Origin of the sequence: Ralstonia mannitolilytica (assembly GCF_000954135.1) — a bacterium.
GTDB classification, from domain to species: Bacteria; Pseudomonadota; Gammaproteobacteria; order Burkholderiales; family Burkholderiaceae; genus Ralstonia; species Ralstonia mannitolilytica.
Genome location: NZ_CP010799.1, coordinates 1978540 through 2034855, shown reverse-complemented (window position 1 = coordinate 2034855; position 56316 = coordinate 1978540). Strand labels below are relative to the sequence as shown.

General features: G+C 65.1%; 51 protein-coding genes and 6 tRNA genes (1 of these 57 only partly in view). 13 read left to right on the top strand and 44 right to left on the bottom strand.

The window, feature by feature from the left end; translation table 11 throughout:
- Positions 1–132 carry the start of a lipoprotein-releasing ABC transporter ATP-binding protein LolD gene (gene lolD, locus TK49_RS09705; protein ID WP_045786493.1) on the bottom strand. The gene continues 597 nt to the left of window position 1, outside the view, so the window shows 132 of its 729 coding nt (coding positions 1–132); it begins with the start codon at positions 130–132; the stop codon falls past the left edge of the window.
- Positions 125–1375, bottom strand: coding sequence for a lipoprotein-releasing ABC transporter permease subunit (locus TK49_RS09700; RefSeq protein ID WP_045786492.1), 1251 nt, complete (start codon positions 1373–1375; stop codon positions 125–127). Before TK49_RS09700 ends, lolD begins: the two co-directional genes overlap by 8 nt.
- 83 nt (positions 1376–1458) lie before the next feature.
- Here TK49_RS09700 and TK49_RS09695 point away from each other — a divergent pair, with 83 nt between their 5' ends.
- The 5 genes from TK49_RS09695 (at position 1459) to TK49_RS09675 (ending at position 5071) form a co-directional block, all read left to right on the top strand.
- A complete protein-coding gene (locus tag TK49_RS09695; protein ID WP_045786491.1) occupies positions 1459–2526 on the top strand; it encodes a hypothetical protein in 1068 nt (355 codons plus the stop codon).
- Between the two features lie 12 nt (positions 2527–2538).
- Positions 2539–4233 carry a single-stranded-DNA-specific exonuclease RecJ gene (gene recJ, locus TK49_RS09690; RefSeq protein ID WP_045786490.1) on the top strand — a complete coding sequence of 565 codons (1695 nt, stop codon included), beginning with the start codon at positions 2539–2541 and terminating at the stop codon, positions 4231–4233.
- A 170-nt stretch (positions 4234–4403) separates the two neighbouring features.
- Positions 4404–4730 carry a ferredoxin FdxA gene (gene fdxA / locus TK49_RS09685; RefSeq protein WP_045786489.1) on the top strand — a complete coding sequence of 109 codons (327 nt, stop codon included), beginning with the start codon at positions 4404–4406 and terminating at the stop codon, positions 4728–4730.
- 87 nt (positions 4731–4817) lie between these two features.
- Positions 4818–4893: transfer RNA gene (locus TK49_RS09680), tRNA-Asn, on the top strand.
- A gap of 87 nt (positions 4894–4980) precedes the next feature.
- Positions 4981–5071: transfer RNA gene (locus TK49_RS09675), tRNA-Leu, on the top strand.
- A 182-nt stretch (positions 5072–5253) separates the two neighbouring features.
- On the opposite strand, the gene TK49_RS09670 is transcribed toward TK49_RS09675, so the two are convergent.
- Complete coding sequence (locus tag TK49_RS09670; RefSeq protein WP_045786488.1) at positions 5254–6357, bottom strand: YeiH family protein; 1104 nt, start codon at positions 6355–6357, stop codon at positions 5254–5256.
- Positions 6358–6449: 92 nt separating this feature from the next.
- Here TK49_RS09670 and TK49_RS09665 point away from each other — a divergent pair, with 92 nt between their 5' ends.
- Both TK49_RS09665 and TK49_RS09660 read left to right on the top strand, forming a co-directional pair.
- On the top strand, positions 6450–7382 hold the full coding sequence (locus tag TK49_RS09665; protein WP_045786487.1) for a LysR family transcriptional regulator: 933 nt from the start codon (positions 6450–6452) through the stop codon (positions 7380–7382).
- A gap of 39 nt (positions 7383–7421) precedes the next feature.
- Positions 7422–7497 (top strand) — tRNA-Lys (locus TK49_RS09660).
- 131 nt (positions 7498–7628) lie between these two features.
- Here the strand turns inward: TK49_RS09660 and TK49_RS09655 are convergent.
- The 5 genes from TK49_RS09655 to gudD all read right to left on the bottom strand — a co-directional run bounded on the left by TK49_RS09655 (position 7629) and on the right by gudD (position 15003).
- Entirely contained in the window at positions 7629–8561 is a 933-nt protein-coding gene (locus tag TK49_RS09655) for an aldose 1-epimerase (protein WP_045786486.1), read from the bottom strand.
- Positions 8561–9763 carry a porin gene (locus TK49_RS09650; RefSeq protein WP_045786485.1) on the bottom strand — a complete coding sequence of 401 codons (1203 nt, stop codon included), beginning with the start codon at positions 9761–9763 and terminating at the stop codon, positions 8561–8563. The genes TK49_RS09655 and TK49_RS09650 overlap by 1 nt, the downstream gene beginning before the upstream one ends.
- 92 nt (positions 9764–9855) lie before the next feature.
- Complete coding sequence (locus tag TK49_RS09645; RefSeq protein ID WP_045787832.1) at positions 9856–12270, bottom strand: glycoside hydrolase family 31 protein; 2415 nt, start codon at positions 12268–12270, stop codon at positions 9856–9858.
- 5 nt (positions 12271–12275) lie between these two features.
- Complete coding sequence (locus TK49_RS09640; RefSeq protein WP_045786484.1) at positions 12276–13580, bottom strand: MFS transporter; 1305 nt, start codon at positions 13578–13580, stop codon at positions 12276–12278.
- Between the two features lie 70 nt (positions 13581–13650).
- A complete protein-coding gene (gene gudD, locus TK49_RS09635) occupies positions 13651–15003 on the bottom strand; it encodes a glucarate dehydratase (RefSeq protein WP_045787831.1) in 1353 nt (450 codons plus the stop codon).
- Positions 15004–15112: 109 nt separating this feature from the next.
- Here gudD and TK49_RS09630 point away from each other — a divergent pair, with 109 nt between their 5' ends.
- Positions 15113–15868, top strand: coding sequence for a FadR/GntR family transcriptional regulator (locus tag TK49_RS09630; protein WP_045786483.1), 756 nt, complete (start codon positions 15113–15115; stop codon positions 15866–15868).
- A 290-nt stretch (positions 15869–16158) separates the two neighbouring features.
- On the opposite strand, the gene TK49_RS09625 is transcribed toward TK49_RS09630, so the two are convergent.
- The 10 genes from TK49_RS09625 to uvrC form a co-directional block, all read right to left on the bottom strand.
- Positions 16159–16410, bottom strand: coding sequence for a GlsB/YeaQ/YmgE family stress response membrane protein (locus tag TK49_RS09625; RefSeq protein WP_045786482.1), 252 nt, complete (start codon positions 16408–16410; stop codon positions 16159–16161).
- Positions 16411–16453: 43 nt separating this feature from the next.
- Positions 16454–17161, bottom strand: coding sequence for a response regulator transcription factor (locus TK49_RS09620; protein ID WP_045786481.1), 708 nt, complete (start codon positions 17159–17161; stop codon positions 16454–16456).
- Between the two features lie 411 nt (positions 17162–17572).
- The gene (locus TK49_RS09615; RefSeq protein ID WP_045786480.1) at positions 17573–19906 is read right to left on the bottom strand and encodes a CHASE2 domain-containing protein; all 2334 of its coding nucleotides are present in this window, start codon (positions 19904–19906) and stop codon (positions 17573–17575) included.
- A complete protein-coding gene (locus TK49_RS09610; RefSeq protein ID WP_045786479.1) occupies positions 19899–21578 on the bottom strand; it encodes a FecR family protein in 1680 nt (559 codons plus the stop codon). Before TK49_RS09610 ends, TK49_RS09615 begins: the two co-directional genes overlap by 8 nt.
- Complete coding sequence (locus TK49_RS09605; protein ID WP_045786478.1) at positions 21562–22275, bottom strand: response regulator transcription factor; 714 nt, start codon at positions 22273–22275, stop codon at positions 21562–21564. The genes TK49_RS09610 and TK49_RS09605 overlap by 17 nt, the downstream gene beginning before the upstream one ends.
- 511 nt (positions 22276–22786) lie before the next feature.
- Positions 22787–22860, bottom strand: a tRNA-Cys gene (locus TK49_RS09600).
- 93 nt (positions 22861–22953) lie between these two features.
- Positions 22954–23029, bottom strand: a tRNA-Gly gene (locus tag TK49_RS09595).
- 53 nt (positions 23030–23082) lie between these two features.
- Positions 23083–23158, bottom strand: a tRNA-Gly gene (locus tag TK49_RS09590).
- Positions 23159–23294: 136 nt separating this feature from the next.
- Entirely contained in the window at positions 23295–23870 is a 576-nt protein-coding gene (gene pgsA / locus TK49_RS09585) for a CDP-diacylglycerol--glycerol-3-phosphate 3-phosphatidyltransferase (RefSeq protein ID WP_045786477.1), read from the bottom strand.
- A gap of 68 nt (positions 23871–23938) precedes the next feature.
- Positions 23939–25912 carry an excinuclease ABC subunit UvrC gene (gene uvrC, locus TK49_RS09580; protein ID WP_045786476.1) on the bottom strand — a complete coding sequence of 658 codons (1974 nt, stop codon included), beginning with the start codon at positions 25910–25912 and terminating at the stop codon, positions 23939–23941.
- Between the two features lie 89 nt (positions 25913–26001).
- Here uvrC and earP point away from each other — a divergent pair, with 89 nt between their 5' ends.
- On the top strand, positions 26002–27192 hold the full coding sequence (earP, locus tag TK49_RS09575) for an elongation factor P maturation arginine rhamnosyltransferase EarP (protein WP_045786475.1): 1191 nt from the start codon (positions 26002–26004) through the stop codon (positions 27190–27192).
- A gap of 124 nt (positions 27193–27316) precedes the next feature.
- Positions 27317–27886 (top strand): elongation factor P, encoded by a 570-nt coding sequence (efp, locus tag TK49_RS09570; protein WP_045787830.1) that lies wholly within the window; start codon positions 27317–27319, stop codon positions 27884–27886.
- A gap of 69 nt (positions 27887–27955) precedes the next feature.
- Here the strand turns inward: efp and nagZ are convergent, their stop codons facing one another.
- From nagZ to TK49_RS09460, 22 genes are all read right to left on the bottom strand, one after another.
- On the bottom strand, positions 27956–29005 hold the full coding sequence (gene nagZ, locus TK49_RS09565) for a beta-N-acetylhexosaminidase (protein ID WP_045786474.1): 1050 nt from the start codon (positions 29003–29005) through the stop codon (positions 27956–27958).
- Complete coding sequence (gene acpS / locus TK49_RS09560) at positions 29002–29442, bottom strand: holo-ACP synthase (RefSeq protein ID WP_045786473.1); 441 nt, start codon at positions 29440–29442, stop codon at positions 29002–29004. Before acpS ends, nagZ begins: the two co-directional genes overlap by 4 nt.
- The gene (gene pdxJ / locus TK49_RS09555) at positions 29439–30230 is read right to left on the bottom strand and encodes a pyridoxine 5'-phosphate synthase (RefSeq protein ID WP_045786472.1); all 792 of its coding nucleotides are present in this window, start codon (positions 30228–30230) and stop codon (positions 29439–29441) included. Before pdxJ ends, acpS begins: the two co-directional genes overlap by 4 nt.
- A complete protein-coding gene (gene recO / locus TK49_RS09550) occupies positions 30227–31048 on the bottom strand; it encodes a DNA repair protein RecO (protein WP_045786471.1) in 822 nt (273 codons plus the stop codon). Before recO ends, pdxJ begins: the two co-directional genes overlap by 4 nt.
- A gap of 36 nt (positions 31049–31084) precedes the next feature.
- On the bottom strand, positions 31085–32023 hold the full coding sequence (era, locus tag TK49_RS09545) for a GTPase Era (protein WP_045786470.1): 939 nt from the start codon (positions 32021–32023) through the stop codon (positions 31085–31087).
- Positions 32024–32031: 8 nt separating this feature from the next.
- On the bottom strand, positions 32032–32802 hold the full coding sequence (rnc, locus tag TK49_RS09540) for a ribonuclease III (protein WP_045786469.1): 771 nt from the start codon (positions 32800–32802) through the stop codon (positions 32032–32034).
- A gap of 1 nt (position 32803) precedes the next feature.
- Positions 32804–33172: a DUF4845 domain-containing protein gene (locus TK49_RS09535; RefSeq protein ID WP_045786468.1), complete on the bottom strand. Its 369-nt coding sequence runs from the start codon at positions 33170–33172 to the stop codon at positions 32804–32806.
- 65 nt (positions 33173–33237) lie between these two features.
- A complete protein-coding gene (gene lepB / locus TK49_RS09530; protein WP_045786467.1) occupies positions 33238–34131 on the bottom strand; it encodes a signal peptidase I in 894 nt (297 codons plus the stop codon).
- Positions 34132–34187: 56 nt separating this feature from the next.
- A complete protein-coding gene (gene lepA / locus TK49_RS09525) occupies positions 34188–35984 on the bottom strand; it encodes a translation elongation factor 4 (protein ID WP_045786466.1) in 1797 nt (598 codons plus the stop codon).
- 173 nt (positions 35985–36157) lie between these two features.
- Positions 36158–36463, bottom strand: coding sequence for a glutaredoxin family protein (locus tag TK49_RS09520; RefSeq protein WP_045786465.1), 306 nt, complete (start codon positions 36461–36463; stop codon positions 36158–36160).
- Positions 36460–37968, bottom strand: a complete 1509-nt coding sequence (locus TK49_RS09515) for a DegQ family serine endoprotease (RefSeq protein WP_045786464.1) — start codon at positions 37966–37968, stop codon at positions 36460–36462. The genes TK49_RS09520 and TK49_RS09515 overlap by 4 nt, the downstream gene beginning before the upstream one ends.
- A 79-nt stretch (positions 37969–38047) precedes the next feature.
- The gene (locus TK49_RS09510; protein ID WP_045787829.1) at positions 38048–39154 is read right to left on the bottom strand and encodes a MucB/RseB C-terminal domain-containing protein; all 1107 of its coding nucleotides are present in this window, start codon (positions 39152–39154) and stop codon (positions 38048–38050) included.
- Between the two features lie 11 nt (positions 39155–39165).
- The gene (locus TK49_RS09505) at positions 39166–39798 is read right to left on the bottom strand and encodes a sigma-E factor negative regulatory protein (RefSeq protein WP_045786463.1); all 633 of its coding nucleotides are present in this window, start codon (positions 39796–39798) and stop codon (positions 39166–39168) included.
- 106 nt (positions 39799–39904) lie between these two features.
- Complete coding sequence (gene rpoE, locus TK49_RS09500; protein WP_021195369.1) at positions 39905–40504, bottom strand: RNA polymerase sigma factor RpoE; 600 nt, start codon at positions 40502–40504, stop codon at positions 39905–39907.
- Positions 40505–41110: 606 nt separating this feature from the next.
- Complete coding sequence (fabF, locus tag TK49_RS09495) at positions 41111–42343, bottom strand: beta-ketoacyl-ACP synthase II (RefSeq protein ID WP_045786462.1); 1233 nt, start codon at positions 42341–42343, stop codon at positions 41111–41113.
- A 113-nt stretch (positions 42344–42456) separates the two neighbouring features.
- Positions 42457–42696, bottom strand: coding sequence for an acyl carrier protein (acpP, locus tag TK49_RS09490; protein WP_008644813.1), 240 nt, complete (start codon positions 42694–42696; stop codon positions 42457–42459).
- Between the two features lie 187 nt (positions 42697–42883).
- Complete coding sequence (gene fabG, locus TK49_RS09485; protein ID WP_045786461.1) at positions 42884–43633, bottom strand: 3-oxoacyl-ACP reductase FabG; 750 nt, start codon at positions 43631–43633, stop codon at positions 42884–42886.
- 14 nt (positions 43634–43647) lie between these two features.
- A complete protein-coding gene (gene fabD, locus TK49_RS09480; RefSeq protein ID WP_045786460.1) occupies positions 43648–44577 on the bottom strand; it encodes an ACP S-malonyltransferase in 930 nt (309 codons plus the stop codon).
- 39 nt (positions 44578–44616) lie between these two features.
- On the bottom strand, positions 44617–45597 hold the full coding sequence (locus tag TK49_RS09475; RefSeq protein WP_045786459.1) for a beta-ketoacyl-ACP synthase III: 981 nt from the start codon (positions 45595–45597) through the stop codon (positions 44617–44619).
- 37 nt (positions 45598–45634) lie between these two features.
- Positions 45635–46696, bottom strand: coding sequence for a phosphate acyltransferase PlsX (plsX, locus tag TK49_RS09470; protein ID WP_045786458.1), 1062 nt, complete (start codon positions 46694–46696; stop codon positions 45635–45637).
- A gap of 188 nt (positions 46697–46884) precedes the next feature.
- Positions 46885–47064, bottom strand: a complete 180-nt coding sequence (gene rpmF / locus TK49_RS09465) for a 50S ribosomal protein L32 (protein WP_003268823.1) — start codon at positions 47062–47064, stop codon at positions 46885–46887.
- 112 nt (positions 47065–47176) lie between these two features.
- On the bottom strand, positions 47177–47713 hold the full coding sequence (locus TK49_RS09460) for a YceD family protein (protein ID WP_045786457.1): 537 nt from the start codon (positions 47711–47713) through the stop codon (positions 47177–47179).
- Between the two features lie 181 nt (positions 47714–47894).
- On the opposite strand from TK49_RS09460, the gene TK49_RS09455 reads away from it, so the two are divergent.
- Together TK49_RS09455 and TK49_RS09450 are read left to right on the top strand one after the other, a co-directional pair.
- Positions 47895–48491, top strand: a complete 597-nt coding sequence (locus TK49_RS09455; RefSeq protein WP_045786456.1) for a Maf-like protein — start codon at positions 47895–47897, stop codon at positions 48489–48491.
- 3 nt (positions 48492–48494) lie between these two features.
- The gene (locus TK49_RS09450; RefSeq protein WP_045786455.1) at positions 48495–49226 is read left to right on the top strand and encodes an SAM-dependent methyltransferase; all 732 of its coding nucleotides are present in this window, start codon (positions 48495–48497) and stop codon (positions 49224–49226) included.
- Here TK49_RS09450 and TK49_RS09445 read toward each other — a convergent pair whose 3' ends face one another.
- From TK49_RS09445 to TK49_RS09430, 4 genes are read right to left on the bottom strand one after another with little or no spacing between them, the layout of a single operon-like run.
- Positions 49227–50339 (bottom strand): S49 family peptidase, encoded by a 1113-nt coding sequence (locus TK49_RS09445; protein WP_045786454.1) that lies wholly within the window; start codon positions 50337–50339, stop codon positions 49227–49229. It lies immediately after the preceding gene.
- A gap of 38 nt (positions 50340–50377) precedes the next feature.
- Positions 50378–50779, bottom strand: a complete 402-nt coding sequence (locus TK49_RS09440) for a Rieske (2Fe-2S) protein (RefSeq protein WP_045786453.1) — start codon at positions 50777–50779, stop codon at positions 50378–50380.
- The gene (locus tag TK49_RS09435) at positions 50772–51431 is read right to left on the bottom strand and encodes an HAD-IA family hydrolase (protein WP_045786452.1); all 660 of its coding nucleotides are present in this window, start codon (positions 51429–51431) and stop codon (positions 50772–50774) included. Before TK49_RS09435 ends, TK49_RS09440 begins: the two co-directional genes overlap by 8 nt.
- Positions 51412–52440 (bottom strand): RluA family pseudouridine synthase, encoded by a 1029-nt coding sequence (locus TK49_RS09430; RefSeq protein ID WP_045786451.1) that lies wholly within the window; start codon positions 52438–52440, stop codon positions 51412–51414. The genes TK49_RS09435 and TK49_RS09430 overlap by 20 nt, the downstream gene beginning before the upstream one ends.
- 745 nt (positions 52441–53185) lie before the next feature.
- Here TK49_RS09430 and TK49_RS09425 point away from each other — a divergent pair.
- Positions 53186–56173 (top strand): Rne/Rng family ribonuclease, encoded by a 2988-nt coding sequence (locus TK49_RS09425; RefSeq protein ID WP_045786450.1) that lies wholly within the window; start codon positions 53186–53188, stop codon positions 56171–56173.
- Positions 56174–56316: the final 143 nt, after the last annotated feature.

Below are 56316 nucleotides of genomic sequence, written 5' to 3'. Positions count from 1 at the left end.
GTCCACGCCCTTGAGGACGTCGACGTTCAACCCGCCCTGGCGGAACGATTTGGCCAGCCCCTCGGCCTGCAGCACCACGCCCTGCGGCGCGGCGGCCGGCGCTTCCATGGAAGTCATGACGGCCTCACTCATAACGCAGCGCCTCCGCCGGATTCACGCGCGAGGCATGCCAGCTCGGATACAGCGTCGCCACCGACGCCAGGATGAAGGAAATGATGCCGATGGTCGCAATGTCGTTCACGCGCGGGTCCGAAGGCAGTTCACTGATGAAGTAGATGTCGCGCGGAAGGAATTGCACCTGGAACAGCCGCTCGATGAACGGCACGATCACGTCGATGTTGTAGGCGATGAGCGTGCCGAAGCCCACGCCCAGCAGCGTGCCGATGAACCCGATCGCCACGCCCTGCACGATGAAGATTTTCATGATCGAGCCCGGCTGCGCGCCCATGGTCCGCAGGATGGCGATGTCGGCCTGCTTGTCCGTCACCCTCATCACGAGCGTGGAAACCAGGTTGAACGCCGCCACGGCAATGATGAGCGTCAGGATGATGAACATCATCTTCTTCTCGGTCTTCACGGCGGCAAACCAGTTCTTGTTCTGGCGCGACCAGTCGCGGATGTAGAGCTCGCCCGACAGTGTGCGCGACAGCGCCTCGGCCACCTGCGGCGCCCGGTCCATGTCGACCAGCTTCAGGCGCACGCCGGTCGGGCCGTCGAGACGGAACAGGCGCTCGGCGTCTTCCATATTGACCAGCGCCAGCGAGCTGTCGAATTCATAGTGGCCCGATTCAAAGACGCCCACCACGGTGAACTGCTTCAGGCGCGGCAGCACGCCAGCCGGCGTGATCGTGCCCTGCGGCGCCACCAGCGTCACCTTGTCGCCCTGCTGGACGCCCAGGCCGCGCGCCAGCTGGCTGCCCAGGGCGATACCGAATTCGCCGGGTTTCAGATCGTCGATGCTGCCCGATTTGAAATCCTTGGCGATGTCGGACACCTTCGGTTCGTCGGCCGGCGACACGCCGCGCAGCAGCACGCCGCGCACGGCTTCGTCGCGCGTGATCATGGCCTGCGCGCCCACATACGGCGCCGCGCCGGTGACTTCCTTGTTCTGCATGGCCTCATTGGCGGTGCGCTGCCAGTCAGGCAGGCTGCCGGGCGCCATCACCTCGATGTGCGACAGCACCGAGAGCATGCGGTCGCGCACTTCCTTCTGGAAGCCGTTCATGACCGACAGCACGATGATCAGCGCCGCCACGCCCAAGGCAATGCCCAGCATCGAGATGAGCGAGATGAAGGAAATGAAGCTGTTGCGGCTGGCGCGCTTGCTTGCACGCGTGTAGCGCCAGCCGATCTGCCATTCATATGGAAATTTCAAAGGGGGTTCCCCGTGGGTGTGCGATTCGATGTGATCCTGCCGGCTCGCTGGCCAACGAGCCGGAAGTTTACAATCTCGGAGCCATGATTCCTGAACTCACCCTGATTGTCCCGTTTTGCGCTCCGGCCGCCGAGGTGGCAGACGACGCGTACCGTCAATTGACCTTGCCGGGCCTGGAAAGGTTGCTCGCGCGTGCGCGCGAGGCCGAACGCGAGCGCCACGACGACGCCTACCTGCCCACGCTGCCGCACGAGCGCTGGTTGGCCGCACATGCGGGGCTGCCCGTTGCGCCGCTTCCCTCGGCGCCGTACATGCGGCTGGCCGACGGCGGCACCGCCGACACCCGCACCTGGGCCTGCCTGCAGCCGGTGCACATCCATGCCGCGCGGGACCACCTGGTGATGCTCGACCCCGCCCAGCTCCAGCTCGAAGCCGCCGACGCCGACGCCCTGCGCGCGGCCATCGCGCCCCTCGTCGCCGAAATGGGCGTCACGCTCGACGCGACGCACGCGGCCCGCTGGTACGTCGCCGACGCGCCGTTCGGCGACCTGGTCGCCGCCGCCCCGCAGCGCGCCACCGGCCACAACATCGACATCTGGATGCACAAGGGCGAGCAGGAACGCGCCTGGCGCAAGTTCCAGAACGAGATCCAGATGACGTGGCATGACCATCCCGTCAATCAGGCGCGCGAGGCGCGGGGGCTGCTGCCCGTGAACTCGGTGTGGCTGTTCGGCCAGGGCGCGCTGGTCGATACGCGCCCGATTGCCGAACGCATGATCGGCAACGACGCCTTCTTCGCCGGCCTGTGCCACGCCGCAAACGCCACGGAACTGTGCGCCGCGACACTCGCCGCCGTGCCCTTCGACGACACCAGCGCCGCCGCCTTACTCGATGCAGCCACGCGCCCCTACCTGTCAGCGGACTGGTACGACTGGATCGAGACCCTGCGCGCGTTCGACCGCGACTGGTTCACCCCCGCCGCCGATGCGTTGGCCGATGGCCGCATCGATGCGGTTTCGCTCGTGCTGACCGGCGATTCGCACTATGCCCGCTACCGCGCCACCCGCAAGGACCTGACCGGCTGGCTGCGCCGTTTCAGCCGCGCCCGCACGCTGCGCGATGCGCTGTCCCTTCTCTCGATGGCTGCCTGAGCCTGATCCCGCATGACCCGCATCGCTGTCCGTTCGCACTCCGCCGAAGCCGCCACCACGCTGGCCGGCCACGGCATCCACCCCGTTCTCGCGCGCATCCTGGCCGCCCGTGGCGTCGCCCGGCCCGATGAACTGTCGACCGAGCTGTCCGACCTGCTGCCGCCGTCGCAACTCAAGGGGATCGACGACGCGGCCCGCTATCTGGCCGACGCCATCGCCGCCAGCAAGCGCCTGCTCATCATTGCCGACTACGACTGCGACGGCGCCACAGCCTGCGCCGTCGGCGTGCGCGGCTTGCGCATGCTCGGCGCGCAGGTGAGCTACATCGTGCCGAACCGCTTCGAATACGGCTACGGCTTGTCGCCGGAGATCGTGGCGCTGGCGGCGCGCGAAAAGCCCGACGTGCTCGTTACCGTCGACAACGGCATCGCCGACGTGGCCGGCGTGGCTGCGGCCAATGCGCTCGGGATCGACGTCGTCATCACCGATCACCACATGCCGGGCGCACAGTTGCCCGACGCGCGCGTGATCGTCAATCCGAACCAGCCGGGCTGCGGCTTTCCCAGCAAGAATCTGGCGGGCGTCGGCGTGATGTTCTACGTGCTGCTGGCATTGCGGGCGGAGCTGCGCAACCGGGGCGTCTTCACGCTGCAGGACCAGCCTCGCCTCGATGCGCTGCTCGACCTGGTGGCGCTCGGCACCGTGGCCGACGTGGTCAAGCTCGACGCCAACAACCGCCGGCTCGTGGCGCAAGGGCTCAAGCGCATGCGCGCGGGGCGGATGTGTCCCGGCATCGCCGCGCTCTTCCGCGTGGCCGGCCGCGAGGCCCGCCGTGCGTCCACGTTCGATCTGGGCTTCGGCCTCGGCCCGCGCCTGAACGCCGCCGGGCGCCTGGCCGACATGACGCTCGGCATCGAATGCCTGCTCACCGACGACTACGACCGCGCCCTGGCCATCGCCGCGGAACTCGACGGCATGAACCGCGAGCGCCGCGAGATCGAAGCCGGCATGCAGCAGGAGGCGCTGGCCATCCTCGACACCATGCACGCCATCGACGGCGGCGGCCGCCACACCATCGCGGTCTACAACGAGACGTGGCACCAGGGCGTGATCGGCATCGTCGCCTCGCGCATCAAGGACAAGTTCCACCGCCCCGTCTTCACCTTCGCGCCCGGCGACGACGGCGTCATCAAGGGCTCCGGCCGTTCGATTCCCGGCTTTCACCTGCGCGACGCGCTGGACGCCGTCCACAAGCGCTGCCCTGGGCTGATCGTGAAGTTTGGCGGCCACGCGATGGCGGCGGGGCTGACGCTGCGCGAAGACGGCTTCGATGCATTCGTCGCCGCCTTCGAGGCCGTCGGCCGGGAGTGGCTGACCGAGGCGCTGCTCTCGCGCGTGCTGGAAACCGATGGGGAGGCCGACCCGGATTGCTTCACGCCGCAATTCGTTGAGTTGCTCGAAACCCACGTCTGGGGCCAGGGCTTTCCAGCGCCGAGCTTCTGCGGCGAGTTCGACGTGCTGTCGCAGGCCGTGCTGAAAGACAAGCACCTCAAGCTCAAGCTCGGCCGCGGCAAACAGCAATTCGACGCCATCTGGTTCAACCACGCCGAGCCGCTGGGCGCGTCCGCCTATGTGGCCTACCGCCTCGACAACAACACCTTCAACGGCATCACCCGCGTGCAGATGGTGATCGAGCACGCGCAATAGGCTCCGCGCCGAACCTTGCGCCAGCGCATAAACACATGCCAAAACTGTCTGACGGCGCGCCAACGACGCAGCCGTCGGCCACGGCGGCTGCGTTACAATGCGTGTTTGCCGGCTGGGCAGCAGCCACGCCCGCGCACTCCACGAATTCCTAGCCTCTTCTTCCAAGCGAAATGACTCACGTCGTTACCGAAAGCTGTGTCCGCTGCAAGTACACCGACTGCGTGGACGTCTGCCCCGTCGACTGCTTCCGCGAAGGCCCGAACTTCCTGACCATCGATCCGGACGAGTGCATCGACTGCGCCGTCTGCGTGGCCGAGTGCCCGGTCAACGCCATCTACGCCGAAGAAGATGTGCCCGCCGATCAGCAGAAGTGGATCGCCATCAATGCCGAGCTCGCGCAGGCCGGCTGGCCGTCCATCACCAAGACCAAGGCCCCGCTGCCCGACGCCGACGAATGGAAGGACGTGAAGGACAAGGAGCAGTACCTCGAACGCTGATCGCTCGCCTTCATCGTCACCGCAAAAAAGGTGTTGACGGCGAGAACAGAAACTAGTTAGAATTCATTTCTTCGCTGATGCAGCGATTCCCCGATAGCTCAGTCGGTAGAGCGCCGGACTGTTAATCCGTAGGTCCCTGGTTCGAGCCCAGGTCGGGGAGCCAAAATACAAACGCCTCGCTTCGTGCGGGGCGTTTTCATTTGTGGCGGCGGCGTCGTGTATCGTCTTGCACCGGCGGATCACCGCCCAAGCCCGAGTGGTGAAATTGGTAGACACCGCGGACTTAAAATCCGCTGCGCCCTAATCGGCGCGTGCCGGTTCGATCCCGGCCTCGGGCACCATCCTCACTGCTGTCTCCCTCTTTGCTTGCCGACGCGTCATGCGTGCGATCGGTGCGTCTTCGTATTCATCGTGACGCACCACCGGTGCATGTGCCGGTCCGGTCGCGGCCCAGCGGCGCGATCAAACAACAACAGCGCGCAGGCCTCGCTTGCACCCGCGCGCATCCATCCAGTACGTCCAATCAGCCCACCAGCCAGCGCACGCCGATGTTGATGAGCGCGCCGGCGGCGACGAGCCCGACCCACAACACGGCTGCACACAGCAACGGACGCACCCCTGATTTCAGCAACATCGGCACGTGGGTCTGCGTGCCGATGGCGAACATCGCACAAGCCAGCATGGCGGTATCGATCGCGTCGATGGGCGCATGCCATACCGCCGGAATCGCGCCTGCAGAATTGGCCAGCGTCACGATCAGCAATCCCACCGCGAACCACGGCATCGCCCTCCAGGCGTGCCCTGCGGCCTTGCGCACCGCCTGCTGGCGCGAGACGGCCACGTGCGCCCGCCCGTCCGCGGCCGTCGTGCACGCCAGGATCACCAGCAGCGGCGCCAGCGCCAGCACGCGCACCATCTTGCTGACGACGGCCGCGTTGGTGGCGTCCTCACCCAAGGGGCGCGCGGCCGCAATCACCTGCGCCACTTCATGGATGGTCGAACCGATGTACACGCCAAAGTGCTCAGGCGCCACCGCCACGCCAGCATGCGCAGCCAGCGCATACAGCCACGGGTACAGAAAGATGCCGGCGGTGCCGAACAGCACCACGCTTGCGATCGCCACCGCCGTTTCGCGCGGGGAGGCCTTCACGGCGGGCGCCACTGCCAGCACGGCGGCGGCGCCGCAGACCGCACTGCCGGACGCCACCAGCAAGGCCTGCGCACGCGCCAGACCAAACCAGCGCGTGCCGATCCACGTGCCGGCCAGCATGGTCGCTGCCAGCACCACGAGCGGAATCACGACGCCCGACGTCCCCAGCTGGTGAATCTGCGCCAGCGTCAACCGGGCACCATAGAGAATCACGCCGGTGCGCAGCAGCGTGTGCCGCGCAAACTGGATCGCACCTGGGGTGAGCCAGCGCTGGTGCCCCGGCACATGCCCCACGGCCATGCCCAGCAGGATGGCCAGCGTGAGCGCACTCAGGCCGAGATGTCCGGCCCAGGGCATTGCACCCAGAGCCACCGCCACGCCGGCACAGCTCAACAAGACGGCCACGCTGGCCAACGTGCGCCCGTCAAACCCCGCTGTCGCGCTGGGGGCCGCCAATTGCTTCTGTGCAGTCGTCATCACGCTCGCCTTGCTTATTCGTTGTGCGCATAACGATATGCACATCGTGATAACCTGTAAAACAGGTAATTTTTGTCATTACAACCACTTTTATGGATATGAAAGCGCCGCGCGTAACCCTTCGGCAGTGGGCCGTCTTCGCGGCCATCGCCAAGAGCGAAACGACGACCGCTGCTGGCGAAGCTCTCGGCCTCTCGCAATCAGCCGTGAGCGCGGCGCTGGCCGAGCTGGAGTCGGCGCTCGGGCATCCGCTGTTCGACCGGCATGCACGGCGGCTGCACTTGAACGCCTTGGGCCGGCAACTGCTGCCGCAGGCCCAGGCGCTGCTCGATCACGCCGATGCGCTCGAGCACGCCACGGCGCAGCCCAATGTGCGGCTCCGGCTTGCAGCCAGCAGCACCATTGGCAACTACGTGCTGCCTGCCCTGCTCGCCGATTTCCGGCACCAGATCGCGCCAGGCAGTCAGCTCGACGTGCTGATCGGCAACACGCAGGACGTGGTAGACGCCGTGCAGCGCTTCGAAGTCGACATCGGGCTCATCGAGGGCACGTGCCGCGGCGAGGCGCTGGAGATCGAAACGTGGATCGACGACGAAATGGTCATCGTGGCCGCGCCAGGGCATCCGCTCGCGCGCGGAGCCGGCCCCGTCTCGCATGCGGCACTGCGCGAGGCGGGCTGGCTGATGCGCGAGCCGGGCTCCGGCACCCGCGAGCTTGTCGACAGCCGCATCGCATCGGTGGTGGGGCCGCTGCATGTCGCCCTGGAGCTGGGCCACTCGGAGGCGATCCAGCGCACGGTGACGGCGGGCTACGGCATCAGTTGCCTGTCGCGCCACGTGGTTGCCGACGCGCTGCGCGACGGACGGCTCGTCGAGGTGGATAGCGGCCTGCCGCGCATCGCCCGGCCGCTGCTCATCGTGCGTCACCGCGACAAGCACCCGACGCATGGCCTGACGCAGTTCATCAGCGCCCTGCGCCGCCACGCCACCGCGCCGGATTCGAAAAAAAATCGCGCGGGGGACTAGCGCGATCCGAAAAAGGTTGTTATAGTCTCGTTTCTTCGCGGGGCGTTAGCTCAGTTGGTAGAGCAGCGGACTCTTAATCCGTAGGTCGAGTGTTCGAGTCACTCACGCCCCACCAGAACTCGCGTAAAAAGCCCAGTCCTCACCGACTGGGCTTTTTGCTTTTGTACTCGAAGACATTGCCGCCCCTTCCCTGCTCTGGGCCATGGCGCGGAATGCCACGCGGTGCACCACAGAGGTGGCGCGCCACTAGTCGGCAAGGTCGATGCGCAGCCGCATGCGCAGGCTCAACGTCTGACCGGGCTCCAACGCGCGCAGCCCTGTGCCCTGCCACCCCTGCGCCGCCAGGTTTACCGCATCGGCAACGTGCGAAACCGGCTCCAGACAGAAATAGGACTGGCCGCCCGGCGCATGCAGGATGCAATGGTCCAATGCTCCTTCTGCGTCCAGCGTGAGCGTGCCCTCTGCGCGTGCCAGCACGGCCTGCTGCTGCCAGTCGCTGTAGTAGACGCTGAGGGCTTCGGGCAGGGCGCGCAGCTGTCGAAAATCTTCGCGGGGCGCGACACGCTCGCGGCGCAGGGCGACTTCGCCGGCGTCGGTCGGCCACATGGTTCGCGCATCAAACTGCACTCGCGTATCGGCGGTCCGGGTGAAGTACGGATGAAAGCCGCCGCCGGCCGGCATGCTGCTGTCGCCGTCGTTACAGAGCGTCATGACGGCGTCGAGCCCTTGCTCACTGAGTACGAACGTCTGGGTAGCGGTCAAGGGCCACGGCCAGTTGCCGGGCTCGGGCGCGTATCGCAGGCCCAGCACGATGGACGAAGCGGTGTGCTGCTCCACGTCCCATGCGCGCGCATGCGCCAGCCCGTGCATGGCATGGGGCTGGCCCGGGTGCGGGGCGAGATGGACGGTCCGCCCATTCCATGGGAAGCGCGCATCCCGGATGCGGTTGGAAAACGGCAGCAGCGGATAGCAGCCCGCCTTGGGCCAGGCCAGCCCGTCGAACCCGTCACGCAGGCACTCTGCTGACATCGGGGCCAGCCAGTCGATGCGCTGCCCGCCAGCGCCCACCGAAGCCAGCGAAGCGATGCGGCCCCCGGCGGCCGGCGCGACGGCCATCGTCAGTGCGCCGGCCTGCAATGTGTGCACCGGCCCCGGTGCCAGCCACGACGTACCCGCCATCAGAACGAATGCCGGATGCCGACCATGCCCACGAACTGGCTACGCCCGTTCGACGGCGTGCCGTTCTGCGAATCGCCCACCGACGCCACGGCGTCAACCATGCTCGTGCCGGCGCCGCTCGCGCGCAACGTCTGTCCGCTGGCCCGCTGGTACGCCTCGATCGCGTAGAAGGCCGTACGCTTGGACAACGAATAAAGCTGTTCCATCGAGAACTGGTTGTACTTGGCCGGCGACGTGATGCCGTTGCGCGCCTTCTCGGCGGTATAGCTGTAGCCGAACGCGAGTGTCAGCGCGGGCGTGGCTGCATACGTGGCAATGGCGCCCACGGTGTTGAACGTGGCCGATTGCGTGAACAGCGACGTGGCGCCCGGCTTGTACTGCACGTTCGAGTAGTTCAGCCCGACCATCACCTTGCCGAAGGTGTAGCGCGCCGCGGTGGCGATGAGCTGGGCGGTATCCGCCGATGCATAGCCCGCGTTGACCGGCGAGTTGTTGGCGAACGTGCCGACGTTGCTGAAGTTGCCGGCGGTCGTGCCGTTCGACACGTTCTTCAGGCGCGTATAGCCGGCGCCCCACGAGAACGCCTGGTAGTCGTAGCGCAACGCCGCACTGACGCTGCTGCCGTGGGAAATGCTGCCCGCCTGCTCGCCAAAGCCATACTGCACGCCAGCCTGCAGGCCCCCGAACACCGGTGACGTATACGTGATGGAATTGTTGAAGCGCAGCGTGGTGTCCAGCGCATCGACGTCACCCGGGTGGGCGCCGGTGGCGCCGGTCAGGACATTGGTCGGTCCGAGCGATGCCACGTACTGGAAGTACGGCGTGTACTGACGACCCAGCGTGACCTGCCCGTAGTTCTTGTTGTTCAGGCCCACGTAGGCCTGCCGGTTGAAGAGGAAGCCGGCCTGGCTCTGCTGGCCCGTGTCGGCATTGAAGCCGCTCTCCAGCCGGAACAGTGCCAGGTTGCCGCCGCCCAGATCTTCGGTGCCATACAAGCCGAACTTGCTCGCCAGGAGCGCGCCCGAGTTGATGTAGGTATTGGAGTGCCCGCCCTGGTTGCTCGAATACGCGAACGCGTTGTCCACCACGCCATACAGCGTGACCGATGTCTGCGCAGACGCATGCATTGAAGCGCCCGCGCACAGCAGCGCCGCCGATACATAGAGCGGGGTGAGGGAATGCTGGGCTCGTGTGGTTTCCATCGTTGTGATCTCGGTTGTCTCCTGCACCAAGGAAAAACCGCGCGCCGCCGGGCTCTCCGGATCCCGATGCCGGCACGCGATCGGATGCGGCACTAGGCCTGCAACTGCAACGTCAGGCGGCGCCAGCCACCCTCGACAGCGGTCTCCAGCACGCGGGCTTGCGGCGTTTGCACGGTTCGCGCATCGCCTGCGGGCAGGAGAATTTCAACGGTATCGGCCCGCGTCGGCATGCGGCCTTCGCGGGAAACATGCAGCGTGACGGTGTGGGCGTCTGAGACGGCCCGCACATGCCAGCGGCCATGCTGCCCTTCCCGCCACGCTTCGGTTTCGCCGTCGTCTTCGATGCAGCCGCCGACAGCCTCGCCCGCACCCCGCACGGGCACGAGGAGAAAGCCGCGCTGGTCGGCGCGCCGGTCGAAATGCTGCTCGGCCACGTTCAGCGCGATGACGCCGCCTTCGCGGATCAGCATCACCGGCTGATCCCACGGTGCGGGCAGGGTGACGCTCCGGCCGCCGTCGAACGCTTCGCCGCTCCAGTACGACACCCAGCGTGCGCCGGCCGGGAGATACACGGTGCGCTCGCTCTGGCCTGGGTCCACGACGGGCGCGGCCAGCAGCGATGCGCCGATCATCATGTCGTCGCACTCGTCGTAGCAGCGGCGATCTTCCGGGAACTCGGCAAAGGTCGGCTTGAGCACCGGCTCGTAAGCCTGCGTCGATTGCCACAGCAGCTCGTACAGATACGGAATCAACCGGTAGCGCAGCTTGATGAGCGAGGCAATTTGCGAGGTGACCTGCGGATACATCCACGGTTCGTTGACCGTCTTGTCGTCGTTCCACGAGTGGATGGAGAAGCGCGGCAGGAACACGCCAAAGGCCACCCAGCGTACGAGCAGCTCGGGCGACGGCGCCGGGCCGGCAAACCCGCCGATGTCGTGGCCGATATTGGAGACGCCCGAGAGCGCGAGCCCCAAGCCCATCTTCAGGTTGTAGCGCAGCGTCTCCCACGACGTGTAGTTGTCGCCGGACCACGTCTGCACGTAGCGCTGCATGCCGACGCCGCCCGAGCGCGAGACCAGGAACGGCCGCCGCTGCGGTGCGTACTCCAGTTGCGCTTCGCGCGACGCACGCATCATCAGCATGGTGTGCAGCACCTTGGCCTCGCGGATCGGCGTCTTCTTGCCGAAGCCGTGCGCGAACGCGTTGGGCGTCCAGACCTCGAACTCGTTGTTGTCGTTCCACGTGGCGGCCATGCCGTAGTCAAGCAGCGCGCTCTTGACGTTGGCCTTCCACCAGTCGAGCGTCTTGGGGTTGGTGAAGTCCAGATATGCACCGACCTCGTCCCAGAACTGCACCCACGCCGGTTCGCCATTGGCATCGCACACCAGCAAGCCGGCGGCTTTGGCTTCGTCAAACTTCGGGTGGTCGCGCAGCAGGCACGGCTTGATGTTCGGACACAGGCGGATGCCTGCATCCAGGTAGCTCTGCACAAAACCGCGCGCATCGGGGAACTTGTCAGTGTTCCAGTGGAAGACGTAGCGCTTCGGCCCGATGGACGTGTAACCCGACGACAGATGGAACGAATCGCACAGGATGTCGTGCTTTCGGCAGCCGTTGATGAACTCGGCCATCTGCTCCTGCGCGTTGGGCGCGTCGGTGTACGTCATGGTCGAGCCGGAATAGCCCAGGCCCCACTTCGGCATCCACGCCGGGCGGCCGGTCAGCCATGTGAAGCGGCGCGTGGCATCGAGCGGTGTGTCGGGCGAAGCAATGAAGTAGTAGTCGAGATCGCCAAACGGTGCAACGAAGTAACGATAGTGGCCGTGGTAGTTGTCCAGCTCGCGGCCCATGTCGAAGCTGCAGTCCGACAGCGTGTCGTAGAACAGCCCGAAGCCGGTGCGGTTTTCCGGGTGCCACGTCACGTAGAACGGGATGTGCTTGTACAGCGGATCGGTCGTGCGCGCGCTGTAGCCCATCGCGTCGATGTTGCGCATCTCATAACGCTGGTGTGCGCGGTTCATGTCGCCGGCGCGCTCGCCCAGGCCGAAATACATCTCGCCGGGCTCGCGGCGCACGTAGTGATAGACCTGCTCGTCCCAGTAGCCGAAGTTGTAGGCCTGCGTGGCGCGGTCGGCCAGCACGGTCTGCCATTGGCCCGATCGGCCGCGCGTCTCCCAGGTGCAGAAACCACCTGCGAGCGCAATGCTCAGGCGGATCTTGGTGGTCTGCACGCGCAGCGTGTCGGCGTCGGCGTGCAGCGCAAACGCCGGCAGGCTGAAGCCGCTCATGTCGCGCCGGTCGCGCCCCTCGAGCGGCGCGTCTTCCGCGCCGGGCGCAATCGACCACGTGGCCGGGCCACGCAACTCCCCGTGCGGCAGCACGAGCACGCGCAGGATGTCGTCTTCCAGCACAAAGACTTCAATGGCGGCGCCGGTGCCGCTTGCCAGGCGCAGGCGATTGCCTTCGCGCGCCTGCAGGTCAAATCGGGGGGGATGCAGCAAGGACATCGTCTTCAACTCAGCTTTGAAACAGGAAGGGAGGACTGCGCCTGACGCGCCGCGCGCTCCTCATGGGATTGTCCGCGGATCAGCACGATCAGAAGCACGGCGCCGGTCAGGTCGAATGCGCCGAGCATGCCGAACAGCGGCCCATAACCGATCTTGTCAGCCAGCGCCCCGACCAGCAGCGAGAAGCCCAGGCCGCCGATCCACGCCGACATGCCCGCAAAACCGCTGGCGGTACCGACCTCTTCCGGGTCGAACACATCGGCGGAAAGCGTGTTGACCAGGCCCGAAATCATCTGGTGCGCAAAGCCGCCCACGCAGAACAGCACGATGGCCGTGTACGGCGAAGCGACCAGCCCCACGCACGCCGGGCCGATCATCATGACCGCGCCCAGCACGACGCCGCACACGCGCGACCACACCAGAGGAATGCGGAAACGCTTGATGAGGAACGGCGACAGGTAGCCACCGGCGAGGCCGCCGAGGTCGGCCGCCAGGAACGGCAGCCACGCAAACATGGCGATCGCCTTGAGATCGAGGTGGCGCTCATTGACGAAGTACAGCGGGATCCAGAAGCTGAACGTCTGCCAGGCCGGCTCGGCAAAGAAGCGCGCGAGCGCGATGGCCCAGAAGCGGCGCGACGTGACGACGTCCTTGACCGGCCGCTTGCCGCGCTCGGCAGCCACGGGGCGCAGCTGTCCGCCGATGATCTTTTCGCGTTCGACGCTGGAGAGCGCGGGATGGTCCTTCGGCGAACGATAGAACGCGAACCACAGCGCCGCCCACAGGAAGCCGATGGCGCCCGTCACCACGAACGCGGACTGCCACCCATATCGCAGATGCAGGAAGATCACCAGCGGCGGCGCCAGCATCGCGCCAAGCGAGGTGCCCGAATTGAACCAGCCGACGGCCACGGACTTTTCCTTGTCGGGAAACCATTCGGCGACGGCCTTCATGCCCGACGGAATGGCCGCGGCTTCCGTCAACCCCATCAGCGCGCGAAAACCGGCAAGCGAGAGCCAGCCGCTCGCGCCCGCATGCAGCACGCCCGCAAACGACCAAAGCACGCCGAACAGCGCAAAGCCGATGCGCAGTCCGACCAGATCGACAATGAACCCGCACACCGGCTGCATGATCGTGTAGCCGACCTGGAACGCGGCGACCACGTAGGAGTACTGCTGGGTGCTCATCCCCAGTTCGTCCTTGAGCGTGGGCGCGAGCACGCCCAGCGAGTTGCGCGCCAGATAGTTGATGATCGTGCCCAGGCACACCAGCACGATGATCCACCAGCGCAGTCCCTTGATGGTCTTCACGGTTTGTCTCCGGATCTTTTTATATTGGGTAAGACACGGGCAGCGCAGACCGCCCGCGGGTGTTGCCTGCTCAGCGGACCATGCAGGGCCGCTTGTTGTCGAACTGCCAGTTGGGGATCAGCTGGCGCATGGCGATGGCATCGTCCCGCGCGCCCAGGCCATGCTCCTTGTAAAGCGCATGCGCCTTTTCGATCTCGGCCATGTCGAGCGTGACGCCCAGGCCCGGCGCGGTCGGCACATCGATCTCGCCGCCGACGATCTGGAACGGCTCGCGCGTGAGCCGCTGGCCGTCCTGCCAGATCCAGTGCGTGTCGATGGCGGTGATGTTGCCCGGCGCGGCGGCCGCCACGTGCGTGAACATCGCCAGCGAAATGTCGAAGTGGTTGTTGGAGTGCGAGCCCCACGTGAGGCCCCAGTCGTCGCACATCTGCGCCACGCGCACCGAGCCCTGCATCGTCCAGAAATGCGGATCAGCCAGCGGAATATCGACCGAATGCAGCTGGATGGCGTGACCCATCTGCCGCCAGTCCGTGGCGATCATGTTGGTGGCGGTGGGCAGGCCGGTCGCGCGGCGGAATTCGGCCATCACCTCGCGGCCGGAGTAGCCGTTCTCGGCGCCACACGGGTCTTCGGCGTAGGCCAGCACGTCGTGCTTGTCGCGGCACAAGCGGATGGCTTCTTGCAGCGACCACGCCCCGTTCGGGTCGAGCGTGACGCGCGCCTCCGGGAACGCTTCGGCCAGCGCGGTGGTGACGACCATCTCCTCGTCGCCGCTCAGCACGCCACCCTTGAGTTTGAAGTCCTTGAAGCCGTAGCGCGCGTGTGCGGCCTTGGCCAGCCGCACCACGGCTTCGGGCGTAAGCGCCTCCTGGTGGCGCAGGCGTGTCCAGTCGTCGGTGGCGTCGCTGCCGTCGGCGTAGTCGAGGTCGGTGCGCGTGCGGTCGCCCACGAAGAACAAGTAGCCCAGCGCCGGCACCTTGGTGCGTTGCTGCCCCTGCCCCAGCAGCGCGGCCACCGGCACGCCCAGATGCTGGCCCAGCAGGTCGAGCAGCGCGCTCTCCAGCGCGGTGACGGCGTGCACCGTGGTGCGCAGGTCGAACGTCTGCAGGCCGCGCCCGCTGGCGTCGCGGTCGGCAAACTGCCGGCGCACGGTATTGAGCACATTGTTGTAGGCGCCGATCGGTTGTCCGACCACCAGGGGCGTCGCGTCTTCAATGGTCTTGCGGATGGCCTCGCCGCCCGGCACCTCACCCACGCCGATATGGCCGTCGGAATCTTGCAGGATGGCGATGTTGCGAGTGAAGAACGGGCCATGCGCGCCGCTGAGGTTCAGCAGCATGCTGTCGCGGCCGGCCACGGGAATGACCTGCAGGCGTGTGACGCGCGGGCCGTGCTTGGCGGCTTGGGGGGGTTGGTGATCCATCGTCATCGGTGATATGTCATCAGTCGTCGTACAACATGGACGACGACTATAATGGACACTTCCCAACGGGGTCACCCTGGTAAACCCGCAATCCGCCGCCGGAGACCGCATGCCCGACACCAGCCCGCCCGCAACGCTCGTGCGCCGCACCCAAAGCCTCGCAGACGTTGTGGTGGACCACATCAAGGGGCGCATCGCCATGGAATCCCTGCGCCCGGGCGACAAGCTGCCCACCGAATCCGCGCTGATGGAAACGCTGGGCGTGAGCCGGACCGTCGTGCGCGAGGCGATCTCGCGCCTGCAGGCCAAGGGGCTCATCGAAACGCGCCACGGGATCGGCAGCTTCGTCCTGCCGCCGCGCACCGACAACAGCATCCCGCTGGGCGAGGCCTCCACGCTGCACGACATCCTGTCGATGCTGGAACTGCGCATGGCCATTGAAACGGAATGCGCCGGACTGGCCGCGCAGCGCATCAGCGCTGCGGAAATCGACGCGCTGCGCGCCGCGCTCGACGCCATCGAGCAGGACCAGGCCGAGGGCCGGGACAGCGCGACCTCCGACCTGCAGTTCCACCTGAGCATTGCACGCGCCACGGGCAACGAACACTTTGTCGGCGCCCTCGCCCAGCTTGGCAAGACGCTCATCCCCCGCACCCGCATGGACCTCGCGCAGGTGGGCTACCTCAACGCGCCCGAACTGCGCGCGACGGTCAACCGCGAGCACCACAGCATCTTCGACGCCATCGCCCGCAAGGACCCGGAGGCCGCGCGTGCCGCCATGCGCATGCACCTGTCCAACAGCCGCGAACGCCTGCGCAGTGCGCACGAGGATGCCGGCCGGCTCGCCGCACAAGCGTCGGCCTGAGCGGTCAACCGAAGTCCGCCAGAGTTGTCTGACGTCTTACGAAAAAACCGGCGCCGCCTGGGGCCCGTTGATAAACATTTGCATTCCCGGCCGCTCAGCCACGTAACCTGAGCCTGCACCGACCCCTCGTGGGTGCGCTTTGGCCGCGGAAGAGAGAGCTGCGGTCACTTGGCCCTGATGCTCCCGTCCTGAGCGTCAGGGCATTTCTTTTGGGCAACCGGTTCGCACGTCGGCTGCCGGCAACAAAAAAGCCCCGATCTTCGGGGCTTGGCGCCATGGACCGCAGCGCTTCAGCGCTCGCGCATCAGGAGGTGGTGGCCCGCCAGGAGGATGACGGCGCCCATCATCGCGCCGATCCAACCCGCAGACTGGCCGGGCTGGTACCAGCGCAGCAACTGGCCCAGAAAGCTCGCGGCCAGCGCGCCTGCCACGCCTAGCATCGTGGTCAGAGTGAAGCCCGTGAGGCCGCATCCCGGAGTGATCCACCGCGCAACCAGCCCTGACAGGAAGCCGATCAGGGCCGTGAGAATAAGCAGATGCATGACGTCGACTCCGCGGCTCGAACGCGCTGCGGACGCATGTGCGTCAGTTCGGGCCCACGGTTTCCATCACGCGCTCCAGGCAGAAGCCCTGCCCGTAGATGGCGCGCAGGCGCAGGCCGTTGTCGGGACCGAGCAGCAGCTTCTTGCGCAACCGCGAGACATGCGTATCGAGCGTGCGCGAATACGGGCTCAGTTCGCGCCCCCACAACGCCAGTTCGATGTCGGCGCGCGACAGCACGCGGCCCGCATTGGCGAACAGCAGCAGGGCGAGCTCGAACTCGCGCGCATGTACCGATACCAGCGTATCGCGCAGGCGGATGGCGCGGTTCTGACGATCGATCGTGTAAGGCCCCAGCTGAATTTCAGAAGCGCGCACGGCACGGCTCACGGCAAAGCGGCGGATCAGCGCATCGAGCCGCGCGAGCAGCTCGGGCGGACGGATCTCGCCCTGGAAGCACAGGTCTGCGCCGTGATTGAGCGCGTCGGCGGTTTCGGAATCGGCATGGCCATCGGCGAGGTAGACGATGGCCATGCCCGGCCCCACGCGCTCGCGCACGGTGCGCACGAGCGACAGGCCTGGCATGTCGTGCGCATGGGAACCGACCATCAGCAGGTTGATGCCCTGCAGGTCAATGGCTTCGAAGACCTGGCGTGAGAGAAACAGGGGCACGCATTCAAAGCGCGTCGGCTGCAGCGCAGAGTGGATCGCCTGCTGACGGGCGAGATGCGTGTCGATCAGACCGATTTTCATGGCTCGGTTTCGTGGTTGGCTACGCGTGGCGTAGTCGCGCGACGGTTTGATGGCGGTGTTGCATGTCTGGAGCATCGTCAGCCTCGCTATGCCACTTGGGTTCACGCCGCCCCGCCAGCCAGGACCGCTCGCCCTGTGACGGGTTCCCGCTGCCGTGCAGAGCGCGGTGCAGTTCGGCACGAACGCGTTCGTACTCGCATTCGGTCAGAACATCGGGGGCGGTCTGGCTCAACATGCTTGGCGGCTCGGTGGATCTGTACGCCGTTTTGCCCGGACGCCATCGTCTCTCGACCGGTGTTTTTCACCAGTGCACGTTGTGCGGGTCGGCCAATGAACTGTAGGGTGGCCGCAGCGCCCAAATGCAAATGATTGAAAAAGAGAAGCGACCGAAGCCTCGCCCCAGGGCGGGTTTCAGGCGTCAGGGTGATGTGGCGCGCGCGGCAGCCACAGCGTGAAGGTCGAGCCCAGACCCGGCGCGCTCTGCACGGCAATGCGGCCGCCGTGCCGGTCCACCACGGTCTTCACGAAGACCAGGCCGAGGCCGCAGCCTGAAGGCGCATTGGGCGCGCCCTCGTGCAGCCGATGAAATGGCTGGAACAGCCGGGGCTGATCCGCCAGCGCGATGCCGGCGCCCTGGTCTGCCACGGACACCGCAAACATCGCGTCGTCCGCCGCAACCGACACCGTCACCACCGAACCCGGCGAACTGAACTTGATGGCGTTATTGAGCAGGTTCACCAGCGCGCGCACCAGCAGCCGTGGTTCGCCGCGCACGGAAGCCTCGATGTCAGCCGCCACGCGCACTTCCACCTGATGGCGATTCGCCAGCGGCCAGACCTCGTCGGCGGCATCGAGCACGAGGCCCAGCAGGTCCACGTCGACCAGCTTGAGCGCCTGCGATTCGGCGCGCGCCAAGTCGATGAACGCATCCGCCAGCTCCAGCGTGCGCGAAGACAGCTGCTCGATGCGCGAGAGCAGCACCTCGCGATCGAGCGCACGCGAACCGTCGCGCTGCAATTCGATGAGTGCCAGGATCGCGCTCTGCGGCGAGCGCATGTCGTGCGAGATGAAACGCAGCGCGTCTTCGCGGCGGCGTTCGGCTTCGCGAACCGGCGTGATATCGGCAAAGCTGACGATGATGTCGACCGGGCGCCCTGCCTCGTCGCGCAGCGCCGCTGCGTGCATCAGCATCGAGCGGCCGTCGTGCGTACGCAGCTCGACGGGCTCCAGTCCCGCGGACTTGGCGAGCCAACGCGCCCAGTAGTGCTGGCCTGCCGCCGGGTCGGGAAACGCGCGCACCAGCAGGCTTGGCAGATCACGCAGTGCGGCAGCGCGATTCTGCCCCGGCGACGGCGACTGCCCCGCCAGCTCGGCGCTGCGGCCGTTGGCCAGGCGGATCGTGCCGTCTACGGTGCAGATGACGGTGGCATCAGGCAGGCTTTCCAGCGCATCGGCCAGGTAGCGTCGCAGGGCTCGGAGCCTGTCTGTCAGCGCGGCAACGGCATCCATGTGTGCGCCCAATGTGCGGCCGGTACGGGCCAGCGGCGTGGCTTCCGCCAGCAGGCCCGGCTCACGGGTCAGGCGCTGCATCTCGCCACGCAGAAAGCGCAGCGCGGCTTCCTGCTGGCGCCAGCTCCACAGCGGATACAGCACCAGCGGCCCGACCATTGCCGCGAACGGCGGCAGCCAGCGATTGGCAAACACCAGCGCGCCGATCGAACCGACGAGCAGCACCATCGCCCCGGCCATCGACACGGCGAGCGCCATGCGCGGCGTCCACCAGCGCACGGCGCATGCCGTCATCAGCAGGGGCAGCAGCGTCATCGCCCAGAAGACGCCCGTGGACACGGGCAGGATGGCGCTGCCGTCCAGCACCGTCTGCGTGGCATTGGCGAGCACTTCCACGCCGCTCATCGTGCGCGAGGTGGGCGTCGCAAAAATGTCCGACACACCGGAGGCCGTAGCGCCGATCAACACGAGCTTGCCGGCAAACGCGTCCGCCGCCACGCGCCCGTTGAGGACGTCGAGCGCCGGCACGTGACGGAATGTACCGGCGGGCCCGGCAAAGTTCAGACGGATGTTCGCCTGGCGTGTCCAGCCCTCGGCATCGGTCTGCACGTCACGCGAGGCCGGCAGCGAAGCCGGTGGCTGGGCCGCCTGCCGTGCCAGTTGGAGTGCGAGGTGGTCGAGTACATGCTCGCGCGGCCCCTCTGCAAGGTAGACGCTTCGCACCACGCTATCGGCGTCGGCGGCCGCATTGATGTGCGCAACCGCCGCGCCGATGCCGAGAAACGGGTAGTGATACACGCGCCCCTGCTCCGTACGCTCGGGCAGCGCCGGCAAGATGACGCGCCCGGCCTGCGCGATGGCGGACGACAGCGCGCGGTCGCCTTCCGGGTGCGCAAGATCGGGCTCGATCAGGAGGATGTCCACGCCTAGGGCGCGCGGCCGCGCCTGCCCGATCCGCGCAACGAGATCGGCGAGGCGGCTGCGCGGCCACGGCCAGCGACCCACGGCATCGAGGCTCTGGTCATCAATGGCGACGATCACGATGTCGTCGCGCACCGCATGGCCGTGCAGCGTCAGCACCGTGTCATACAGCGCCGCATCAAGCCGTGCCACCACGTTCCAGCGCGCGGCGCCCAGCGTGAGCAGCACCGCCAGCGCCACGAGCACGGTCCACTCCAAGAGCGCACGCAGCCCCAGGCGGGGCGCGGGCGACGTGGCCGGTGCCGGATCAGTCATTGAGCAGCAGACTGCCGCCGCCGCTCTGCACCGGGCTGCGCGAAGAATCGCCGACGAAGCTCCCGACGTCGATGCGCTGCGGCTTGCTGTAGATCACCGACGCCGCATCGCCGAGGTCCACGCCTGTGCGGATGTAATACACGCCGGCCGGCGGCTTCGACATGGCTGCTTCGCTGCCCTCGCTGACGATATCGACGATGGGCTTGGTGAAAGTCGACTCGCTGGCCAGTTGCACGCGCGTACGTGCGCCAGAGGCCGTCAGTTCGGGCGCCAGCGCGGGCCAATGCGCATGCAGCTTGCCGTCGTTGCCCGCATTGACTGCGGCTGCTGGCACCGATTCTGGCGGAACATCCAACAGGCGAAAGCGCAGTGCGTCGCTCCACGGGCCGGTCTTGCCATCGGGTGCCACCGAGCGCACGCGCCACCACCATGTGCCTGCGCCGAGCACCTTGCTCAGGCGCACGTCGATGCCGTGCTGCCGAATGAGCGGCGATGCAAAGCTCTGCGCATCGGCGACTTCCATGTCGTAGCTCGCGGCGTCAGACACGGAGGCCCACGCGAACGCCACCTCGCCGCTGCGGTACACCTTGCCGTTGGCGGGCTCGGTCGTAAACGGCGCTTCCGGATGCAGGCGAACCGTAAAGACACGCGTGGCCGATACGCTCGTCAGGCCCAGCGCGTCGATGCTCTGGACGACGAGCGTGTAATCGCCGTCCTCATCTCCGCAGATGTTGGCGCCCGGTGCCTGGGTCGATTGATACGGGCCGAGTTCGGTCAGCGCCGAGTCCCGTGCGACGGCCGCGCGATACGCCGCCGCGCCCTTGGCGGGCTGCCACGTCGCGCGAAAGCACGGCGTCTGCACCAGTTCCGGAATGGCACCGAGCCGGGGCGCAGCCGGCAGCGCAGCACGCTGGAGCCGTCCGCCCGAAGCCTGCACGCCAAACCCGGCCTTGATGCCCTGCGCTCGTCGGCCGGCCTGTGCCGTCACCTGGCCCTCCAGCACCGAACTGGTCGACACGGAGTCGCTCGCCTGCACCCGGAAACGGGTACCGCGCACACCCGTCACCAATGCCGGCGTCGAGATTTCATACCGACCGACGCCGGTCTTCTTCGGCGCGACATTCGATTCGGCCTCGCCCTGCTTGACGTGCACGCGCACGTCGATAAGTCCGGCGTGCGCGAACGCACGCACACGCGACAGCGCGACGTGGCTGCCCGGCGGCACGGTCATGCGTGTGCCGTCGTCGAAGGCCAGCGTGACGGCGCCTTTGTCGCCCGTATCGATCTGCGCGTCTTCGGCGAGCTTCATGCCAGCTTGCAGCGGCTTGCCGTCGGAGTTCGCGTCGCGCGCAAACACCACTTGCGCCGTCGCACGCACAACGGGAATGCGATCGAACGGAATGCGCAGAATGGACCCCGGCTGCAAGCGGTACGGATCGGCCACGCGATTGCGGCGCTGCAGCACGCGCCAGCCGTCGATGCCGTCCATATAGCGCTCTGCCAGGTTGATGAGCGTATCGCCCTGCTGGACCCGATACAGGAAGTCCCTGCCGTCCGCCCCCGAAGGCTGGGCCACGGCCGCCTGCCACCCGCCCCCGAAAACGACAAACGCGCCGACAAACGCGGCGCGCCCCATCCAACCGTCCCACCGCTTGTCAGTTTGTTTCGCCATCTTCTTGCGTGGTTTCGAGCCGATAGCCATGCGAATACACCGAGACCAGGCGGACCCCATTCTTCTGGTTGAGGTCGAGCTTGAGCCGCAGCTTGGAGATATGCGTGGCCAGCGTGCGCGAATCGGGGCCGATGCTGCGCCCCCAGACGGCCTGCTCGATCAACTCGCGCGGCACCAGCTTGCCGACATTGCGGAAGAGGTACAGCGCCAGGTCAAACTCCCGCGGCGACAGATCGACCTGCACGCCATGCAGCGTCAACACACGGCCGAGCGGATCCACCGCGTACGGCCCCACGCGTATGCGCTCGAGCGACTCGCCCGTACGCGGAGCCGCCCGGCGCAGCAGCGCACCCACACGCGCGACGAGTTCTGCGCGGCGCACCGGCTTGATCACGTAGTCGTCGGCGCCGGCGGCCAGGCCGCGGACCACATCATCTTCGAGGGAGCGGTTGGTCAGGAACAGGACCGGCAACGCCGGCCCCACCGTCTGCCTGACCCAGCTGACGAGCTGGATACCGCTGATGTCCGGCAGTTGCCAGTCAAGCAGCAGCAAGTCGAACGTGCGATCGCGCAGCGCCTTGACGAAGGCATCGCCGTTGCTGAAACACTCGCATTCGTATCCGGACGAAACCAGGATCTCGCGAATCAACTGTGATTGCGCCTGGTTGTCTTCTACCGAGGCAATTCGTATCGCCATCTGGACTGCCTTTTCCCCACACCGGGCCCGGTCTTCACTACGCGGGATGCCGGCTCACTCCCTCTGTCGTTGTGATGGGGTCCCGGGCCGGCGTCGCTGTTCAACGTGCCGGCCGCCTCCGGCGCGGCACCGGCTCCCGCGCAAGACCTTTCTCCGCCCGCCGGCATGCCGACTTGGGCCCAGGTCATCCTAAAAGGACACCCCGGTCATATTGCAAACAATTGTGAAAACCGAGAGGCAACGCCATGTTTTTGTATCGTTCTATCACTTTTTGTGACGTCTGCACAGGGCGCCCTCCTACGGTGGAGCCGCCCCATTTCCCAGGCATCGATCGCCACGAACACAGGTATCCGCGACCCGCGTTGCGAAGTCGGCGACGGCCACGCTCGACCTTTCGAGTGAAAGTGGATCAGAACTGGTCCCGCGGCGAAAGGCGGAAGCGACTCCATCGCGTCCTGCATGCGTGCGCCAAAAGAAAAAGCCCCGAACCAGTCGGGGCTTTTCTGCATTCTGGAGGCGGAGGCCGGAATCGAACCGGCGTACACGGCTTTGCAGGCCGCTGCATAACCACTTTGCTACCCCGCCTTGGGGTTCAGCACCGCATTGTAGCAATTCGTGGAAAACCACGTATTGGCCGTGCCGATAAAGAAAAAGGGAAGCAAGGCTTCCCTTCGGGATTGGAGCGGGAAACGAGGCTCGAACTCGCGACCTCAACCTTGGCAAGGTTGCGCTCTACCAACTGAGCTATTCCCGCGTAACCGGTCATGCCGCCGCACCATCACCTCGGTACGGCCACACATTCAAAACTGGAGCGGGAAACGAGGCTCGAACTCGCGACCTCAACCTTGGCAAGGTTGCGCTCTACCAACTGAGCTATTCCCGCAATTTTGGCTACCAGCACTGCCGTACAACCTGTGTGCTGCCAGACCGTTTGCGTCACATCACTGCAACGCGAGAACGAGATTATGGCAAAAAAGAATCGCGCTCGTCAACAGGTTTGCGCAAGAGTTTTTGCGGGCTCATTTTGCGCGTTCGCGAATCTGCGGCCAGGCAAGCTTCATGTAATACGCCATCGACCACAGCGTGAGCACCGCCGCCACGTAGATCAGCCACGTCCCCCACACCTGCGCGTCGATCACGCCGAACAGCCGGCCTTCGAACAGCAGCAACGGGATGGCGATCATCTGGAACGTCGTCTTCAGCTTGCCGAGGAAGTTGACGGCCACGCTCTTCGAGGCGCCGATCTGCGCCATCCACTCGCGCAGCGCCGAGATGGTGATCTCGCGGCCGATGATGACCAACGCGATGACGTCGGACACACGGCCCAGCGCCAGAAGCACCAGCAATGCGGCGGCGACCATCAGCTTGTCGGCCACCGGATCGAGAAACGCGCCGAACGCCGACGTCTGGTTCCAGCGGCGTGCGAGAAAGCCGTCAAACCAATCGGTGAGGCCGGCGACGATGAAGAACACCGCGGCCGTCAGGTTCTTGGCGGGCAGCGCCATCCAGGTGTCCGGCACATAGAACACGCCCACCACCAGCGGGATCATGGCCACACGCAGCCAGGTCAGGAGGATCGGGAAGTTGAAAGGCATGGCAGATCGAGAGGACGACCGCCGCGCAGGCCTGGGCCGGCGCGGCAACGATGCGGCATTGTCGCCGATCAGTGCAGCTGACGGTAGATTTCTTCGGCCAGCGTCTGAGAGATGCCTTCAACGGAGGCCAGCTCGTCGACGCTGGCGGCCATCACGCCGCGCAGGCCGCCGAAGCGCGCCAGCAGCCGCTGCCGGCGCTTGGCGCCAATGCCTTCGATCTCTTCGAGCCGCGAGGTGTTGCGCGCCTTGGCCCGCTTGGCTCGCATGCCGGTGATGGCAAAACGGTGCGCCTCGTCGCGGATCTGCGCGACCAGCATCAGCGCCGCGCTGCCCTGCCCCAACTCCAACGAGGGGCGGCCATCGGCAAAGACCAGCGTCTCCAAGCCGACCTTGCGGCCTTCGCCCTTGGCCACGCCGACCAGCAGGCCGATGTCGAGACCCAGTTCTTCGAACACCTGGCGCGCGACTTCCACCTGCCCCTTGCCGCCGTCGATCAAGACGATATTGGGCATGTTCGGCGCGTCTTCGCCGGCCTGCTCGACGATCTTCTGATAGCGGCGCGTGAGGACCTGCCGCATGGCTGCGTAGTCGTCGCCGGGGGTGATGTCCTGGATGTTGTAGCGACGGTATTCGCTGTTCTGCATGGCGTGGCTGTGGAACACCACGCACGACGCCTGCGTGGCCTCGCCGGCGGTGTGGCTGATGTCGAAGCATTCGACGCGCAGCGCGGCCAGGTCTTCGAGATCGATGCCGATGGTCTCGGCCAATGCGCGGGTGCGCGCCTGCTGGCTGCCCTGTTCGGAGAGCCGCCGCATCAGCGAGAGCTCGGCGCCCTTCTCGGCCATCTCCAGCCAGGCGCGGCGCCCACCCTGCGGTTGACGCACGACCGAGATGCGACGCCCTGCCTGCTCGGCCAGCGCATCGATCAGCTCGGTGGCATGGATCGGGTGGCTCACCACCAGCACCGGGGGCACGAACTGGTCAAGGTAATGCTGCGCGATGAAGGCCTCCAGGATGTCGCTGGCCATGCGTTCGGTGTCGCGCGGCGCTTCGGTTGCCGCTTCGCCATCCGCTTCCACATCCACGCTGACGATGGCAGCCCCTTCTTCGACGTGCGCTGGGAAGTAGGCCTTGTCGCCCAGGTGCCGCCCCCCGCGCACCATCGCGAGGTTCACGCACGCGTGGCCGCCCTTGATCGCCACGGCCAGGATGTCGATGTCGCTAGCGTTGCCGACCTCCTCCACCGACTGCTGCTTGAGCACCGTCGACAGCGCCCCGATCTGATCGCGCACGACGGCGGCCTGCTCGAACTCGAGCGCCTCGGCATAGCGCTGCATCTTGTCCTGCAGCGTCTGCATGACCTCATCCTGACGGCCTTGCAGGAAACCGGCGGCGTTGGCGACGTCGCGGGCGTAATCCTCGGGGCTGATCGCCTGCACGCACGGGCCGCTGCAGCGGTGGATCTGGTGCAGCAGGCACGGCCGCGTGCGGTTGTTGAAGACGGTGTCTTCACACGTGCGCAGCTGAAACACCTTCTGCAGGATCTGCATGCTCTCGCGTACCGCATGCGCGCTCGGGAACGGGCCGAAGTACTGGTGCTTGCGATCCGTCGCGCCGCGGTAATACGCCATGCGCGGATACGCATGCTGCGTGAGCTTCAGATACGGGTACGACTTGTCGTCGCGAAAGAGGATGTTGTAGCGTGGCGCCAGCGCCTTGATGAGGTTGTTCTCCAGCAGCAGCGCCTCGGCCTCGCTGCGCACGACGGTGGTCTCGATGCGCGCGATCTTCGCCACCATCATGGCAATGCGCGGCGACAGCAGCGTCTTGTTGAAGTAGCTGGAGACGCGCTTCTTGAGGTCGCGCGCCTTGCCCACGTAGAGCACGTTGCCCTGCGCGTCGAAATAGCGGTACACGCCCGGCAGGTTCGGCAGGCGCGCGATGTGCGCCTTTGCATCGAATTCCGGCACATTCGCGGGCACGGCAGGCTCGACGCTCTCGGGCGTCTTGGCGGTATCGGATTGCGTGGGGTCGGACGGCATGGCGTTCGCTGGGTCAGAGGCCGTCAGTGTAGAACAAGCGGCCGACTACAATGGCGGCCGGTCACCGTCTTCGCTCTCTCGCCTGCCGCATGCGCACCATCACGTCCTGGGACATCTTCTGCCGCGTCGTCGACAACTACGGCGACATCGGCGTGTGCTGGCGCCTGGCCCGCCAGCTCGCGCAGGAGCACGGTCACACGGTCCGCCTGTGGGTCGATGATCTGCGCGCGTTCGAAAAACTCTGCCCTGCAGTGGACGTCAAGGCCGAGGCGCAGCGCGTCTCGGGGGTCGACATTCGCCATTGGGGCGACGATGCACAGGTTGCCGCACTCCTTGCCGCCGATGCACACCCTGCGCCGCATGACGTGGTGGTCGAAGCCTTCGCCTGCGCGGCGCCGGAACCCATGCTCGGGCACATGGCGGAGTTGGCCGCGCGCGGTGCTGCGCCGGTGTGGATCAACCTCGAATACCTCAGCGCGGAACAGTGGGTGTCCGAGTACCACGCGATGCAGTCGCCACATCCGCGCCTGCCGCTGGTCAAGCATTTCTTCTTTCCTGGCTTTGCGCCGAACACCGGCGGCGTGCTGCGCGAATCGCACCTCGGCGCCCAGCGCGCAGCTTTCGACGCCAGCCCGGCGGCCCACCACGCGTTATGGCATCGACTCGGGGTGGATGACCTGACGCGCGAACAGCCCGATGCGCTGCGCGTCAGCCTGTTCGCGTACTCCAATGCGGCGCTGCCGGCGCTGGTCGCCCAGTGGGAGGCATCGCCCCAGCCGGTGATCTGCCTGGTGCCCGAGGGCCTCGCCGCAACGCAGATCGCCGACCTGCTGGGCGGTACCGCGGCCAGGACCGGGGCGCGGTGGACGCGCGGCAACCTGACTGTCGCCGTCGTGCCGTTCGTTGCGCAGGAGCACTACGATCCGCTCCTGTGGGCGTGCGACATCAACTTTGTCCGCGGCGAAGATTCGTTCGTGCGCGCCCAATGGGCGCTGAAGCCGTTCGTGTGGCACATCTACCCGCAAACCGATGGCGTCCACCTGGCCAAGCTGGACGCCTTTCTGACCCGCTACACGCCGGCCCTGTCCGAGCCCGACGCGGCAACGCTGACGGCTTTCTGGCACGCCTGGAACGGCACGCCGGCCCTGCTCGACTGGAGCGGCCTGGCAGCCGCGGCCCCGCGCCTGCGCGCACGGGCCGCCACGTGGGAGCGGTCTCTCGCGCAACTTGGCGACCTCGCCGCGAATTTGGTGGCTTTCTGCGAAAAACAGGTAAAATAGCGGGCTGTTCACCATGCGGCCCCGGCTCTGACCTGGTTCGCGCGACCTGAGGGACTCGCGCGGTTGCATCGTTGCTTGGCGCGCATCGACCCCTCTTACTTTTCAGGAAGATTTAGAAATGGCCTTGAAGATCGCGCAAGAACTCCGCGCAGGCAACGTGTTCATGATCGGCAACGACGCCATGGTCGTGCTCAAGACCGAGTACAGCCGTTCGGGCCGTTCGGGCGCCGTGATCAAGATGAAATACAAGAACCTGCTGACGGGTGCAGGCAGCGAATCGGTATTCAACGCTGACGACAAGTTCGAGCAGGTCATCCTCGACAAGAAGGAAGCCGAGTACTCGTACTTCGACGGCACGCGGTATGTCTTCATGAACATGAGTACCGGCGAGCAGTACGAAGTCGACGCCGAGAACATGGGCAACGCACTGAACTACCTGCAAGACGGCATGCAGGTGGAAGTGACGCTGTACAACGACAGCCCCATCTCGGTCGAACTGCCGACCACGGTTGTCCGCGAAATCGTCTACACCGAGCCGGCCGTGAAGGGTGACACCTCGTCGGGCAAGGTGCTGAAGGCCGCACAGATCAACGACAACAAGGATTTCGTGATCCAGGTGCCGCTGTTCTGCAACACGGGCGACAAGATCGAAATCGACACGCGTACCGACGAGTACCGCAGCCGCGCCAAGTAAGACGGCGCCGCACCAACAAAAAAGGCAGCTTCGCGCTGCCTTTTTTGTTGCCTCCGGTTTGGCGTGGCGTCATGCAATGAGCCTGGCCTCGCGTAGCGTACGCAGCGCCTGCCGGTAGGCGGATTGCTGCTGCAGCTTCGCCCAGTCCTTGGCCGCCTTGCCACCAAACAACCGCCGCACGCGGCGCTGTGAAGTCTTGTCCATCTTCACGTCGAGCTCATTCAGCAGCCGATCGGCCTTGTCAGGTGCGTTGCAGATCAGCACCATGTCGCAGCCGGCGGTAAGCGCCGCGCGCGCACCGTCCACCACCGAGCCTGCGACGCTTGCGCCTTCCATGCTGAGGTCGTCGCTGAAGATCACGCCGTCGAAGTTGAAATGCGTGCGCAGCATGTCCTGCAGCCAGAAGCGCGAGAAGCCCGCCGGGTTCGGGTCCACCGCCGAGTAGATCACGTGCGCTGGCATCACCGATTGCAGACCGATGCCCATCCAGCCGTAGGGCTGGGCGTCATCCGCGAGGATCGCCTCGAGCGGGCGCTCGTCCACCGGCACGGCAATGTGCGAATCGGCCCGGACAAAGCCATGACCGGGGAAATGCTTGCCGCAGTTCGACATGCCCGCCAGTCGGAGGCCCAGCGTCAGATGATTGGCCAGCATCGTCACCACGCGCGGGTCACGGTGGAAGGCGCGGTCGCCAATCACGCTGCTGTTGCCATAGTCGAGATCCAGCACGGGCGTGAAGCTGAGGTCGATATCGCAGGCGCGCAGTTCGGCGGCGAGCACGTAGCCGCAGGCCGTGGCGGCGCGCGTGGCGGACAGCACGTCGGCATCCCACAATCGCCCGAGCGCGCCCATGGCCGGGAGGTGCGTGAAGCCGTCGGTCTTGGCACGCTGCACGCGGCCACCTTCGTGGTCGATGCAGATGAGCACGTCGTCACGTACCGCGCGGATCGCTCGCGTGAGCGCCGTCAACTGGGCGCGCGATTCAAAGTTGCGCGCGAACAGGATCACGCCGCCCGTCAGCGGGTGAGCGACGCGGCGGACGTCGTCCGGGCCCAGTTCAAGACCGGCGACATCCAGGACGATCAGGCCGGGGCGCTTCTGCTTGTTGGTTTGAGTCATGCGGTGGGTTTCGTTTGCAACTCGGCGACGGCAAAGGCGACTGCGTAGTCGCGCTCGTCCGTCACGCTGATCTGGATATGGAGGCCGTGCTGCGCGATCCAGTCGGCCAGTTCGCCGCTGTAGCGCACCACCGGCTGGCCGGAGGGCAAGTTGAGCGTCTGCACCGCGCGCCATGTCATCGGCCAGCGCATGCCAAGGCCAATGGCCTTGGACACGGCTTCCTTGGCAGCAAAGCGCGTGGCCAGAAACGCGAGGCCCCGGCGCTCAGAGCGTGCCTTGCGGGCGTGATAGACGCGCAGCTCATCGGGGCCGAGCACCTTTTCGGCAAAGCGGCCGTTGGTCCGGTGCATCACGCCTTCCACGCGCTCGATCTGGATGATGTCGGTGCCGATGCCGTAGATGGCACCGGATACCGAAGCCGCGGCCGGCGCGTTCATACCGGCACGCCTGGATGTGCCGCCGCGGGCGTCGTCGACGACAGCCGCGCCGCAACCATGATCGCCTTCATCTCGCGCACGGCGTTCTGCCAGCCGGCAAATACAGCATGCGCGACGACGGCGTGGCCGATGTTCAGTTCATGGACACCGGCAATGGCCGCGATCGGCTGCACGTTCGTGTAGTGCAGGCCGTGCCCGGCATTGACTCGGACGCCCCACCGAATGCCCTCTTCCACGGCTGTTTCGATGCGCACGAGCTCTGCCTTCACCTCGGCGGGATCTGTGGCTTCGGCGTAGCGGCCGGTGTGCAGTTCGATGACGGGCGCGCCGGCGGCGGCAGCGGCTTCGATCTGCTCCGCATCCGGATCGATGAACAGCGATACGCGGATGCCGGCGTCTGCCAGCTGCTTGCACGCCGCCTGAACCTTGGCAAAGCCGCCCACCACATCGAGACCGCCTTCAGTGGTGACTTCCTGGCGACGTTCCGGCACGAGACAGACATCTTGCGGACCGATGTCGCAGGCGATATCGAGCATCTCCTGCGTGACCGCGCACTCCAGATTCATGCGCGTGCGCAGTTGCGGGCGCAGTGCGCGGACGTCGGCGTCCTTGATGTGGCGACGGTCTTCCCGCAAATGCAGCGTGATGAGGTCGGCGCCGGCCTCTTCGGCAAGCAGCGCCGCGGCGATCGGGTCCGGGTAAGTGGTGCCGCGCGCGTTGCGCAGCGTGGCGACGTGGTCGATGTTGATGCCCAGGTCGATGACCCCCGGCGAGGCATGAAAGATCATAGTTTCTGCAAGTCGATCAGGATCTGGCGCGTCGAAAGCGGCGTGCCGTGCAAATGATAATGCAGCAGGAATCGCATCAGGCTGCGGCTCTGCTGGGCGGTCGTGGGGCGCGAGGCGTAATCGTCGCGTTCCATGTCGATCAGCGTCTGGCCGCGCAGCACGGGCCACGACGACGGATCACTCGGCAGCACGCGCCGGATGCCGCGCTCGGGGTGATAGACGTATTCGCCATCGGCCTGCACCGGTTCTCCGTCGATGCAACGGTCGAGCCGGGCGGCAAAGCCGGTCTCGCGCAACAGCACGCGCTCGAATGCACGCAGCGTAAAGGCGGCCGGCTCGCCATGGGCGAGCTTGTTGAGCGTTTCAACGTAATGCGCGAACAACACAGGGTGCCCGTCTTCGCGCGCCACGAACTTGACGAGCAATTCGTTCAGGTAGAAGCCCGAGAGCAGCCCCTCTCCGCCCAGCGGCACCATGCCGCCAACCCACTCGGCGCGCGTGAGCGTGCGTACCTCGCCGCGGCCGCTCCATGACAGCGACAGGGGCTGAAACGTCTGCAGCACTGCACGCAGCGCAGAATGCGGCCGCTTCGCACCCTTCGCAACGAGTGCCATCCGTCCGTAGTCGGGCGTGAAGACGTCGATGATCAGGCTGGTTTCACGATACGGATAGCTGTGCAGCACGAACGCCGGCTGCGCCGCCACGCGGGTCTCCGAGCGCCCGGCGGGAAAGCTCTTGCGCGGCGCGGCGCCGGCAATGCCCTCCTCGGCGAGCCATTCCGCGGCTTCATCCGGAATCGGATCGGATCGTCCCGCCATCGACTGTGTGTGGAAAACGGCTGAGGGCTCGCGCCGTTACTCGTAGCCGTAGGCGCGCAGGCCGGCCTCGTTGTCCGCCCAACCGCTCTTGACCTTGATCCAGACCTCCAGATACACCTTGCCGTCGAACAGCTTTTCCATGTCCATGCGGGCTTCGGTGGAGATCTGCTTGAGCTTGGCGCCCTTGGCGCCGATGATCATCGCCTTGTGCGCATCGCGGTCGACCAGGATGGTGACGAACACGCGCCGCAGGCGGCCTTCGGTCTCGAACTTGTCGACGACGACGGTACTGGAATACGGCAGCTCGTCGCCGGTCCAGCGGAAGACTTTTTCGCGGACGATCTCCGCGGCGAGGAAGCGCTCGCTACGGTCGGTAAGCGCTTCGGGGTCGTACATCGGCTCGCCTTCGGGCAGATAGGGCCGCACAATGCCGAGCAGGCGCAGGATGTCGTCGCGGTTCTTGGCCGACATCGGCACGATCTCCCGGAACGGAAACACCTGCGACATCTCCTGCAGGAATACGGCGACCATCTCCGCACGCGTGTAGGCATCGAGCCGGTCGACCTTGTTGACGATGAGGATGACAGGCGTCTCGCGCGGCAGCAGCGAGAGCACTTTCTCATCGTCCGGGCCATAGCGGCCGGCCTCGACCACGAACAACACCGCATCCACCGACGTAAGCGTGGACGTGACCGCCCGGTTCAGCGAACGGTTCAGCGCGGTGGCATGGCGCGTCTGGAAGCCCGGCGTATCGACGAAGACGAACTGGGCGTCATCCGTCGTCTGAATGCCCGTGATGCGGTGGCGGGTGGTCTGCGCCTTGCGCGATGTGATGCTGACTTTCTGGCCCACGAGGGCGTTCATCAGCGTGGATTTGCCGACGTTCGGTCGCCCAACGATGGCGACCATGCCGCAGCGGAACCCCTCCGGCACGCCAGACTCTGGCTGCGGAGGCTGCAATGGGGTGTCGCTCATTTACCTGATTATTCCTTCAACCTGAGAGACAACTGCGGATCGGGCGGCGTGGCCTGCTTGCGCGTCTTGCCGGTGCGCTCGGCGCGGCTGCGCTTGAGGAGCTGCGGCACGAGGCGATGCGCTTCTTCCAGGGCCAGCTTGGCCGCCGATTGTTCGGCCGCGCGGCGCGATGCCCCGCTGCCGGAGACGCGAATCTCCAGCTTCGGGATCGTGCACTCGACTTCGAATTGCTGATTATGCGCCGCGCCGTGGGTGGCGACCACCGCGTAAAGCGGAAGCGCAATCTTGTGGCCTTGCAGATACTCCTGCAGCAGCGTTTTGGCGTCCTTGCCCAGTGTGCGCGGATCGACCTGCTCCAGGATGGGGATGTACAGCTTGCGGATCAGCGTACGGGCGGCATCAAAGCCGCCGTCCAGGAAGACCGCTCCAAAGATGGCTTCCAGCGCGTCGGCAAGAATCGAAGGCCGGCGGAAACCGCCGCTTTTCAGCTCGCCCTCGCCCAGCCGCAATGCGTCCGGCAGCTGCAGCATCTGCGCGATCTCGTACAACGCCTGCTGCTTGACCAGGTTGGCCCGCACGCGCGAAAGATCGCCTTCATCCAACTTGCCAAACATGCCGTAGAGCATGTCGGCAACGGCGCAATTCAGGATCGAATCGCCAAGAAATTCCAGGCGCTCGTTGTGCATCGCGCTGTGGCTGCGATGCGTGAGCGCCTGCTGCAGCAACTCCGGTTTGCTGAAGCGGTAGCCAAGGCGTTGCTGCAATGCATCCAGACTCATGTCAACGCTGGGTCCCCGAATAGGTGATCACCAGACCGATGGGGCCGTACAGCGGCACCTCGCGCTTGTACGAGAAGCGCACCGCCTGGATCGACCCACCGCCGTCCAGCACTTCCAGATCGTCGCCCTTGATCGAGGTGATGTCGTCAATGGCGGCCTGCTTGTCGAACGCTGCCACGATGTCTTCACGCGTGGCAGCACGCTCGCGCGCCTGCTTTACGGCACGGGTGATCGCCTGGTATTCCATCAGGCTCGGAATAGACCGAACCGCCGGTAACACGAACGTGATCAGCACGATGATGCCGATCAGGATGCCAAACATGGTAATCCCGCGCGACTGGCGTTTCAGACCGGCCTGACGATTCCGCATTGCATGTCCCCCGTTGTGCAATTGCTGCGTGCTGGAATAAGCGGCGAAAAAATCACTTATCTGGATCAATGAAAGCTGCCGATCCGCTTGAGATCGCCCAGATTCATCCAGATGAAAAACGCCTTCCCGACGATGTTCTTATCCGGCACGAACCCCCAGTAACGGGAGTCCGCGCTATTGTCGCGATTATCGCCCATCATGAAATAGTGACCTGCAGGTACCTTGCAGGTGAAGCCGGCCTGATTGTAAGTGCAGTTTTCGCGGAACGGAAAATCGTCCGGGCCGGACACGTAGGCCGGGCGATCGGCATCGTTCAGGATGTTGTGGGTGACGTCGCCGAGCGTCTCCTGATACTGCTTCGAGTACGTCAGTCTTTCACCGTCGAGGTAGTCAGGCTGCGCGGCATAGGTGGCAGGCTGGCCGTTCACCGTCAGGCGCTTGTTGCTGTACGTCACGACATCACCCGGCACCCCGATCACGCGCTTGATGTAGTCCATCGATTCATCTTTCGGATAGCGGAAGACCATTACGTCGCCGCGCTGCGGCTGGTTCAGCTCCACGATCTTCTTGTTCATGATGGGCAGGCGGATCCCGTACGTGTACTTGTTGACGAGGATGAAGTCGCCGATCTGCAGCGTGGGGATCATCGAGCCCGACGGAATCTTGAACGGCTCGATCACGAACGAGCGCAGCAGAAACACCGCGGCGATCACCGGGAAGAAGCTCGCGGTGTACTCCAACCACCAGGGCTGTCGCAGCTTCTCTTCAGCCAACTGCAGGCGTGCCGTGCCGATATCGCCGGCGCCCCCATACTGCATCTGCGCCTGCGCGCGCGCATCGAATTCGGCCAGCGCGGCGGCGGCCGCTGCCTGCCGCTGGCGCTGGAACACAAGCTTGTCGGCCACCCACGCAATGCCGGTGATGATGACAAGAACAAACAGGATCAGAGCGAAGTTCATGGATGAGAGAGGCGCAGGAAGCGCTGCTTGTCTGAACGGTCCGAGCGGTGTCCGGGTTATTTTTCTTCGACCCGCAGGATGGCGAGAAACGCCTCCTGCGGAATCTCAACAGTACCGACCTGCTTCATGCGCTTCTTGCCCTCTTTCTGCTTCTCGAGGAGCTTCTTCTTGCGGGAAATATCGCCGCCATAGCACTTGGCCAGCACGTTCTTGCGCAACGCCTTGACGTTCTCGCGCGCAATCACGTTACTGCCGATGGCGGCCTGGATGGCGACGTCGTACATCTGGCGCGGGATGATCTCGCGCATCTTGGCGGCGACTTCGCGGCCACGGTAGGCGCTGTTGGAGCGGTGCACGATGATGGAAAGCGCATCGACCTTGTCGCCGTTGATGAGCATGTCGACTTTTACCACGTCGGACGGGCGGTATTCCTTGAACTCGTAGTCCATCGAGGCATACCCGCGCGATACCGACTTCAGCCGGTCGAAGAAATCGAGCACGATTTCCCCCATCGGAATCTCGTACGTGAGCTGCACCTGGCGACCGTGGTAGCTCATGTTGATCTGCGTGCCGCGCTTCTGCTCGCACAGCGTGATCACCGCGCCCACGTACTCCTGCGGCATGTACAGATTCACCGTGACGATCGGCTCGAGAATCGCCTCGATCTTGCTCGGGTCGGGCATCTTCGCCGGGTTTTCGACCTGCACTGTGGTACCGTCGCGCTGCACGACCTGGTAGACCACCGTTGGCGCGGTGGTGATCAGGTCCATGTCGAATTCGCGCTCCAGGCGCTCCTGCACGATCTCCATGTGCAGCAGGCCAAGGAAGCCGCAACGGAAGCCAAAGCCCAGCGCCTGCGACACTTCCGGCTCGAACTGCAGCGAGGCATCGTTCAGCTGCAGCTTCTCCAGCGATTCGCGCAGCGCTTCGTACTGGTTGGCCTCCACCGGATACAGGCCGGCAAACACCTGCGGCTTGACTTCCTTGAAGCCGGGCAGCGGCGCCTCGGCCTTGCGCGGCGCGACGTGGGTGATCGTGTCACCCACCTTGGCCGCCTTCAGTTCCTTGATGCCGGCGATGACGAAGCCCACCTGCCCCGCGGACAGCGACTCCCGCGTAACCGACTTCGGTGAGAACACACCCACCTGCTCCACGAGGTGTTGCGCGCCCGTCGCCATCAGCAGCACCTTGTCCTTGGCGCGCAGCGTGCCGTTGACCACACGCACCAGCATCACAACGCCAACGTAATTGTCGAACCACGAATCGATGATGAGCGCCTGCAGCGGTGCGTCGGGATCGCCCTTGGGCGCGGGCACCTTGGCGATCAGCGCTTCAAGCACGTCGGCCACGCCCACACCGGTCTTGGCGGAGCAGCGCGTCGCGTCCTGCGCGTCAATGCCGATCACATCTTCGATTTCCTGGATGGCGTTGTCCGGATCGGCCGCAGGCAGATCGATCTTGTTCAGCACCGGCACCACTTCCACGCCCAGCTCGATGGCGGTGTAGCAGTTGGCAACCGTCTGCGCCTCCACACCTTGCGACGCGTCCACGACGAGCAGCGCGCCTTCACAGGCGGACAGCGAGCGGCTGACTTCATAGCTAAAGTCGACGTGCCCGGGGGTATCGATCAGATTGAGGTTGTAGACCTTGCCGTCCTGCGCCTTGTAGGACAGCGCGGCGGTCTGCGCCTTGATGGTGATGCCGCGTTCTTTCTCGATGTCCATCGAGTCCAGCACCTGGGCTTCCATCTCGCGGTCGGAAAGCCCGCCACACAACTGGATGATGCGATCGGCCAGCGTCGATTTGCCGTGGTCGATGTGGGCGATGATCGAAAAATTGCGGATATTGTCCATCGAATGCGTCGAAAAGCGCCCATCCCGGGCGCGTGTACCGGGGCGCGAAGCGGTTCCGGCACGGCCTGCGCAAATTGACAGCGCGGGCGGAGGTATTGAGTTCCAAGCCGAGTTTGCTGCACGAACCATCGTGCACTGCAAAAATCGGCGCTAACCGGCGATTTTACCGGATTTCAGGGGGTTTCCCGCGGCTCTTTTTGCGGCGCGGCTGGGGCGGTCTGCGCGGCCAGCCACGCCTGCACGACCGGCGCGTCGAGGAAGTAATGGCAGAGTTCGTGCGCGTCGTCCGGCCGCGCGTTTGGGCCGCCAGTCATCAGCACGGGCACCCACTCGCCAAACCGGTCTTCGAGTGCGGGGTCGCTGTCCACATCCACTTCGTGCAGCACAAATGAAAAACGGCGCTGGAGTGGCTCCAGCGCGTTCTTCATGTCGTCGCACAAATGGCAATACGTGCGGCCATAGAGCGTGAGCTCAATCACTGGCCGCTACCCGAACGGGCCGTGCTGGGGCGCATCGTCACCACCTGGGTGGCGTCCCCGCGGCGGACGAACACGGCCACCATGCGGTTCTTGTCGAGCTTGGCCACCACTTCGTTGAATTGCTTCGCGCTCGTGATATCGGTGTCGCCCACACGCAGGATCAGATCGCCTGGGCGGATGCCCACCCGTGCAGCCGGGCCCTCGGCGACCTGCACCTCGACACCGGCCTTCGTCTTGAACTCGCGATGGGCGCCTTCCGACAGATCGGAGACGACCAGCCCCAGTGCGTTCGGTTTGCCCGGGCCCTGCTGGCTGTTGTCGGGTTGCGCGCCCTTATTGCGCTGGGCTACCTTGGTATCGGAGGGCAGCTCCGCCACGGTGACGGTCAGATCGCGCGTCGCGCCCTTGCGCCAGACCTGCACGGTGGCGCGGGTGCCGGGCTTCGTTTCGCCGACCTGGCGTTGCAGGTCGCCCGCCTTCTCGATGTCGCGGCCGTTGAACTTCAGGACGATGTCGCCCGCCTCGATGCCGGCCTTGTCGGCCGGACCACCTGATTCGACGTTGCCCACGTAGGCGCCGCGAGCGCGGCCGAGGCCCAGCGATTCCGCCGCGTCCTTCGGCACATTGTCGATGGCCACGCCGATGCGTCCGCGCGTCACGCGGCCTTGGGCCTTCAGCTGCTCAGCGACACGCATCGCTTCGTCGATCGGGATCGAGAACGAAATGCCCATGTAGCCGCCGCTCTGGCTGTAGATCTGGTTGTTGATACCGATGACCTCGCCACGCAGGTTGATCAGCGGCCCGCCGGAGTTGCCGGGGTTGACAGCCACATCAGACTGGATGAAGGGCAGGTAATCGCCCGTATCGCGCCCCTTGGCCGACACGATACCGGCCGTGACGGTGTTATCCAGGCCGAACGGCGAGCCAATGGCCAGCACCCACTCGCCCACGCGCACCTTGTCGGAGTCGCCCAGTTTCAGGCTGGGCAGGCCGGCCGCGTCCACCTTGACGAGCGCCACGTCGGTCCGCTTGTCCAGGCCGATGAGCCTGGCCTTGAACTCGCGTTTGTCGATCAGCGTGACATAGATCGTCTCGGCGCCCTCCACAACGTGCGCGTTGGTCAGGATGTAGCCATCGCCGGAAATGATGAAGCCGGAGCCGACACCCCGGCTCTGCTCCTCTTCTTGCTGGGGCGGTGCGTTGCGGCGCTTCTGGCCTTGCCCAGGCATTCCGGGCATCGGTACGCCAAAGAAGCGGCGGAAGAACTCCGCCATGTCGTCATCGCTCGGACCGCCTTGCATCCGCACTTTTTCGGTCGTGCGGATGTTGACCACGGCGGGGCTGACCTTCTCGACCAGATCGGCAAAGTCGGGCAAGCCATAGGTGCCGGTCGCCACGCTGCCCGTGGCGTTCTGCGCATAAGCCGGTGTCAGCGCGCTGCCAAGCGCGAGCGCGGCAGCAACGCAAAGCAGACGCAAACGGTGAACGGATCGAGCGGTACGCATGAGAGCTCCCCGAAACAAAGACACGTAGAGAAATGGCGCTGCGGAACCTGCGACGCAGCCAAGATGATGCCAGCGAACGCTATTGCGGCGCGCCGGCCGGCTTACCGGCCGCGCTGGCCGCGTTGGCGGAAACCGGTTTGTATTCCACAGCCGAGCCGAATTGCTTGATGGTAGCAAACGGCACTTCGCCGACTACCGTCAGCCAGAAGTCCCCGATGCGGCGCACCATCACATGGGTCGCACCCTGGGAGATGAAGCCTTCGCGCCGCGCACGTTTTTCAGACACGGGTTCGATGAACAGCGACAACCCGGCCAGCCCGTCGCTGAATACCACCTGCTGCACCTCGAAGCTCGGGCTGTTCTTTCCGGCGGGCGCAATATCGCCGAGCGGGCGACGCACTTCGCGGATCTTCTGGAACCCCTTGACCGGATTGCCGATCGTCCAGCCTTGCTCGGCCAGATTCGTCGGCTGCGTGACCACCTCGTACTGATTCCAGCCGCTCAGGTTCTTGAGCGCGGAGACAATCTTCTGCTTTTCCGACGGCACGCCCAAGGCAATCTGCGAAAAGGCCACCTGCTCAAGAACCTTTCCGTCCTCGCCGATCGTCTGGGCGCGCATCAGCAAACCGCTGTTGCGCTCCGCCCAGATGCGATAGGCATAGCGAAACCCATCCTTGGGATCAAGCTGGAAGACTTCGCAGTCCATGCCCGCCACCCGCTCCGGGGACAGCTGGCGCATGTCGTACTGGTCGAGCACGTCGCCATTGGTAGTGGCCAGAAGCGCAGGGAAGCTGTCCTTGTGCTCCTGCCGCTCTGTGACGACCAGCTTGACGTCATAGATGAGGTTACGAACGACATCGTTCTGCCGCAGCATCTCGCGCTGCTTGCCGTCCAGCGCCTCGATGCGCTCGAACTCGTTATTGAAGAGGTCGGCGTAATGCTGGATGCGCGTGGAATGCATGCCAGTGCCACGTTGATACGTGAGCGTGCCGACATAGTTCTGCTTGAGCGCCGCGCGATGAATCTTGGCCAGCCAGGAAGCGGCCTCCTTGCGCGGCATGGGCTCAAGTTGCTGCTGAGCCGCCGTCGCGAGCGCGGAAACACACAGGAGAAGAAAGACGGACCGACGAACGGCTTGGAGCTTGCGGGCGCCTGCCCCGGCAACGGGGTGCCACACCTTCGACATGGATGCCCGCATTATTCCTGATTGGAGTCCTGGGTGTTTGCCACCCCATTGGCCACTGCGCGCAGATATGGAACCACCATGCCGTTGGTCGCCGACTGACGATGCGCACTCAGATACTCGTCCAGGCGGGCATCGCGAATCATCGGCGTGGCATCGGCAGCAGCCAAGGTCACAGCCGGGGCATCGGCACCTTGCGCGGCCTTGGCCACCAGCGCGGGAGAGCCGTCTGCGCCATCCGCCGGGCCGCGCAACTGCGGCACGACGACCCAGCTAACGGCCGCCACCGCCGCCGCCACAGCAGTCGAGGGCACGATCCGGCGAACCCAGGCAGGGCTGACCAGGAAGCGGTGCCTCTCTTGCGCTTGCGCCCGCTGCGCCACTGCCGGCACCAGCAGATGGGGCTCGGCCTCGAGCTTGGCCGAAAACCGCTTGAGGAAGTCTTCTGAAGAACGGGTGTGGAGCAAGTCCTCCGATCGGAGCACATCGCCGATCAACTGATACTCGCGCCAGTGCACGGCGCCCTCTCCGTCCTTCGCGAGATCCACGGCAGACGACACTTCGTGCGCTGCGATTTCACCGTCCATCAACGCGGAGATGCGTTGCGCGAACTCCGCTTCTGCCGTCTGCATTTGAGCCTGACCCATTTCCCGACCCCAAAAACTCCAACGTCCAATCAACGATCCGAGAGAAGACTTCCCGAGGTTTCGCCGTTTGCAGCCATTCCGGCCGCCGGCTTTTCATATCGGCTGGCTACCACCGTTTGCCCTCCACCGTTCCAAGCAGAGGACGCAACTTCTCGGCAATCGCCTCGCGCGCCCGGAAGATGCGGGACCGGACGGTGCCGATCGGGCATTCCATCGCCTCGGCGATTTCCTCATAGCTCAGACCCTCGATCTCCCGCAGCGTAATTGCAGTGCGCAATTCCTCGGGCAGCGCTTCCATTGCACGGTTCACCGTTTCGGCGACCTGCTTGGTATGCAGCATGGAGTCCGGCGTATTGATATCCCTTAGTTGTTCACCGTCGGCAAAAGTTTCAGCCTCTTCGGTGTCGATGTCGCTGGACGATTCGGGGCGCCGGCCCTGCGTCGCCAGGTAATTCTTGGCTGTATTGACGGCGATGCGATACAGCCACGTGTAGAACGCGGATTCGCCCCGGAACTGGGGCAGTGCACGGTAGGCCTTGATAAAGGCATCCTGTGCCACATCCTCCACCTCCGCCGGGTCTCGGATCAGGCGTGAAACGAGACGGATGATCTTGCGATGGTACTTGACCACCAGCAGCTCAAACGCCCGCTTGTCGCCTTGCTGGACGCGCTCGACGAGGATCTGGTCGGCTTCGCGCTCGCTCACGGATTCTTCACCTGCAGTGTATCGCCTTGAATTTTTATGACTGGGAAACGTTGTATTTTACCTACGACACACTGCCTGCCCCAGAAGCTGCCGATGGCGGCCCGAGGCGCAACAGACTTCGCGTACGACGTAATTGCCTGGCAGCACACCATGGCGGCGACAGCACCAGGATCTGTGGGCACCACCCACCGTGGGCGACACCCATCACCAGAACGCGCTCGCCAAGCGGCCAACACCATAGCAGAAGCGCATTTCGGAGCGCTTTGCCGGTCTTCAAGCGGACCTGCCACACGGGCGTTCCCGGCTCCCCGCCTTCTTTGAGGCGGGCGCGCCACATCAGTTCCATCTCGAGCGGCGTCCGATTGACAATCAGCGGGACGCAAGCCGCCACTGCGAGACCACCAATGCAGAGCCATACGGGAAACGGCAGCGCTTCACCCCACGCGCATGCGAGCCACGCCACCACAGACAGGATCGCACTCGCCAGAGCGAATCGGCTCGCCGCAGTCAAGTGCCGATACCGCGCTGAAAAAACGAAATGCTGAACAACCAAGGGCAGATCGCTCCGCGGCAGGCAATCACCCGGTGACCGCGTGCCGAGGCGCCTTAAGGACGCTTGAACACCAGCGTGCCGTTGGTGCCGCCGAAGCCGAAATTGTTCTTCACGGCCACGTCGATCTTCATGTCACGCGCGGTGTTAGCGCAGTAATCGAGATCGCACTCCGGGTCCTGGTTGAAGATGTTGATGGTCGGCGGCGACACCTGGTGGTGAAGCGCCAGCACCGTGAACACCGACTCCAGGCCGCCCGCACCGCCCAGCAAGTGGCCGGTCATGGACTTGGTCGAGTTCACGACGACGTTCTTGGCATGGTCGCCAAAGGCGGCCTTGATGGCGTCGCTTTCGTTCTTGTCACCGAGCGGCGTGGAGGTGCCGTGCGCGTTCAGATACTGCACCTGATCGGCGTTGATGCCGGCATCACGCAGAGCTGCCACCATGCAGCGGCGCGGGCCGTCCATGTTCGGCGCCGTCATGTGGAACGCGTCACCGCTCATGCCGAAGCCCGCGACCTCGGCGTAGATTTTGGCGCCCCGCGCCTTTGCCGCCTCGTACTCTTCGAGCACCATGACGCCAGCGCCCTCGCCCAGGACGAAGCCGTCGCGATCCTTGTCCCAGGGGCGAGATGCCGTCGCCGGATCATCATTGCGGGTAGACAGCGCCCGCGCTGCGGCAAAGCCACCGATACCCAACGGCGACACCGTGGATTCTGCGCCGCCGGCCACCATCACGTCGGCATCGCCGGCCTGGATCAGGCGCGCCGCCAGGCCGATGCTGTGCAGGCCCGTCGTACACGCCGTAACGGCTGCCAGGTTCGGGCCCTTCAGGCCGAACATGATGCTCAGATGGCCCGAGATCATGTTGATGATTGAACCCGGCACGAAGAACGGTGAAATCCGGCGCGGACCACGCTCCATGTATGTGGCATGCGTGTCCTCGATCATGGGCAGACCGCCGATGCCAGACCCAACCAGCACGCCAATGCGCTCGGCATTGGCCTCGTTCACCTCCAGGCCGCTGTCCTTGAGCGCTTGCACGCCGGCAGCAATACCGTAGTGGATGAACGTATCCATCTGGCGGGCGTCCTTGGCCGAGATGTAGTCCTCGACGTTGAAACCCTTCACTTCACCAGCGAAGTGCACGGCCAGGTTGGAATGATCGAATTTGGTGACGGTGGCGATCCCGGACTTGCCGGCGACCAGATTGGCCCACCCCTCGGCGACCGAGTTTCCTACCGGAGAAACCAGCCCCAGGCCGGTTACGACGACGCGACGACGGCTCACTATGCTTTCCTGCAACTCTGTATCAGCGACAAAGGCCACAGAAAGCGCGCCACCCGGTCAAGCCGGACAACCGCCCTTTCTGTGGCCCGCGATGTCAAGAGATCGATTGACGCTTAGGCCTTGACGTGGGCGGTAGCGTAGTCGATGGCTTGCTGCACCGTGGTGATCTTTTCAGCTTCTTCGTCCGGGATTTCCATGCCGAACTCGTCTTCCAGCGCCATCACCAGCTCAACCGTATCGAGCGAATCCGCGCCCAGATCGTTCACGAACGACGATTCATTCTTGATGTCAGCTTCGGCCACGCCGAGTTGTTCCGCGACGATCTTCTTGACGCGTTGTTCGATGTTGTCCATGTAAACCCTCCAGGGAAGTATTCGACAAAAAGTGCGCGCATTCTAGCAGGTTTGCGTGGCGAAAAACCGCGCCGGAAACCATGCAAGAACTGCACCCAATATGATGCTAAAAGCCTGTTAATTCAGTGATTTTGCACGAACCTGCGCATGCGCAAGGCCCCGCACAACCACCGCCGGGACGGCTTCCTTATCCCATGTACATGCCGCCGTTGACGTGCAGCGTCGAGCCCGTAATGTAGCCCGCCGCCGGCGACGCCAGGAAGGCGACCGCGCTGGCGATGTCCTCGGGCGCACCCAGGCGGCCCAGCGGAATCTGCGCCTTCAGCGCGGTATGTTGCTCCTCCGACAGAACCTTCGTCATGTCGGTATCAATAAAGCCCGGCGCGATGCAGTTCACCGTGATATTGCGGCTGCCGATCTCGCGGGCTAGTGCGCGCGCCATGCCCTCCACACCAGCCTTGGCCGCCGCGTAGTTGGCCTGGCCCGGGTTGCCCGCCGACCCTACCACCGACGTGATGTTGATGATGCGACCGCCGCGCGCCTTCATCATCGGGCGCAGCACGGCGCGCGAGAGGCGGAACACCGCGGAGAGGTTCGTATCGATGACGGAGACCCACTCCTCATCCTTCATGCGCATCGCAAGGTTGTCCTGCGTGATGCCGGCATTGTTGACGAGGATGTTGAGCCCGCCATGCGTCTTGATGGTTTCGTCAATGACGCTTTCACAGCGCGCGGCGTCGTTCACGTTGAGCACCACGCCCGCACCCTTCAGGCCGGCTTCGGCAAAGTAAGCCGTGATGGCCTGCGCACCGCCCTCCGACGTGGCCGTGCCGACCACCGTCGCACCCTGGCGCGCCAGTTCCAGCGCAATGGCACGGCCAATGCCGCGCGAAGCGCCCGTGACGAGCGCGACCTGGTTGTTCAATGCTTGGGTCATACGGATCCCGTTGATTATTTGAGTTGGCCCAGCACAGCTTCCAGCGAAGCCGGATCGAAGATCGCATCGCCGACGATGTCGCCGTCGATACGCTTGGTCAGGCCCGCCAGCACCTTGCCCGGACCGCACTCGACCACGCGGGTGACACCGTCAGCCTTCATCTTCTGCACCGTCTCGACCCAGCGCACCGGCGAAGCGGCCTGGCGCACCAGCGCGTCCTTGATGGCAGCCGGATCATTGACGATGGCGACGTCTACGTTGTTGATGACCGGAATGGCGGGCGCACTGACCGCCACGTTGGCCAGATACTCGCGCAGGCGATCGGATGCCGGCTTGAGCAGCGACGAATGGAACGGCGCCGACACCGGCAGCGGCAGCGCACGCTTGGCACCCTTGGCCTTGGCGATTTCGCAAGCCTTTTCGACGGCGGCCTTGGCACCGGCAATCACGACTTGGGCCGGGGCGTTGAAGTTCACCGCCTCGACCACGCCTGCGGCAGACGCTTCAGCGCAGGCGGCGCGCACATCATCATCCGACAAGCCGAGAATCGCGGCCATGCCGCCCTCGCCCACCGGCACGGCTTCCTGCATCGCCTTTGCGCGAAAGCGCACCAGCGGCACGGCATCCTTGAAGGCGATGGCGCCTGCGGCAACCAGTGCTGAATACTCGCCGAGGCTATGGCCTGCCACGACGGTGGGCGCCGGGCCGCCCGCCGCCTGCCACGCACGGTAGACGGCCACTGCGGCCGTCAGCATGACCGGCTGCGTGTTGGTCGTCAGGTTCAATTCTTCGGCCGGACCTTCGGCGATCAGCTTGCCGATGTCTTGGCCCAGCGCGTCCGAGGCTTCAGCCAGCGTTTCCTTGACGGCGGCGTGGTCGGCAAAGGCATTCAGCATGCCGACCGATTGCGAACCCTGGCCGGGAAAGACGAAAGCGAATGTCATGGCTCGTATTGTGTGTTCTGGAAATCGTCGATCGGGAGATCAGAAGCGCAGCAACGCAGCGCCCCACGTAAAGCCGCCGCCCACGCCTTCGAGCATCACGTGATGGCCGCGCTGGATACGGCCGTCGCGCACGGCGACGTCGAGTGCAAGCGGAATCGAAGCGGCTGACGTATTGCCGTGCTCATCCACCGTCACGATGAGGCGCTCGTTCGAAAGACCCAGCTTCTTGGTCGTGCCCTGCATGATGCGGATGTTGGCCTGGTGCGGAATCAGCCAGTCAACCTGCGAAGCGTCCAGTTCAGCCGCTGCCAACGCCTCGCGTGCGACCTTGTCGAGCACGGTCACGGCCAGCTTGAACACGGCCTGGCCGTCCATGTACAGGAAGGCGCTACCCTGAATCGCACCTGCGGCCACGTTGCCCGGCACGCAGAGGATGTTTGCGTGGCTGCCGTCGGCATGCAGGGCGGTCGACAGGATGCCCGGCTCGTCGGACGCTTGCAGTACCACGGCGCCGGCACCATCACCGAACAGCACGCACGTGGTGCGATCGTTGAAATCGATGATGCGCGAGAAGACCTCGGAGCCGATCACCAACACGTTGCGGTACGCGCCCGAGCGGATGAACTTGTCGGCTGTCGACAGCGCGTAGACGAAGCCGGAACAGACCGCCTGCACGTCAAATGCGGCGCAACCGTTGCTGATGCCGAGCTTCTGCTGCACCAGGCAGGCGGTGCTCGGGAAGACGAAATCCGGCGTGGACGTCGCCACCAGGATCAAATCGAGTTCGGCGCGATCGATGCCGGCTGCTTCGATGGCGCGCTCGGCTGCCTTCACGGCCAGATCGCTGCACGCGACATCGGGCTCAGCAAAATGGCGTGCGCGGATGCCGCTGCGCGAGACGATCCATTCATCGCTGGTCTCGATGCCCTTCTCGGCTAGCTGGGCCGCCAGTTCGTCATTGGTGACCCGCTTGGGCGGCAGGTAGCTGCCCGTACCGATGATCCTTGCGAAACGTGTCATGTGCGGTGGGGTGAAATCTGACTCGGAGGCGACGCGTTCAGGCGGCGTCGGCGGCCGGAGTGGACGTAGAGACGAGCGCAGCACCGGCTGCGTCGTGGTGCGATTCGAAAGCCTGCGCAATGCGGGCGATCACGCCGTTGGCCGCGGCGTCGTAAGCCCGCTTGATGGCCCATTCAAACGCGTAGGCATCGGCCGAGCCGTGGCTCTTGATGACCAGACCACGCAAGCCGAGCAGCGCGGCGCCATTGTAGCGCCGATGGTCCACGCGGCGTTTGAAGCGTGACAGCACCGGGAGCGCCACCAGGGCAAGCAGCTTGGTGAACCAGGAGCGGCTGAACTCCTCACGCAGCATCTCGCCGATCATCTTGGCGAGACCTTCGGTGCTCTTGAGCGCGACGTTCCCGACAAAACCGTCGCAGACGACGATGTCGGTCGTGCCCTTGAAGATATCGTTGCCTTCGACGTTGCCGAAGAAGTTCAGATCGGAGGCGCGCAGCAGCTCACCGGCCTGCTTGACCACCTCGTTGCCTTTGATGACCTCTTCGCCGATGTTGAGCAGGCCGACCGTCGGGCGCGGCTTCTGCTCGACCACCGACACCATCGCCGACGCCATCTGCGCAAATTGCAGCAGGTGCGCGGGCTCGCAGTCGGCATTGGCGCCAAGATCGAGCACCGTGGTGCCGGCGCCCTTCTCGTTCGGGATGGCGGTGGCGATGGCCGGGCGATCAATGCCGTCCAGCGTCTTGAGGACGTAACGCGACACGGCCATCAGCGCACCGGTGTTGCCGGCAGAAACACACGCCTGCGCAGCACCGTCCTTGACCTGATTGATGGCCACGCGCATCGACGAATCTTTCTTCTTGCGCAGCGCGATCTCGACGGGGTCATCCATCGACACCACCTCGGAGGCGGCAACGACATGGACGCGCGGGTTCGCGGTGGCGTGAAGGCGCTTGAGCTGCGCCGCAATGGCATCGGGCTGCCCGACGAGCAGCATTTCGACGTCTTCGTGTGCGGCGAGGAATTGGATCGCTGCAGGGATCGTCACGCCAACGCCGTGATCACCACCCATGCAGTCGATGGCAAGCTTGATGGTCATGCGAGTCTGAGTTGCGGTTTCACGTGCGGCTCCGGCCGTTGGCGCGCGTATGGTACACAAACCCGTACGCTCTGCCGGACTCCGTTCAGCAAAAAAGCGGCAAATTCGCTTGCCGCTTTTTTGTTTGCATCATGAATCTTCGCGTTCAGACCAACCGGACACGCTTGCCAGAGGACTGGCAAAACGCATCAGTCGTTCTTGGTCTTCACAACCTTGCGGCCGCGATAGTAGCCGTTCGGGCTCACGTGGTGACGCAGGTGCACTTCGCCGGTGGTCGGCTCGACAGCGATCGGGGCCGTCGTCAGGAAATCGTGCGAACGATGCATGCCGCGCTTGGACGGCGACTTCTTGTTTTGTTGAACAGCCATGACTGACTCCTAAGCAATTTGATCGATTTTATCACATCACACGGAGCCGGAGCGTAGCCATTCCGGTAGGCGTGTGAAACGGACTGCCATCAGCCCGCGCAATTGCGCGCGCCTAATGTTTGGTTTTCAGGTTGGCCAGCACCGCGAACGGCGACGGCTCTTTCTCGGGTTCGACGTCTTCCGGCAGGATTCCTTCCGGACAGACAGCATGACGCGGCGACACCGGCAGCGCCAGCAGCAGTTCGTCTTCGATCTGCGTGATCAGATCGAAGGTGCGCGAACCGACGATGACATCCGCCTCGTCGTCGTCCAACGGAGCCGCATCGGCCTCCGCTTCGGAGCGAACGACTTCCAGGCGCGTGCGCACCGGCAACGGCTGCTCATAAGCCTTCAGGCAGCGCTGGCACTGCAGCCAGACCGAGCCATCGACCTCGAGATCGACGAAGAGACGCTGACGGGCCGACTCGCCCGCCGTGGCTTCTTCGCGGATCGCGCCCTGCATCTGCCAACGGAACCGCGTATCGGCGTCAACGGGGGCGTCTGCCGCCTGCTCAGCCAGCAGACGCGGCATTTCAGTCAGATTGACCGTGCCGCTCGCCCGCTCACCACTGCGGATGAACGCGAAAAGATCGAATGCACGAAAATCCACGGATCGAACCTGCCAAACGCGTTGCTGTTGATGCACGGAACCGGATGCGCGCCGCACCTTGCGCCACGGCGCCCGGTTTGCGACACTGCGCGGCCAAACCGCGAAACGCGGGATTATAGCGATCAAAAACCTCTGCCGTCAAAAGGTTTTCGCTCGAAATCCACTGCATCTTCAAGCACTTATGACTTCTGCCTCGCGCCCGCCGCTGATTCTCGCCTCCAGTTCCCCTTACCGGCGGGAGCTGCTGGAACGCCTGCGCCTGCCGTTCGAGATCGTGGTGCCGGACATCGACGAGACGCCCGCGCCAGGCGAATCACCGGATCAGACCGCCCTCCGACTGGCCCGTCAGAAAGCGGAGAAAGTTGCCGCCGTGCATCCCGGCGCGCTGGTGATCGGGTCGGACCAGGTCGCCACGCTGGACGGCAAACAGGTCGGCAAGCCTGGCGATCACACCCGAGCGCTGGCACAACTGCGCTGGATGCGTGGCCGCACCGTCACATTCCATTCCGCGTTGTGCCTGTACGACGGCCGCACCGGCCAGCACCAGAGCGACGATATTCGGACGCTGGCAACGTTCCGTAACCTCTCCGACGAGGAACTCGACGCGTACCTGCACCTGGAGCACCCGTACGACGTAGCCGGTAGCGCGAAATCCGAAGGGCTGGGCATTGCCCTGCTGGAACGCGTGGAATCGTCGGACCCGACCGCCCTCGTCGGCCTGCCGCTGATCGCGCTGACCAGCATGCTGCGCAACGTGCATTACCCGCTCTTCGTATAAGCCATGGCCGGCACGCTGTACCTCATTCCAAACACGCTCGGCGCGCGCGATGCAGCCGACCCGCTGCCCGACGTGATTCCCCCTGGTGTTCAGCAGATCACTGCGCGGCTCGATTATTTTGTTGCCGAACACGCCAAGACGGCGCGCGCGCTGCTCAAGAAACTGAGCGAAACCACGCCGCTGGCGCGACCAATGCAGGACATCACGATCCGTGAACTGAACGTCAAGACGCCTGATTCGGAGCTCGAAGCGCTCCTGGCGCCGGTGATTGCGGGGCAGGATGCAGGGCTCATGTCAGAAGCCGGGGTACCGGCGGTGGCCGATCCGGGCGCGAATCTCGTGCGCCTTGCGCATCGGCACGGCGTCCGCGTCAAACCACTGGTCGGGCCGAGCTCCATCCTGCTCGCGGTGATGGCGTCCGGTCTGAACGGCCAGAGCTTTGCGTTCAACGGCTATCTGCCTGTCGATGCCGGCGAACGCAAGACCCGGCTGCGGGCGCTCGAACAGTTGTCCCGCTCGGTGGGGCAAACCCAGGTGTTCATCGAGACGCCGTACCGCAACGGCGCGCTGCTCGACGCCATCCAGGCGGCCTGCGCGCCCGGTACGCTCTTGTCGATTGCCGTGGACCTGACGCTGCCCAGGGAGCACGTCGTCACGCTACCCGTGAGCGACTGGCGCACCGACCGCATCGACCTGCACAAGCGGCCGGCGATCTTTTCGCTGCTGGCGCGCTGATTACTCCTTCATCACCAGCTTGAGCTGGCCCGTGTTGGCCAGCGCCTTCACCGCGCCGGCGCCGATCGCGGTGCCGAGCTTGCGCGCCACACGCGAGGCGAAGTTCTCCTTGACGGTGTAATCGACGACATCCGGGGCCTTCAGGACGCTGCGCGCGACAAAATCGGCGCTGCCGATGGCATCGGCGAGCCCCAGGTCGACCGCCTTCGCACCGGTCCAGAACAGGCCGGTGAACAGGGTCGGATCATCCTTCAGGCGGTTGCCGCGCCCCTGCTTGACCACGTCGATGAACTGCTGGTGCACCTGGTCGAGCATCTCCTGGGCGTACTGTTTCTGCTGCGGCTGCACGGGCGAGAACGGATCGAGCATCCCTTTGTTTGAACCGGCAGTGAGCAGACGGCGCTCTACGCCCACCTTGTCCATCAGGCCGGTAAAGCCGAAGCCATCCATCAGTACACCGATCGAGCCGACGATACTCGCCTTGTCGACATAGATCTTGTCGGCAGCCGCCGCCACGTAGTACCCGCCGGAGGCGCACATCTCTTCCACCACCACATACAGCGGGATGTTCTTGTGCTTCGCGCGCAGGCGGCGGATCTCGTCGTTGATCATGCCGGCCTGCACGGGCGAGCCGCCCGGGGAATTGATCTTCAGGATCACACCGACCGTGTTGCTGTCAGCAAAGGCAGCCTGCAGCGACGCGTTGATGTTTTCTGCGCTCGCGTTCGTATTGGCGGCGATCTCGCCGTCGAGCGTCACCAGCGCCGTATGGCGGCCGGTGCTGACGGTCTCGCCCTCGAAGCTTGCGAAGGCGTAGAAGAGCACCCCCATGATCCCGAGCGTCACGAATCGGAAGAAGATCCGCCAGCGGCGCGCGGCGCGTTGTTCACGGATGGTCGCCATCAGGACCTTTTCCAGCACCTCGCGCTCCCAACCGCCCACCTGCGACGATGCGGCGCCCGCAGGACCGGCTGCCAGCTTTCCCGCGGCCGGATCGCGTAGCTCGGCTTCCAGCGGGTGATCGGCGTGCTGAGTGATTTCTAGGGCTTCGGGCTTGCCCGCACCGTCATCCGGTGTGCGGTCGGGCCCTTTCGTGGGAATCGGGTCGTTCATAGGCAGCAAGAAAAATTGAGCAAGAGTCGGTCACGGCGTCATGCCTGTGGCAGCGGTGCCGGGGTCGGGGCAGGCGCGCGGAACAATGCACCGGGCTGCCACCAGACCGCGCCATCGCGCTCGGCCACATCGAGCTTGGACAGATGCGCCCCACGGCACGGACCGCCCACGCAGCGGCCCGAGTCCGGTTCGTAGATGGCGCCGTGCGTGGCGCACATCAGATACAGGCCCGAGCTTTCAAAAAACTGACCTTCCTGCCAGTCCATCTCCATCGGCACGTGCGCACATTGGTTCAGATAACCGTGCACCGCGCCGGCGTAGCGGACAACGAAGGCACTCACGAGGCGGCCGCGCACATCCACCTGGAACCGCACACCCCGGCCTCCGTCCTCCAGCGCGCCGCTGTCGCAGATACGAACCGGTTCAGCGATGTCAGGCATGTTGCGAGAGCCATTGGTGGAGGTCGGAGACGGACTTCGCACAGTACAGCGGCGTGAGCGCATGCAGCACGTCCGCCGGGTGTGCGCCATAGGTGACAGCGACCCCGGCAGCACCGGCATTGAGGGCCATCTGCAGGTCGTGCGTGGTATCGCCGATCATCAGCGTGCGTTCGACATCCATGCCGAGATCGCGCGTGAGCTCCAGCAGCATGGCCGGGTGGGGCTTCGAAAACGTCTCATCGGCGCAGCGCGTGTTGTCGAACACGCCGGTGAGGCCGGTGACCTCGAGCGCACGCTGAAGCCCCACGCGCGACTTCCCTGTTGCCACCGCAAGCAAATAGTTGTCCCGGCGCAGTGCATCGAGCATCTCGCGCACGCCCGGAAACAGCACGAGATGGGCGTCACGGCTCAGGTAGTGAAAGCGGTACCGCTCGGCCAGCTTGCCATAGTCGGCCGGATCCAGCGTGGGCACTGCGTATTCGAGGGCATCTCGCAAGCCCAGCCCGATCACGTGGCTCGCGCGCGTATCGTCCGGCACCGGCAGGCCGAGGTCCCGGCACGCAAGCTGGATCGACCGCGTGATGGCTGGCGTCGAGTCCATCAACGTGCCATCCCAGTCGAAGACGATCAGATCAAAGCGCTGCTGCGGCATCGGAATCAGAGTCGGAAGATTGGAAAGCGTTGAGGAAGGCGGCGCACTCGGCTGGCAACGGCGCGCTGAAAGTGACGACTTCCCCGCTTTGCGGATGTGTGAGTTGCAGACGGTGTGCGTGGAGGAACATCCGCGCCAGCCGTGGCGACGCATTGGCGCGGGATAGCGCCTTGTTCAGCGCAAAATCGCCGTACTTGTCGTCGCCCAGGATCGGGAAACCGGCATGCGCCAGATGCACACGAATCTGGTGCGTGCGACCGGTCTTCAGTTCCGCTTCGAGCAACGTGTACGACCCGAACACCCCCACCTTGTTGAAGATCGTGTGCGACGGCTGCCCGTCTGCCTGCACGCGGACGCGCCGTTCGCCCTCAGGCGTCGTGAATTTGTGCAGCGCTGCCTTGATGTGCTGGCGCTTGTGCGGCCACACGCCCTTCACCGCGGCAAAGTAGCGCTTGTCGAGACGCCCTTCCCGGATCTGCTCATGCAGCGCCACCAGCGCCGAGCGCTTCTTGGCCAGCACGAGCACGCCAGAGGTTTCGCGGTCCAGACGATGCACGAGTTCGAGGAACTTCGCTTCCGGCCGGGATTGACGCAGCTGCTCGATCACCCCAAACGCCACGCCCGACCCCCCATGCACGGCGACCCCGGCGGGCTTGTCGATCACGAGCAGATGGGCATCTTCGTGGAGGATCGTGAATTCGGTGGCAGGAATCGCACGCGGCGCTTCGGCCTGCCGGGCCACCCGCAGCGGCGGAATACGGACCAGATCGCCGTGCTTCAAGCGATATTCGGCGTCGATGCGGCCCTTGTTCACGCGCACCTCGCCGGAGCGCAGGATGCGGTAGATATGGCTTTTAGGCACACCCTTGGCCAGGCGCATCAGGAAATTGTCGATGCGTTGCCCTTCGGCGTCGTCTCCGATCTCGACATAGGCGACGGATTTGCCGTCGAGTGCGTCACGTACCGCCTGTTGAATGCGGCCATCAAATGGATGGCGTAACTCATTCATTTTCAATATAATTTTCTCGCTGGACAGTCGTTTAAGCGCCAGCAAGAGCCGGTCGGGACGAAACAACAGCTATTGTACACAGCCACCGTTTCCGTCCGGAATCTGCCGATCCGAGGCCCACTTGTGCTACAAAGCTAGTCACGTGGCCGGCCCGATCGGCACGAAAGCAGCACGCACCGCTGTCCCACCGCGCAAGATGTGAACCAAAGATCACGTCGGCAACGTCGGTCAGCGTAGAACGAGCAGCTGGTAGAACAGAATTCAAAGGCGGGCGCCAATGGAACTCCATACGGCGCCCGCTTGGTGAAAGAAGCCCTTGCCGCACCAAGTTTGGTGCCGGCCGGCTGAACATCCGGTTACCGCATTGCCATGGCGGTCCGGCGGCAAAACTCCAACAAGCAGCACGCCGCCCGATTCGCCCGCCGCGGGTTTCGCCCGGACAGGCCGTCCGTCAATTCGCTCTTTGTGGTCGCTTCACGCGACTCGCCGCCGCCGGCCCGCCCGCCCCTACAAGGAACGCGCTGGGTCCGAGGCTCGAGTGACAGGACGCGCAACTCGGCGCCGACCGCGCCGTTGCATTCCGCCCCTGGCATCCATGGTGACGCGTGTAACGCCCTCATTTCTTTCGCCCGTGCCCCGTCGCGCTTGTGTGCCGGCCGACACCTTGGCAATTCGTTGACCACCCGCTCCGCCTTCGCGTGCTCCATGAAGCGCCGTGCATGCACGGCATTGGAGTGAGGTAGCAATGAAACGCATGTTGTTCAATGCGACGCAGCAGGAAGAGCTGCGCGTCGCGATTGTCGACGGTCAGAAACTGATCGACATCGACATCGAAACCGCCGGACGCGAGCAGCGCAAAGGCAACATCTACAAGGGTGTCATCACCCGCATCGAACCGTCGCTGGAGGCATGCTTCGTCAACTACGGCGAAGAGCGGCACGGCTTTCTCCCCTTCAAGGAAGTCGCCCGCGCCTACTTCAAGGATGGCGTGGACGTGCGTTCGGCGCGCATCCAGGATGCGCTCTCCGAAGGCCAGGAGTTGATCGTCCAGGTGGAAAAGGAAGAGCGCGGCAACAAGGGCGCGGCCCTGACCACGTTCATCTCGCTGGCCGGCCGCTACCTGGTGCTGATGCCGAACAACCCGCGCGGCGGCGGCGTATCGCGCCGCATCGAGGGCGAAGACCGCCAGGAACTGCGCGAGACGATGGCGCAGCTGCAAGTGCCGGACGGCATGAGCATCATCGCCCGCACCGCCGGTATCGGCCGCTCGGCCGAAGAACTGCAGTGGGACTTGAACTACCTGATGCAGCTGTGGAAGGCCGTCGACGGCGCTGCGCAGGAGAACAAGGCTCCGCTGCTGATCTATCTCGAATCGAGCCTGGTGATCCGCGCGATTCGCGATTACTTCCAGCCGGATATCGGCGAAATCCTGATCGACACGGACGATATCTACGATCAGGCCCGCGCCTTCATGAGCGTGGTGATGCCCGACAACATGAATCGGGTGAAGAAATACCGCGACGACGTCCCGCTGTTCTCGCGTTTCCAGATCGAACACCAGATTGAATCGGCGTACTCGCGCATGGTGATGCTTCCTTCAGGCGGCGCCATCGTGATCGACCATACCGAGGCGCTGGTCGCCATCGACGTGAACTCGGCGCGCGCCACCAAGGGCGCCGACATCGAGGAAACCGCGCTGCGCACGAACCTCGAGGCGGCCGACGAGATCGCCCGCCAGCTCCGTCTGCGCGACCTGGGTGGCCTGATCGTGATCGACTTCATCGACATGGAGTCGAGCAAGGCCCAGAAGGATGTCGAGACCCGCCTGAAAGACGCGCTGCGCCACGACCGCGCCCGCGTGCAGATGGGCAAGATCAGCCGCTTCGGCCTGATGGAGCTGTCACGCCAGCGCCTGCGTCCGTCGCTGTCGGAAGGCTCGCACGTCACCTGCCCGCGCTGTAACGGCACCGGCCACATCCGCGATACCGAATCGTCCGCCCTGCAGGTGCTGCGCATTATCCAGGAAGAGGCGATGAAGGAAAACACCGCCGCCATCCACTGCCAGGTGCCGGTGGAAGTGGCTGCGTTCCTGCTCAACGAGAAGCGCCCGGACATCAACCTGATCGAGACGCGCTTCAAGGTCAATGTGCTGCTGATCCCGAACAAGCATCTGGAGACGCCGCACTACAAGCTCGAGCGCCTGCGCCACGACGATCCCCGCCTGGACGACAACAAGGCCAGCTACAAGATGGCCGAAGAGGCCGCCAAGGAACTGGAAGCCGACACCGCGTACAGCACCCGCAAGGAAGCGGCCAAGCCGCGCCAGGAAGCGGCCGTCAAGGGCATCACGCCGGAGCAGCCCGCTCCCGTGTCGGTGCCACGCGCCGAGCGCCCGGCCCGCGCCGAGGCTGCCCCGGCTCCGCAGGCGCCCGCTCCGGTGCCTGCGCAGGGTGGCTTTGTGTCGTGGCTGAAGTCGCTGTTTGGCGCCAAGCCGGCCGAGCCCGTGGTGGCTGCGCCGGTCCAGGCACCAAAGCAACGTGCGGAAGACGGCAACCGCCAGGGCCGCGGCAATCGCCAGGAGCGCGGTGCGCGTAACGGCCAGCGTGGCGAACGTGGCGAGCGCCAGGGCCAGAACGGCCGCGACGCCAACCGTCAAGGCCGCGACCGCAACGAGGCCCGCGAGGGTCAACAAGCGGGCCAACAGCAGGGCCAGCGCGATGGACAACGCGACAACCAGCGGGGCAACCGCGACCGCAACCGCCAGCCGGCTCAAGCGGACAGTGCTGCACGGGAGACTGCGGACGCCCGCCAGCCGCAGCAGGGCCAGGAGGTCCGAGGTGAAGGCCAGGGCCGTCGCGAACGCAATCAGGAACGTCGCGAGCGCCAGCCCCGCGAGGGCCGTGAGCCGCGTGAGGCCCGCGAAGGCCGCGAGCCGCGCGAAAACCGCGATCGCGATCAGCAAGCCAAGGAAGCCGCCCACGCCGCAGCCGCCGCCACCGTGGAAGGCCTGATCGACCCGACGGGTACCGCTGAGGTGCCGCAGCCGCCCGTGGAAGCAGCGGTGCTGGCAGAAGCCGCGGGCCTGGAAGGCGCCGCACCGGCGGAAGGCACGGGTGAGGGCGAAGAGCGCCGCCGCCGCGGTCGCCGTGGTCGCAACCGCTATCGCCGTGACCGTGAAGGCGCGGAAGGCGTGCGCGCAGAGGGCGAAAGCGCGGAAACCGCAGAGGAAAGGGAAGCGGTTGGCGAAACCTACACCGAGCCTGCCGTGCCCGCCACGGTGACGGAATCGGTGCAGCCCGCCTCGTTGGCGCCCGTAGAAGCGCCGGCGCCGGTGGTCCACGAGCCCGTGCAGGCCGCAGAAGCCGTGGCGCCTGTGTCCGCGATGCCGAGAACGCAGCCGGTCGAACCGGTCGCGACACCGGCACCGGCACCGGCAGCCGACGTGACGCACGAGGCGATCGTGACGGCGTTTGCCGAAGTGCCCGCGCCGGTGAGCACGGTGGCCAAGGCCTCGCCGCTGCCGATCGAGACGCTGCAAAGCGTGCTGGCCAACGCCGGCATGACGTGGGTCCACACAGACGCGCAAAAGCTGCAAGCCGCGCAGGAAGAAGCCGCGCGTGCCGTCACACCGCCGCGTGTGCCGCGCGAACGCAAGCCGCTGCCGCCGATCCAGCAGGGTCCGATGATCCTGGTCGAGACCAACCGCCCCGCGGGTGGCGCAGACCAGCAGTAAGCAGGTGATGTTTCCGGCGGTTGCCGCCGGCGCATGACCCTGGGGCGGCTTCGGCCGCCCTTTTTCCTGTGTGCTGCGCGTGCGGGGGCATCTGTACTCCCCCGCGCGAAACAGGGGCTGCGCTACACTCGAAGCTGTATCGG

What these genes read in the sequence shown, in the direction of transcription:
- nagZ (WP_045786474.1), bottom strand. Translation starts at nt 29,005, where the DNA reads ATGACTCAAACCAACAAGCAGAAGCGCCCCGGCCTGATCGTCCTGGAT.
- recO (WP_045786471.1), bottom strand. Translation starts at nt 31,048, where the DNA reads ATGGCGGGACGATCCGATCCGATTCCGGATGAAGCCGCGGAATGGCTC.
- TK49_RS09610 (WP_045786479.1), bottom strand. Translation starts at nt 21,578, where the DNA reads ATGGCGAAACAAACTGACAAGCGGTGGGACGGTTGGATGGGGCGCGCC.
- TK49_RS09450 (WP_045786455.1), top strand. Translation starts at nt 48,495, where the DNA reads ATGGCCGGCACGCTGTACCTCATTCCAAACACGCTCGGCGCGCGCGAT.
- acpS (WP_045786473.1), bottom strand. Translation starts at nt 29,442, where the DNA reads ATGAACGCGCCGGCCGCGGCTTCGGTATCCGGTGCCATCTACGGCATC.
- TK49_RS09430 (WP_045786451.1), bottom strand. Translation starts at nt 52,440, where the DNA reads ATGAATGAGTTACGCCATCCATTTGATGGCCGCATTCAACAGGCGGTA.
- TK49_RS09695 (WP_045786491.1), top strand. Translation starts at nt 1,459, where the DNA reads ATGATTCCTGAACTCACCCTGATTGTCCCGTTTTGCGCTCCGGCCGCC.
- TK49_RS09510 (WP_045787829.1), bottom strand. Translation starts at nt 39,154, where the DNA reads ATGTCGAAGGTGTGGCACCCCGTTGCCGGGGCAGGCGCCCGCAAGCTC.
- TK49_RS09455 (WP_045786456.1), top strand. Translation starts at nt 47,895, where the DNA reads ATGACTTCTGCCTCGCGCCCGCCGCTGATTCTCGCCTCCAGTTCCCCT.
- TK49_RS09440 (WP_045786453.1), bottom strand. Translation starts at nt 50,779, where the DNA reads ATGCCTGACATCGCTGAACCGGTTCGTATCTGCGACAGCGGCGCGCTG.
- TK49_RS09535 (WP_045786468.1), bottom strand. Translation starts at nt 33,172, where the DNA reads ATGCGGAATCGTCAGGCCGGTCTGAAACGCCAGTCGCGCGGGATTACC.
- recJ (WP_045786490.1), top strand. Translation starts at nt 2,539, where the DNA reads ATGACCCGCATCGCTGTCCGTTCGCACTCCGCCGAAGCCGCCACCACG.
- TK49_RS09475 (WP_045786459.1), bottom strand. Translation starts at nt 45,597, where the DNA reads ATGACACGTTTCGCAAGGATCATCGGTACGGGCAGCTACCTGCCGCCC.
- TK49_RS09605 (WP_045786478.1), bottom strand. Translation starts at nt 22,275, where the DNA reads ATGGCGATACGAATTGCCTCGGTAGAAGACAACCAGGCGCAATCACAG.
- fdxA (WP_045786489.1), top strand. Translation starts at nt 4,404, where the DNA reads ATGACTCACGTCGTTACCGAAAGCTGTGTCCGCTGCAAGTACACCGAC.
- TK49_RS09435 (WP_045786452.1), bottom strand. Translation starts at nt 51,431, where the DNA reads ATGCCGCAGCAGCGCTTTGATCTGATCGTCTTCGACTGGGATGGCACG.
- pdxJ (WP_045786472.1), bottom strand. Translation starts at nt 30,230, where the DNA reads ATGATCTTTCATGCCTCGCCGGGGGTCATCGACCTGGGCATCAACATC.
- TK49_RS09445 (WP_045786454.1), bottom strand. Translation starts at nt 50,339, where the DNA reads ATGAACGACCCGATTCCCACGAAAGGGCCCGACCGCACACCGGATGAC.
- gudD (WP_045787831.1), bottom strand. Translation starts at nt 15,003, where the DNA reads ATGGATCACCAACCCCCCCAAGCCGCCAAGCACGGCCCGCGCGTCACA.
- uvrC (WP_045786476.1), bottom strand. Translation starts at nt 25,912, where the DNA reads ATGCCGTCCGACCCCACGCAATCCGATACCGCCAAGACGCCCGAGAGC.
- TK49_RS09645 (WP_045787832.1), bottom strand. Translation starts at nt 12,270, where the DNA reads ATGTCCTTGCTGCATCCCCCCCGATTTGACCTGCAGGCGCGCGAAGGC.
- TK49_RS09650 (WP_045786485.1), bottom strand. Translation starts at nt 9,763, where the DNA reads ATGGAAACCACACGAGCCCAGCATTCCCTCACCCCGCTCTATGTATCG.
- TK49_RS09630 (WP_045786483.1), top strand. Translation starts at nt 15,113, where the DNA reads ATGCCCGACACCAGCCCGCCCGCAACGCTCGTGCGCCGCACCCAAAGC.
- plsX (WP_045786458.1), bottom strand. Translation starts at nt 46,696, where the DNA reads ATGACCATCAAGCTTGCCATCGACTGCATGGGTGGTGATCACGGCGTT.
- pgsA (WP_045786477.1), bottom strand. Translation starts at nt 23,870, where the DNA reads ATGCCTTTCAACTTCCCGATCCTCCTGACCTGGCTGCGTGTGGCCATG.
- rnc (WP_045786469.1), bottom strand. Translation starts at nt 32,802, where the DNA reads ATGAGTCTGGATGCATTGCAGCAACGCCTTGGCTACCGCTTCAGCAAA.
- TK49_RS09615 (WP_045786480.1), bottom strand. Translation starts at nt 19,906, where the DNA reads ATGACTGATCCGGCACCGGCCACGTCGCCCGCGCCCCGCCTGGGGCTG.
- TK49_RS09515 (WP_045786464.1), bottom strand. Translation starts at nt 37,968, where the DNA reads ATGCGTACCGCTCGATCCGTTCACCGTTTGCGTCTGCTTTGCGTTGCT.
- TK49_RS09625 (WP_045786482.1), bottom strand. Translation starts at nt 16,410, where the DNA reads ATGCATCTGCTTATTCTCACGGCCCTGATCGGCTTCCTGTCAGGGCTG.
- lepA (WP_045786466.1), bottom strand. Translation starts at nt 35,984, where the DNA reads ATGGACAATATCCGCAATTTTTCGATCATCGCCCACATCGACCACGGC.
- TK49_RS09655 (WP_045786486.1), bottom strand. Translation starts at nt 8,561, where the DNA reads ATGGCGGGTACGTCGTGGCTGGCACCGGGGCCGGTGCACACATTGCAG.
- TK49_RS09665 (WP_045786487.1), top strand. Translation starts at nt 6,450, where the DNA reads ATGGATATGAAAGCGCCGCGCGTAACCCTTCGGCAGTGGGCCGTCTTC.
- lepB (WP_045786467.1), bottom strand. Translation starts at nt 34,131, where the DNA reads ATGAACTTCGCTCTGATCCTGTTTGTTCTTGTCATCATCACCGGCATT.
- fabG (WP_045786461.1), bottom strand. Translation starts at nt 43,633, where the DNA reads ATGACCCAAGCATTGAACAACCAGGTCGCGCTCGTCACGGGCGCTTCG.
- fabD (WP_045786460.1), bottom strand. Translation starts at nt 44,577, where the DNA reads ATGACATTCGCTTTCGTCTTTCCCGGCCAGGGTTCGCAATCGGTCGGC.
- earP (WP_045786475.1), top strand. Translation starts at nt 26,002, where the DNA reads ATGCGCACCATCACGTCCTGGGACATCTTCTGCCGCGTCGTCGACAAC.
- TK49_RS09620 (WP_045786481.1), bottom strand. Translation starts at nt 17,161, where the DNA reads ATGAAAATCGGTCTGATCGACACGCATCTCGCCCGTCAGCAGGCGATC.
- TK49_RS09505 (WP_045786463.1), bottom strand. Translation starts at nt 39,798, where the DNA reads ATGGGTCAGGCTCAAATGCAGACGGCAGAAGCGGAGTTCGCGCAACGC.
- acpP (WP_008644813.1), bottom strand. Translation starts at nt 42,696, where the DNA reads ATGGACAACATCGAACAACGCGTCAAGAAGATCGTCGCGGAACAACTC.
- era (WP_045786470.1), bottom strand. Translation starts at nt 32,023, where the DNA reads ATGAGCGACACCCCATTGCAGCCTCCGCAGCCAGAGTCTGGCGTGCCG.
- rpmF (WP_003268823.1), bottom strand. Translation starts at nt 47,064, where the DNA reads ATGGCTGTTCAACAAAACAAGAAGTCGCCGTCCAAGCGCGGCATGCAT.
- TK49_RS09670 (WP_045786488.1), bottom strand. Translation starts at nt 6,357, where the DNA reads ATGACGACTGCACAGAAGCAATTGGCGGCCCCCAGCGCGACAGCGGGG.
- TK49_RS09425 (WP_045786450.1), top strand. Translation starts at nt 53,186, where the DNA reads ATGAAACGCATGTTGTTCAATGCGACGCAGCAGGAAGAGCTGCGCGTC.